Consider the following 56,028-nt stretch of genomic DNA (forward strand, 5'->3'; position numbering starts at 1 on the left):
GAAAGCGGGGCTCCCCCGACTACGCCTCCCACCACCCCCCCCCCCCTCCCTCGGTGGGGAGGGGGAACGCGGGGGGGGGGTGGTTTTTCTCCCCCCCCCCCCCCCCCCCCCCCACGACCAACGCGCCCCAACGGCCGCCGCCACCCGGCCCCAGTCCCGCACGAAGGTCGTGTCACGCGACGGGTGCGGGCGACTTCATCAGATTCGTCAGCAGCTTCGCGCACCAGTCCAGCAGTTCCTCGTCCCGCAGTGCCGGGGCGCCGATCCGGCCGCCCGCCGGGCCCTCGGTCGGCTTCGGCACGGAAACCGTGTTCGTCACCGCCTTGAAGAGAGCTTTGGGGTACAAGCGCTTCAGGCGCACCAGCTGCGAATCCGCCAGCGGCAGCGGCGCGAACCGGATCGACGTGCCCTGCACGGCGACCTCGGTGACGCCCGCCGCGCGGCAGGTGTGCCGGAACGTGGCGACGGCGAGCAGCCGCCGCACCGGGGCGGGCGGCTGGCCGTAGCGGTCGACCAGTTCCTCGCGCACCGCGTCGAGCCCGGCCTGGTCGGGCGCGGCCGCGATCTTGCGGTACGCCTCCAGCCGCAGCCGCTCGCCAGGGACGTAGTCGTGCGGGATGTGCGCGTCCACCGGGAGATCGACCCGGACGTCGGCGAGCTCGTCTTCCTCCGCCGTGTCCGCGCCCGCGTGACGGCGGAACGCGTCGACCGCCTCACCGACGAGCCGCACGTACAGATCGAAACCGACGCCCGCGATATGCCCGGACTGCTCGGCGCCGAGGATGTTGCCCGCGCCGCGGATCTCGAGGTCCTTCATCGCGACGGCCATGCCCGCGCCCAGTTCGGTGTTCTGCGCGATGGTCGCCAACCGGTCGTGCGCGGTTTCGGTGAGCGGCGCCTCCGGCGGGTACAGGAAGTACGCGTACCCGCGCTCCCGCCCGCGCCCGACCCGGCCGCGCAACTGGTGCAGCTGCGCGAGCCCCAGCAGGTCACCGCGCTCCACGAGCAGCGTGTTCGCGTTCGAGATGTCCAGCCCGGTTTCGACGATCGTGGTACAGACGAGCACGTCGTACTCGTTCTCCCAGAAACCCTGGATGATCTTCTCGAGTTTGTCCTCGTTCATCTGCCCGTGCGCGGTGACGACACGCGCCTCCGGCACCAGCTCGCGAATGCGCTTCGCGGCCTTCTCGATCGAGGAAACCCTGTTGTGCACGTAAAAGACCTGGCCGTCGCGCAGCAGTTCGCGCCGGACCGCGGCGCCGACCTGCTTGTCGTCGTACGCGCCGACGTAGGTCAGGATCGGGTGCCTGTCCTCGGGCGGGGTCAGGATCGTGGACATCTCGCGGATCCCGGCGAGCGACATCTCCAGCGTCCGCGGGATCGGCGTGGCCGACATGGTCAGCACGTCGACGTGCGTCCGCAGCGACTTGATGTGCTCCTTGTGCTCGACGCCGAACCGCTGTTCCTCGTCGACGATCACCAGGCCGAGGTCCTTGTACCGGACCCCGGTCTGCAGCAGGCGATGCGTGCCGATCACGATGTCGACATCACCCGAGGACAGCTGTTCGAGAACCGCGTCGGATTCGGTCTTGTTCGTGAACCGCGAGAGCCCCCTGATCTTCACCGGGAACGAACTCATCCGTTCGGTGAAGGTGTTCAGGTGCTGCTGCGCGAGCAGCGTCGTGGGCACCAGCACCGCGACCTGCTTGCCGTCCTGCACCGCCTTGAACGCCGCGCGCACCGCGATCTCGGTCTTGCCGTAGCCGACGTCGCCGCAGATGACGCGGTCCATCGGGACGCCGCGTTCCATATCCGCCTTGACCTCGTCGATCGCGGCGAGCTGGTCGTTGGTCTCGGTGAACGGGAAGGCGTCCTCGAGTTCGCCCTGCCACGGGGTGTCCTGCCCGAACGCGTGCCCCGGCGCGGCCTGCCGCGCGGCGTAGAGCTGCACGAGTTCGGCGGCGATCTCCTTGACCGCCTTCTTCGCCCTGGCCTTGGTGTTCTTCCAGTCCGACCCGCCGAGCTTGTTCAGCGTCGGCAATTCGCCGCCGACGTAGCGGGAGACCTCGTCGAGCTGATCGGTCGGCACGAACAGCCGGTCCCCCGGATGTCCGCGTTTGGAGGAGGCGTACTCCAGCAGCAGGTACTCGCGGGTGGCGCCGGCGACGGTGCGCTGCACCATCTCGATGAACCGTCCGATGCCGTGCTGTTCGTGCACGACGTAATCACCCGTTTTGAGGGCGAGCGGGTCCACGGCGTTGCGGCGCCGCGACGGCATCTTGGTGCTGAAGTCCTTTGTGGACGTCCCGGCGCCGGAGCCGCGGCCGGTCAAGTCCGATTCGGACAGCACGACCAGGGCTCGCTCCGGCGAGACGAAGCCGTCCGAAAGGCCACCGCAGGTCACCGTCACGACGCCGGGCGTCAGCGGACCGGTGATGCCTTCCGCGAGCGACGCGGGCACGTCTCCGGCCGAAAGCTGCTCGACGGCGCGGGCCGCGGTGCCGTGCCCGGCGACGACGAGGACCGCCGTCCCGCCCGCGGCCGTATGCGCGCGCAGATCGGTCGTCGCGCGCTCGACCTCGCCGCGGTAGTTCGGCGCGGCCTCGATCGAGACGCGGTAGACGTCGGGATCGTCGCTGGCCAGCTGCGTCAGCGTCCACCAGGAGCGCTTCGTCTCCTGGGCGTGCTTCGCGATCTCCGCGAGGTCTCGGTACGCCGACGCGCCGAGGTCGATCGGGGCCTGACCACCCGCGGCGGCCGTGGTCCAGGACGCTTCGAGGAACTCCTGCCCGGTGCGGACCAGGTCGGCCGCGCGGGCACGGATCTTCTCCGGATCGGCCAGCAGCACGTGCGTGCCCTGGGGCATCGCGTCGGTCAGCAGGTCCAGCTCGCCCTCGCACAGCACGGGGATGAGCGCCTCCATGCCCTCGACGGGGACCCCGCCGGAAAGTTTGGTGAGCATCTCGGTGAGCTGGGCGTCCGCCTCGTACGTCGTCGCCAGCTCGGCGGCCTTCGCGCGCACCTGCTCGGTGAGCAGCAGCTCGCGGCACGGCGGCGCGCTGACGTGCGGGATGTCCCCCGGCAGCGACCGCTGGTCGGACACCGCGAACGCGCGGATCTCGCTGACCTCGTCGCCCCAGAACTCGACCCGCACCGGATGCTGCGCCGTCGGCCCGAACAGGTCGAGGATGCCGCCGCGCACGGCGAACTCGCCACGCTTCTCGACCATGTCGACCCGCGTGTAGGCGAGCTCGACCAGCTGCTCCAGCAGCCCTTCGAAACTCTGCTCCTCGCCGACCACCAGATCGATCGGCGCGAGCGAGCCGAGCCCGGGCGCCATCGGCTGGATGAGGCTGCGGACGGTCGCGACGACGACGCGCAGGTCGTCGGCTCCCGTCTTGAGCCGATGGAGCACCTCCAGCCGCCGGCCGACGGTGTCCGCCCGCGGGGACAGCCGCTCGTGCGGCAGCGTCTCCCAGGACGGGAAGTCGGCGACGGCGCCTTCGCCGAGGAACGACTTCAGCGAAGCGGTCAGCTCGTCGGTCTCGCGGCCGGTGGCGGTCACCGCGAGCACGGGGCGGCCGGCGCCCTCGTCCGCGGCGAGGGCGCCCACGACCAGCTGGCGGGTGGCGATCGCGCCCTGCAGTTCGAGCACCGGGGCACCGGCCCGCTCCACGACCCCGCGAAGGGCCGGATCGGGAAGGATGGAATGAAGGAGTCCGGACAATGGAGCGTTTGTCACCGTCCCAGCCTACGTGGGGGCACCGACAGTCCGCCGCGCGATTACCCCGGGCAGGGCGCCGGCCACCTTCGGGCCGCGGTGCGCCCGGCGGCGAGGATGAACCGGCAAGTGGGGACGACCAGAGCGAATTCCACGCCGGAAGCATCGCCGCGGCGGGCAATCGTCTTGCATTCCTTCGAGGGAATGGCGGCGCCGCGCGCGAGTCGGCCAAGATGACGACCATGGTTTCCGGATTCGGCCCCGCGCTCCGGGGCTGGCGCGAGCGGCGGCGGTTGTCCCAGCTGGAACTGGCGCTACGGGCCGGAACCACCCAGCGGCACGTGAGTTTCCTGGAGGGCGGCCGGTCGATCCCCGGCCGTGGCCTGGTGCTGCGCGTCGCCGAATCGCTCGAACTCCCGCTCCGGGAGCGCAACGGCCTGCTGCTGGCGGCCGGGTTCGCGCCCGGTTTCCCCGAAACCGGATTGGACGACCCGAGGCTGCGGCCGGTCCTGGACGGTATGCGGCGGCTGGTCGACGGGCACCGGCCGTATCCGGCCATCGTGGTCGACCGGTACGGCGTGCTCGTCGCCCGCAACGACGCACTCGGCCCGCTCTTCGAGGACGTGGCGCCGGAACTGCTGGAGGAACCGGTCAACACCCTGCGGCTCGCGCTGCATCCGAAGGGGATGGCACCGCGGGTGCTGAACCTCGCGGACTGGGCGCGGCACATCCTGGAACGGCTGAGGCGGGAAATCGCGCACGCGCCCGACGAACGGCTCGCCGCTTTGCTGGCCGAACTCGAAGGTTACGTTCCGGAGTCCGGCCCGCCCGGACCCGATCATCTCGGCTTCGCCGTGCCGATGCGCTTGTCCACTTCGGCGGGTGAACTGCGCCTGATCACGGCCGTCACGACGTTCGCCACGGCCGCCGACGTCACGGTGTCGGAATTGAAACTGGAGACGTTCCTTCCCGCCGACGCCGAAACCGCCGCGATCCTCACCCGGTGACCGGTTCGTTCCGCGCGGGCGGGCGGGCACGGTGGCATGCTGATGTCATGCGCACAACCGCCGTCGTCGCGTTCGCGTCCCTGTTCTTGCTGCTCACGGCCTGTTCCGGGGCGTCGAGCGAATCGGTGCAGAGCGCGCCACCGGTCACCTCCAAGCCCGCCGTGAAGACGCTGAAGGTCGAGCAGGTGACGGCCGGGCTCGAACACGGCTGGGACGTCGGCTTCCTGCCGGACGGGAAGATCCTCGTCACCCAGCGCCCCGGGAAGCTGGCCCTGATCGACGGCGGCACGAAGCGCGACGTCACCGCCGACTTCTCCGACGTCCACGTACGCGGCGAAGGCGGCCTGATGGGGATGGTGATCAGCAAGGACTTCGCGACGTCGCGCGAGTTCATCACCTGCCAGACCCACAAGAAGGGTGACAACGCCGTCGACATCCGGCTGGTCACCTGGCGGCTTTCCGACGACGCCGCCAGCGCGACGAAGGTCAAGGACCTGCTGACCGGGCTGCCGGTGAACTCCAGCGGCAGGCACTCGGGCTGCCGTCCCGCGTTCGGCGCGGACGGCGCGCTGCTCGTCGGCACCGGCGACACCGCCCGTCCGCGGCACCCGCAAGACCGGACGAGTCTCGCCGGCAAGGTGCTGCGAATCGACGCGAAGACCGGGAACGCGTTGCCGGACAACCCGTTCATCTCGTCGGCGAACCCGAACGAGCAGCGCGTGTTCACCTTCGGTCACCGCAACGTCCAGGGCGTTACGGTGCGGCCGGGCACCGGGCAGGTGTTCACCGCCGAGCACGGGCCGACCATCGACGATGAGGTCAACCTGGAACGCGCGGGGGCGAATTACGGCTGGGACCCGTCGAAGGGCGGTACCGAGACCAGCTACGACGAGAGCGTGCCGATGACCGACAAGCAACGCTTCCCGGACGCCGTCAGTCCTTTGTGGACGACCGGTGAGGTCACCGAAGCCATCTGCGGCGCGGAATTCCTCACCGGATCGCAGTGGGGCCCGCTCGAAGGCTCGCTGGCCGTGACCGCGTTGAAGGGGCAGAAGCTCCTGCTGTTCCGCCTCGACGACACCGGCAAGGTCACCGAAGTGACGCTGCCGCCGGAGTTCGACGACAAGTTCGGCAGGCTCCGCGCGGTCCGCAGCGCCCCGGACGGCGCGCTCTACGTCACGACTTCGGAAGGCGAAGACGACAAGCTGCTCCGCGTCACCCCAGGCGCCTGACGGCCGAGGTGCGCGCCGCCGTTGACGGGGACGCCGCGACCACGGCATCGGAACACTAGGCTTCCCGCATGACGAAGATCGACCCGGCGACGACCGCACTCGTCCTGATCGACCTCCAGACGCGGATCGTCGCGCTCGAGACTGTCCCGATCGAAGGCACCGAAGTCGTGTCGAAGGCCGTCCTGCTGCGTGACGCCTTCAGCGCGGCCGGCTCACCGATCGTCCACGTGCGGGCGCACCGGCCGGACGTCGACGAGCAGCCACCCGGCAGTGAACTGGTCGCCGAACTGACGCCTCGCGAAGGCGAGCACCTGATCACCAAACACACGATCGGCGCGTTCTCCCGCACCGGACTCGACGAACTCCTGCGCGGCCTCGGCGTGAAGACGCTGGTGTTCGCCGGGATCGCCACGGAGTACGGCGTCGAATCGACGCTGCGGGCCGCGATCGACCACGCCTACGAGACCATCGCCGTTTCGGACGCGATGGCGGGTATCGCCGCGATCTCCCACGAATCGGCGATCACGAAGGTGTTCCCGCGGTTGGGCGAAGTGCTCACGACCGCCGAGACCGCCGCGGCGCTGGGCTGATCCATGATCGACAAGATCGCTTGGCTGCACCTGCGGGACGGCCTGGTCCTGACCGCCCGCTCGCACGGCAAGTCCGTGTTCTACCTGCCCGGCGGCAAACGCGAGCCCGGCGAAAGCGACGCCGAGACGCTGATCCGGGAGATCCGCGAGGAACTGACCGTCGAGATCGATCCGGTGAGTATCGCGCCCGCCGGGGTCTTCGAAGCGCAGGCCGACGGCCACGCGTCCGGCCTCCTGGTCCGGACGACCTGCTACACGGCCGAATTCAGCGGGACTCTCACGGCAAGCAGTGAAATCGAGGAGGTTGCCTGGCTCGGTTACGAGAACAAAGACCGGCTCTCCGCGGTGGGCAAGATCATCTTCGACCACCTGCGGGACACCGGCGTCGTGCGCTGACGACCGCTGCTCGAGCTTGTCCAGGCACAGCAGCACCTTGGCGGATGCCCGCTTCCCTTGGCAGAGATAAGCATCCACCTCGGGGCATTCGTCGCATCCCACTCGTGACGCGAACTTCGATTTTCGGCTTAGCCGACGATCTCAGTACAGCCGCAGCTTCGGTTTGTGTTCCAAATTGGACAGACCGTTCCACGCCAGGTTGACCAGATGCGCGGCGACCTCGTCGCGCTTCGGCTTCCGTGCGTCGAGCCACCATTGCCCGGTGAGCGCGACCATCCCGACGAGCGCCTGCGCGTACAGCGCGGCCAGCTTCTCGTCGTAGCCCCGTGCGGCGAATTGCTGCGCGAGGATGTGCTCGACCTGGCTGGCGATGTCGTTCAGCACCGTCGAGAACGTGCCCGTCGAACTCGCGACCGGTGAATCCCGCACCAGGATGCGGAAGCCGTCGTGCGAATCTTCGACGTAGGAGAGCAACGCGATCGCCGCCTGCTCCAGCATCACCCGAGGGTGTCCACCGTGGAGGGTGGAGACCATCCGGTCGAGCAGCGACTGCGTCTCGCGGTCGACGACGACGGCGTAGATGCCTTCCTTGCCGCCGAAATGCTCGTACACCACCGGTTTGGAGACATTCGCGCGGTGCGCGATCTCCTCGATGGACGTGCCTTCGAAACCCTTCTCCGCGAAAAGGGCCCTGGCGACGTTGAGCAGTTGCTGCCTGCGCTCGGTCCCCGTCATCCGCACCCGGGCCACCGGGGCGACAGGACGCGCCCCGGTGACCGCTTCACGTTTGGTCCGTCTTCTCCCCGCCATCGCAGAAGACTAACGCGACCTCGCTATTTGCTTTCGGTGGCGATGCGCGCGAGGCGCTGCGGGGTCGGCCAGCGCACGTCGTAGGCCCAGCCGAACTTTTCGAAGATCCAGATGAGCCGCGCGGAAATGTCGATCTGGCCGCGCTGCACACCGTGCCGTGCCGAGGTCGGGTCGGCGTGGTGCAGGTTGTGCCACGACTCGCCGAAGGAGAAGATCGCCAGCGGCCAGAAGTTGGCCGACTTGTCACGGGCGGCGAACGGGCGCTCACCGATCATGTGGCACACCGAGTTGACCGACCAGGTCACGTGGTGCAGCACGCAGACGCGCACCAGACCGGCCCAGAAGAACGCGGTCACCGCGCCCCAGAACGACCAGGTGATCAGTCCACCCAGGATCGCGGGCAGCACCAGGGTGAGCAGGCTCCACAGCCAGAACAGCTCGTCGACCTTCTTGATGGCCGGATCCTTCACCAGGTCCGGCGCGAACCGCTCCGCGTTGGTCTGGTCGCGGTCGAACAGCCAGCCCATGTGCGCGTGCCAGAAACCCTTGGCGATGGCGACCGGTGTCGTCCCGAACAGCCACGGCGAATGCGGGTCGCCGTCGCGGTCGGAGAAGGCGTGGTGGCGCCGGTGGTCGGCGACCCAGGTGATCACGGGGCCCTGGACGGCCATGCTGCCGGCGATCGCCATCGCGACGCGCAGCCACGGCTTGGCCTTGAACGAGCCGTGCGTGAAGTAGCGGTGGTACGACACGGTGATACCGAGTCCGCTGATCGCGTAGAAGACCACGAAGAGGCCGACGTCGACCCAAGTCAGTCCCCAGCCCCAGGCGAACGGGACGGCCACGAGTAACGCGGCGAGCGGGAAGATGACCCCGAGGTAGACCGAGAGCTGCACGCCGCTCGATCGATGTCCTTCGATTACCGGCTTGGGGCCCTTCACGGGCTTCTGGGAACGGTCCAGGGTAGCCGTCATGCAGTCACTTCTTTTCTGTGCGCAACCCTTGAGGTTTCCCTAAGGGTGACCTTACCTACGATGCCGTAAGTTACGGTACAGGAGGTTTCGTCCCCTGTGGAGTGCCCGCGAAGGTGAGGCAACCCCCGGTCGCACGCGGACGTCTCCGGCATGGCTATCCTGACCAGGATCGATCCGCCGTAGTGTAATCGGCAGCACTTCAGATTTTGGTTCTGACAGTTCAGGTTCGAATCCTGGCGGCGGAGCAGACGAACAGATGACCAGCGGCGTTTTCAACGGTGGGGGTGTGTGCGGCTGACCGAGGACGCGACGACCAGTGGCAGGCGGCCGGCGCTTGCGGAGATGTCCGACGCCTGGCTCCATGGCCGCGCGCGCGAACTCGGGGCGGCCATCCAGCGCGTCAGCTTCGCCGAACAGCTGGACATCGTCACCAGCCTCGACGAACTCCTCGACGAGACGCAGCGCCGCGGCGAACCCTTGCTGGTGGCCCAGCTGCTGCGCTACTCGGCGATGGCGAGGCTGGTCACCCGCGGTCTCGCCGCCGAAGCCGAACCCAGGCTCGACGAGATGCTCGCGCACACCAGGCGGCACGGTCTCGCGCTGATGCGGGCCGACGCGCACGCCATGCGCGGGCGCCGTCTGGTGATCGCCAAACAGGAGGACGCGGCCCTCACCGAGATCGCGAGGGCGCTGGCCATCCTCGACGACTCCGCGGTCCCGGACCGCCAGGTCGGCAGGCGCAACTGGGACCGGATGCTCTCCACGACCCTCGTCGACTGCTGGCTGGTGCTGAACCAGCTGGGCGTCTACGAGGCGGCCGAGGAGGCCATCGCCCGCGCCGCGCAGGCGATCCGCGACAGCGCGAGCCCGCACGAGATCGCGCTCCAGCTGATCAACCGGGTCAAGATGCTGCTGGGCTGGGGCCTGCGGCTCGAACGCATCGAGCGCTACGACGAGGGCGCGGACAAGTTCCGCACCGCGGCGTCGATGGCGCAGGCGGCCGAAGGGCCGTTCACCGAGTCGCTGTTCCCGCGCAGGGCCGGCGTGCCCGCGATCGACCAGGTCGGCGTACTCGCCGCGGCGGCCGCGCTGGCGTCACCCGATTCGTCCCATATCGACCGGCTGAACTCGCTGCTGCATCCGGAACTGGTGTTCCCGCACGAACGCGAGATCATCGCCATCGCGCTGGCCCGCTGCCTGGACAACGAGGGCCGCCGCGAGGACGCGCTGCAGGTGCTCAAGGACGTTCGCGAGGACAACGAGGAAGGCTCGCTGCCGTCGATGCGGTTGAACCTCGCCCGCGAGCTGGCCAGGCTCGACACCACTCCGGACTACGCGTCCGGGGCGAGCCAGTCGCTGATCGACTACGCGACCATCCTGGAAACGGAGATGTGGTCGCTGCGGGAATCGCAGATCGCCACGCTCAACGCGCGCCGGGAGCACGAACGCCTGTCCGCCGAGCACGGAGCGATCACCCAGCAGGCCTTGCAGGACCCGCTCACCGGGCTGCCGAACCGGCGCGCGCTCGACGAAAAGCTGCGTTCGCTGGCGTCGTCCGCCGACGCCCAGCCGCTCGCCGTCGCGCTGGTCGATCTCGACGGTTTCAAGGACGTCAACGACAAGCAGTCGCACGCCGAGGGCGACAACGTGCTCCGTGTCATCGCGAGCACGCTGCGCGACGCCCTGCGCGGCGACGACGTCGTCGCCCGCTACGGCGGAGACGAGTTCATCGTGCTTCTACCTGGGGCTCCGGCGTCGGCGGCGAAGCAGGCGCTGGGTCGTTCTGTGAATGCCGTCGCATCTCTGCCGCACCACCTTTCGCACGGCGTCACCCTCTCCGTCGGCCTGGTCTCGCTCCGCCCGCAGGAGCGGGCCGAACAGGTGCTGGCACGCGCCGACGCGGCCATGTACCAGGCGAAACGCGGCGGGGGGAACCAGGTTTCGTCGGTGAACTCGATGGCCATCGATCCGACGACCGGTTGGCCCGGCGAGGATGCTCCGACCGACCCCGCGTGGGACGCCGAGCAGCCCACGTAGGATCAATGCCCGACAACCACCGTTGGTGAAATGTTGGGAGTGCCGTGACCGGCCCGCTGAGCACGTTGATCCTCGCCGCGGGTGAGGGCACCCGCATGCGCTCGTCCACCCCGAAGGTGCTGCACCCGATCGCCGGCCGTCCCCTGGTCGAGCACGCGGTCCGGGCCGCCGCGGGACTGAGCCCGGACCATCTGGTCGTGGTCATCGGCCACGGTCGCGACTCGGTCGGCGCTCAGCTGGCGAAGGTCGGCGAGGCCCTCGGCCGCGAGGTCGTCACGGCCGTCCAGGAGGAACAGAAGGGCACCGGGCACGCCGTCTCGTGCGCGCTTTCGGCACTGCCCGCCGGACTGACCGGCACCGTCGTCGTCAGCTACGGCGACGTCCCGCTGCTCGACACCGAAACGCTCGCTTCCCTGGTCGCCGAGCACACTTCCACCGGAAACGCGGTCACCGTGCTGACCGCCGTCGTCGCGAACCCGACCGGCTACGGCCGGATCGTCCGCGACGAAGACGGCGTCGTCACCTCGATCGTCGAGCAGAAGGACGCCACCCCCGAACAGCAAGAAATCGCCGAAATCAATTCCGGCGTCTACGCGTTCGACGCTTCGATCCTGGTCGACGGGCTTTCGAGGCTTTCGACGGACAACGCGCAGGGCGAGCTCTACCTCACCGACGTCCTCGGCATCGCCCGCGGCGACGGTAAAGGTGTCGGCGCACTGGTCATCGACGACCCGTGGGTGACCGAAGGCGTCAACGACCGCGTCCAGCTCTCCGTCCTCGGCGCCGAACTGAACCGCCGGATCGTCCGCGGCTGGCAGCGGGCCGGCGTCACCGTCGTCGACCCCGCGAGCACCTGGATCGACGCTGGTGTGACCCTGTCTCGTGACGTCGTCATCGAGCCCGGCGTGCAGCTGAAGGGTTCGACGTCGGTCGGTGAGGGCGCGCAGATCGGCCCGGACAGCACCCTGGAGAACGTCTCCGTCGGCGCGGGGGCGTCGGTGGTGCGAACGCACGGTTCCGATTCGGAATTGGGCGACGGCGTGAAGGTCGGCCCGTTCACCTACCTGCGTCCCGGCTCCAAACTGGGGACCAAGGGCAAACTCGGCGCTTTCGTCGAAACGAAGAACGCCGACATCGGCGCCGGGACGAAGGTTCCGCACCTGACCTACGTCGGCGACGCGACCATCGGCGAAAACAGCAACATCGGGTGTTCCAGCGTCTTCGTCAACTACGACGGCGTGAACAAGCACCACACCACGATCGGCTCCCATGTGCGGCTCGGCGCGGACAACACGTTCGTCGCCCCGGTGACCATCGGCGACGGCGCCTACAGTGGGGCAGGCACCGTGATCAGGCAAGACGTGCCCCCGGGCGCGCTCGCCGTGTCCACCGGGCCGCAGCGCAACATCGAAGACTGGGTGACCCGGCGCAGGCCGGGCACACCCGCGGCGGAAGCAGCTTCCGCCGCGAAGCAGGACACCACCGCCGTGTCCGATTCGAATAAGGGAAACGACGGGGAGTCGCCAGCATGAGCTCGAAGTCCGGAACACCGAAGAAGAACCTGATGCTCTTCTCCGGGCGCGCGCACCCGGAACTCGCGGAAGAGGTCGCCAAGCACCTCAACGTGTCGGTCGTTCCGCAGACCGCGCACAACTTCGCCAATGGGGAGATCTTCGTCCGGTTCAACGAATCGGTGCGCGGGACCGACGCGTTCGTGATCCAGAGCCACCCGGCGCCCATCAACGAGTGGGTGATGGAGCAGCTGATCATGGTGGACGCCCTCAAGCGCGCGAGCGCCAAGCGGATCACCGTGATCATGCCGTTCTACCCGTACGCGCGGCAGGACAAGAAGCACAAGGGCCGCGAGCCGATCTCCGCGCGCCTGATCGCCGACCTGTTCAAGACCGCGGGTACCGACCGGATCATGACGGTCGACCTGCACACCGCGCAGATCCAGGGCTTCTTCGACGGCCCCGTCGACCACCTGCTCGCGCAGAACGTGCTAGCCGCGCACATCAACAAGACCTACCAGGACGAGAACATCACCGTCGTCTCGCCGGACTCGGGCCGGGTGCGGCTCGCCGAGAAGTGGGCGGCTCAGCTGGGTGACCGGCCGATCGCCTTCATCCACAAGACCCGCGACCCGGACAAGCCGAACCAAGCCGTCGCCAACCGCGTCGTCGGCAAGGTCCGCGGTCAGCTGTGCGTGCTGATCGACGACATGATCGACACCGGCGGCACGATCGTGAAGGCCACCGAGGCCCTGCTCGACGAAGGCGCGTCCGACGTCGTCATCGCCTCGACCCATGGCATCCTGTCCGACCCCGCCACCGAGCGGCTGTCGAACTGCAAGGCGCGCGAGGTGATCATCACCAACACCCTGCCGATCCCGGAGGAGAAGCGGTTCCCGGGCCTGACGGTGCTGTCCATCGCGCCGCTGCTGGCGCAGGCCATCCAGCAGGTCTTCGAGGACGGGTCGGTCACGTCCCTCTTCGACGGCAACGCCTGACCTCGTCGCAGCAAGGGACCTTTGCTATCGCTCTCTCCCGGAGAGTGACAGCAAAGGTCCCCTTGCTGCGTTTTCGGCTCCTCGCGAAACGGCGCACGCCCGGCTGCCCGACGTGGCTAGGTTGCCATGCATGGGGAAATTCAAGTTCGGCGTGAACCTGTGGGGCCCCGAGAACCGCGAAGACTGGGTCGCGAAGTGCCGTCGCGTCGAGACCCTCGGATTCGATGTCATCTCGGTGCCCGATCATCTCGGGCCCGGACGGAACGCGCCTTTCCCGGCGCTGACCATGGCCGCCGCGGTGACCCAACGGCCACGCGTCGGCACTCTTGTCGCCAACATGGCCTTCTACAACGTCGCGCTCTTCGCACGCGAAGTCGTCACGACGGTGAAGATGACGGGCGACCGGCTGGATCTCGGCCTCGGTTCCGGCCACATGAAATCGGAATTCGACGATGCCGGCCTGCCGTGGACCCCGGCCGAAGAACGGATCGAGTACCTCGCCAAAAGCCTGGACCACCTGCGCGAACACTTCGCCGGCGAAGGGATCACGCCCCCGCCGCTGCTCCTCGCGGGCAACAGCGACGGCGTGCTTTCCCTCGCTGCCCGCGAAGCCGACATCGCCGGCTTCGCGGGCCTTCGTCAAGCACCGGGAAAGCCGCCGGGCACCTTCCGCCTCGACGACGCCGATCGCATGGACGAACGCGTCGCCTTCTTCCGCTCGCACACGAACGGCCGGGCTCCCGAACTGAACATGCTCGTCCAGCGGGTCGTGGTCACGGACGATCGGCGCGCGGCCGCCGAAGCCTGGCGTGAAGAAGTCAAAGACCAAGACGGCCTCGACGTCGACACCCTCCTCGAAACACCTCAGTTGCTTTTCGGCACCGTCGCCGAGATCGTCCGGCAGCTACAGGAGCGTCGCGAGCGGTACGGCTTCTCCTACATCACGGTGTTCGAACCGATGCTGGAAACGTTCGCTCCGGTCGTGAAAGAACTGTCCGGTCAGTAAGCGACGCAGAAACGCCGACGGCGGTGTTCCGGCTTGTCGATCTCGTCGACGAACGCGATCGCGTAGTCGTCGCCACCGATCTTCGAACCGCCGTTCTCGTCGGTCAGGAGTACGTCGCCGCCGAGCCGGAACTCACCGGTCCGCTCGCCCTCGGCCCACGCACCGAACTCCGCGGCCGGGCTGACGTAGAACCAGTCGACGTCCTCGGGAAGTTTCCGGAACGCTTCCAGCACCTCGGCGTGCGCTCCGGCTTCACCCTTGTACTCGTCCGGGAACTCGGGGGTGTCGATCAATCGCGGCCCGTTTTCGGCCACGCGCAGGCTGCCCGCTCCGCCGACCACGCCGATCCGCGCGCCGTTGTCCTTCGCGACCTGGGCGATCGAGGGCACCGCGTCGAGCAGACCGCTCTGCCCGTGCACCGCGATGACCAGGACGTCGGCGCCCTTGGCGACCTCGGCGAGGAAGGCCTCGTCGTAAAGCGATCCCGCCCTGGTCCCCTCACCTTCGGCGCTCCTCGACACCGCGAGAACCTCGTGACCGCGGCTACGAGCCTCCTCCGCGATCTTTCCACCCGCGTACCCGGTTCCTCCGAAAACAACCAACTTCGCCACTCGTGTTTCTCCCTTTTCATCGGCGACCACCCCGATGCTAAGAACGCGCGTTCGGCTACTTCAACGTATGCAACGCACCCCGAGGTGTGTATGCGGCTCAGCCGCCCAGCGTGGCGAACTCGGACTTGAGCTTTTCGCGAACGCCGTTGACGTCGACCGGGACCCGGACCTCACCGCGGGCCGTCGGCTTCGCCTGGACCTGGTAGCTGGCGTTCCGATTCGGCAACCTGAACTTGACCTCGCAGGCCATGCTCGTCGTGGTGTCCGGCGCCGCGTTCGCGTCCGCCGTGCAGGACTGGGCGCCCAGGAACTGCGCGGTGAAGTCGACGGTCAGCGTCAGGTGCACGGGAGTCCCGCTCACCCCGCCGATGACGGTGTTGGCGACGTCGATGGTCGCCCGGCAGGTGCCGACGAAATCCGTGCAGTCCAGCTTGTCGTTGACGACGCTGACGTTCACCTGGGTGAGCGCGTCGAACGGCTGCCCGATCCCGCCGACAGCGGCGTCCAGATCGGTCTGGAGCTTCTTGAGCGCGTCCCCCGCGAGGGGCTCGACCCGCATCTCGGCACCGAGCGTCTTGCCGCCCGCCGCCGCGACGAGGGAAGGCGCGAAGCTGACGACGCGGTGCGGCGCCGCGGCGGTCACCCGCAGTGTCCCGAGCCCGCTCCCGACGTCGTAGACCTCGGTCCCGTCCGGCAGCTTCGACCGGACCGGATCGGCCAGCGGGTTCATCCCGGCCGCGGCGGTCCGGAGTGTCGACGCGGCCTTGCGCGGGTTGAGCACCTCGACGGCGTTCACCGGCAGGTCCGAGCTGTCCGTGCGGACCCAGCCGGTGCCGTACAGGTCGCTGTCGCCGAGCCCGTGCGCCTTCCAGTACTCCGGCGTGGCCGAGACGTACAGCTGCTTGTCGGCGGAGATGACCTGAATGGCCTTGCCGTCGACCGGCAGCGCGCCGTGCGCGCTCCCGTTACGGGTGATCCGGAACTGGAGTTCGGCGGGTTGACCCGAAGCATCCTTGATTGTCGACTTGTAGACAACGGCCGGGGCCTGCTCGAGTCCCTTCAGCGCGCTCTCCACCGCGCCGCGCTGCTCGGCGCGCCGGTCCACCCGCTGTTGCTCGGCGGGCGAGATCCCCGCCGCGCCGTCGATCGCGACGTCGCAACCGGCCACGAGGCAGCACAAGGTGGCGATCGCGCCGATCCTCAACCGTCGTGCCGGCATTCCGCCCCCTTTGTCTCGAGTGAGAGGAGATCACACCTTAGAAAAGGGGTCACGCACCACCGCATCCGCGGGTTCCCGAAGCAGCTGTCACCGACTTGTCACCTGAACGAGCCACCCGGCGGGACCCCCGCACGACCGGTTGGTCTACACTTTCCCGGTCTCGGCGAGGCGGGTTCCGTGAGCACCTGGTGCCCGACGTGATCGACGCGGCGGCTTGAGTGGCCACACGCGGTCGAGCACGCCTGTGGAATTCGCCGCCGAACACCGGAACCGCCCTGAACCATCCCCACCTCAGCATGATTTCGCCGAACATGTTGTGAATTGAAGGAGTGCTACACCGTGTCCGAGGTACGCCTGTCCGTCGAGCCCCGCACCGAATTCGGCAAGGGTGCCGCGCGCCGCACGCGTCGCGCCGGCAAGATCCCCGCGGTGCTGTACGGGCACGGCTCGGAACCGCGCCACTACGCCCTGCCCGCCATCGAGTTCGCCCGCGTCGTGCGTGAGAACGGCAGCAACGCCGTCATCACCCTCGACCTCGAGGGCAAGAGCGAGCTGGCGCTGACGAAGACCATCGTCGTCCACCCGCTGAAGAACTACATCGAGCACGTCGACCTGCTGGTCGTCATCCGCGGCGAGAAGGTCACCGTCGACATCCCCGTCGTCGTCACCGGCACCCCCGGCCCGGGCACCCTGGTCACCACCGACCTCGACGCCATCCAGATCGAGGTCGAGGCGCTGCACATCCCCGAGCAGGTCGAGGTCTCGGTCGAGGGCGTCGTCGCCGGCACCCAGATCAACGCCTCGGACATCGCCCTGCCGAAGGGCGCTTCGCTGGTCACCGACCCCGACGCCCTGGTCGTCGCCGTGAACGAGTCGCCGTCCGAGTCCGCGCTCGAGGGCGACGAGGGCACTGCCGAGGCGGCGGAGACCTCCGCCGAGGACGCCGAATAAAGTCACCGGTGTGACCGAAGCAGTACTTCCCGGGGCCGGCGAGCAGATCCTGCTCGCCGGCCTCGGCAATCCCGGCCCCCAATACGCGGGCAACAGGCACAACGTCGGCTTCATGGTGCTCGACGAGCTCGCCCACCGCGTCGGCGGCAAGTTCAAAGCCCACAAGAGCGGCGCCGAAGTCCTCGAAGGCAGGCTCGCCGGGCAGCGAGTGGTCCTGGCGAAGCCGCGCTCGTACATGAACCTCTCGGGTGGCCCAGTCGTCGGCGCCGCCCGGTTCTACAAGATCCCCCCGGCCGGTGTCGTGGTCGTCCACGACGAGCTGGACGTCGACTTCGGCGCGCTCAAGATGAAACTGGGCGGCGGCGACAACGGGCACAACGGGCTCCGCTCGATCACCAAATCTCTCGGCACGAAGGACTACTACCGTGTCCGTTTCGGCGTCGGCCGCCCTCCGGGCCGCCAGGATCCGGCGGATTTCGTGCTAAAAGACTTCTCGACGGTCGAACGCAAAGAGCTCGCTTTCGAGCTCGATCGTTGCGCCGACGCCGTTGAAGCGCTTATCAGCACCGGTCTCGCCGCGGCCCAGAACACATTCCACGCTGGGTGAAACCGCTCACATGGCGGTGTGTTACAGCTCGTCACTCGAAGGCGTTCACCACGCCCCTGATCGAGTCGTGGAATAGCGCGAGCTCTTCCGAGGAACTCTCAAACCCGTTAGGACGGAATGCGGAGATCGCATTCCCCACCGAAACCGGAGAGAGTTTCATGTCGTTTGCGGCCGAAGACATCACCGGCGCTACGTTCCCGAACGCCCCGATCGGGCGGCGCGGATACGCCAAACACGAGGTCGACGCGTTCCTGGAGCGGATCGCCGACACGATCTCGGACCGGGACGACCTGACGGCCGCCGAGGTTCACCACGTCATGTTCTCGCGCCCGCTGATCGGCAAGCGCGGCTACGACGAACGCGAAGTCGACGTTTTCCTCGACAAGGTCGAAGAGCAACTCGCCCGCCGGACCGGCCAGCACGTACTCGGCGTGCCCGGCGCGCGTGGAGAGGACGAGGCGACCGCCGAACGCGCCGTTCCGGACCGCGGTCCTGTCGAGTTCCTGCGGGAGCGCTAGTGCCGGTCACCGCGTTCGAGGCCAGAACCCGGCAGTTCGACCGGGCGCCGATCGGCGCCCGGGGCTATCACGAACCGGCGGTCGACGCGTTCCTCGAGCGGGTCGCGGCGACTCTCGACGGCGACGACGATCTGTCGGTTTCGGACGTCCACAACGTGGCGTTCGCCAAAGCACCGCTCTCGAAACGAGGCTACGACCCCGCGGCGGTCGACGCGTTCCTCCGGGACGTCGAGGGAACGCTGGCCGGACTGTCCCAGTCGGCCGACTACTACATCGCGCCCGCCTTGGAACACACCCACACCCGTAAGCCACCCTGGCGACGCCGCTGATCACCGGGAGGTGCCACGAAAAGGCCGGGCCCGCGATATTCGCGGCCCCGGCCCTTCGTGTCAGCTGGTCGCCGCGTTCTTGGCGATCCTGTCCGCGAACTGGGTGGCGGTCGCGGCCCGCTTCACCTTGCCCGAGGGCGTTTTGGGCAAACTTCCCGCCGGAAGCACCACGACGGCGAACGGCCGCATGTCGACGGCGCCGCGCACCTTGGCCGCGACCTCCTTCGCCAGCGTCTTCTCCGTCTCCGGGTCCCCGGCGAGTTTCGATTCTACGACGACGGCGAACCGCTCCCGGCGGCTGCCGGCGTCGATCCGCACCGCCACGGCGTTGCCCGCCCGGACCCCCTCGACCGAGGTCGCCGCCCGTTCGATGTCGGTCGGGTACAGATTCCGGCCGCCCATGATGATGACGTCCTTGCGGCGGCCGCAGATCACGATCATGCCGTCGATCAGGTAACCGAGGTCGCCGGTGAGCAGCCAGCCGTTCTCGTCCTGTGTCGCGAGCGGACCTTCCATGGTCAGGTAGCCCGGCGTCACGGCCTCGCCGCGCAGGCGGATCTCCCCGACCTCGCGGTCGCCGAGCACGGTGCCCTTGTCGTCGACGATCTCGGCTTCGAGCCCGTCGAGCGGCGGTCCGAGCACCGCGAAGGATCGGACCTCCTCGGTCCCGCGCCGCGGGTCGCCTTCGGGAACCGGCACCGCGCGGTTGTCCGCCTCGAGCGCGTCGGCTTCGATGACGTCCAGCGTCAAACCGGTGAACAACGGCGCGAACGAAACCGCGAGAGTCGCCTCCGCCATGCCGTACGCGGGGAAAACGCATTCGGCGGGCATCTTGAACCGGGCCCCCGCCTCGACGAACGTCTGCACGGCCGTCTCGTCGATCGGCTCGGCGCCGTTCAGCGCGATCCGCAACTTCGAGAGGTCGTAAGCGTTGTCGTCCTCCACACGGGCCATGCGCCTGCCCACGATCGCGTAGGCGAAGTTCGGCGCGGCCGTGGTCGTGCCGTTGTACTTGCTGATCAGCTGCGGCCAGATCAACGGTCCCGACAGGAACTCGAGCGGCGTGATCTTGACGAGTTCGACACCGAAGGTCATCGGGACCGTCAGGAAGCCGACCATCCCCATGTCGTGGAACGTGGGCAGCCACGAAACCATCACGTCGACATCGAAATCGAACTCGGCGCGTTCGACCATCGCCTTGACGTTCGAGTACAGGTTTCCGTAGGTGATCCGAACGGCCTTCGGGTCGGCCGTCGAACCACTGGTCAGCTGCAACAGCGCCGTGTCCGATTCGGCCGTCGGCACGGGTTCCGCCAGCGGTTCGGCCTCGAGCAGCTCGGTGATGACCTGGAAGGCGATGCCGTGCTCGGTGAGTACCGGCGCCAACTGGTCGAACGGCTCACCGAGCAGAACCAGGCCGGATCCGATCATCCGCAACACGCGAACGGTGTCCTCGGCCCATTCGCCGAGGTCGGTGCGCTGCGTGGGCTGGTGCAGCATCGTCACGCTGCCGCCGGCGAGCCATACCGCCTGAACCGTCGGCGCGATCAGCGACGGCGCCGCCGCCAGGACCGCGACCGCTTTGCCGGGCTCGAGCCCGGCCGTCACCAGGCCCCCGGCGACCCGCTTGGCTTGCTCGTGAATCTCGGCCCACGTACGCCGAACCGGTTCCTTGGGCTCCCCGGTGACCATTCCCCGCTGCTGACCTCGCCCCGTCGCGGTGGCGACGAGCGTGTCCACGAACCGACTCATGCGCGTCACACTACTGTCCGCGCCGAAAGACGCGCTCGCCGTCGAGCGAACTACTCCGCGGCTTCGGAGGTCTCCAGCCACTGGGCCTCGACCTCGTCCTTCTCCATCTCGACGGCTTTCAGTTCGGTGTTCAGCTCGATGAGCTTCGTCGGGTCGGTGGCCGCGGCGAGCAGTGCCGCGTGCAGCTTCTCTTCCTTCGTGTGCAGCTGGTCGAGCTTGCGCTCGAGACGGGACAGCTCCTTCTGTGCCGCCCGCTGGTCCGCGGCGCTCTTCTTGGACGTGGAAGCCTGCCCGTTGCCCTGTTTCCGGTCGCCACCGGCCTTCTCGAGGCTCTTGACGCGCCGGTCCAGGTACTCCTCGATCCCGCCCGGCAGATGCGTCACCTGCCCGTCCCCGAACAGGGCGACGATCGTGTCGCAGACGCGTTCCACCAGATACCTGTCGTGCGAAACGACGACGAGGCTGCCCGGCCAAGAATCGAGCAGATCTTCCAGCTGTTGCAGGGTGTCGATATCGAGGTCGTTCGTCGGTTCGTCGAGCAGCAGCACGTTGGGCTCGGCCATCAGAAGCCGGCACATCTGCAGGCGTCGCCGCTCCCCACCGGAAAGGTCTTCGACCGGCGTCCACTGCCTCGACGCGGGGAACCCCAGCTTTTCGGCCAGTTGCGAAGCGGTGAGCTCCTGCTTGCCGAACACGACCCGCCCCGAGATCTCTTCGATCGCCTGCAGCACGCGCAGATCACCCGGCAGATCGTCGAGTTCCTGCCGTAGGTGCGCGAGACTGACCGTCTTGCCTTGGACGCGCCGGCCCGTCTCGGGCTCGGTGTCACCGCCGAGCAGCTTGAGCAGTGTCGTCTTGCCCGACCCGTTGACGCCGACCAGACCGATCCGATCGCCGGGCCCGATCCGCCACGTGACGTGATCGAGCAAGATGCGGTCGCCGCCGACGGTCAACGTGGCGTCCTCGATCTCCAACACGGTCTTTCCCAGCCGACGACGGGCGAACGTCTGCAGTTCGACCGAATCCCGCGGCTCCGGCACGTCGGAGATCAAGGCCTCCGCCGCCTCGACGCGATAGCGCGGCTTCGACGTCCTGGCCTGCGGGCCGCGACGCAGCCATGCGAGCTCTTTACGCGCCAGGTTCTGCCGCTTTTCCTCGGCCGTCGCCGCCAGCCTCGCCCGTTCGGCCCGCGCGAAGATCCAGTCCGCGTAACCGCCTTCGTACTGCTCGACGCGACCGTTGGCGACCTCCCAGGTCACACTCGCGACCGTGTCGAGGAACCACCGGTCGTGGGTGACGACCACGACCGCGATCCTGCGATTGAGCAGATGGTCCGCGAGCCAGCGCACACCTTCGACGTCGAGGTGGTTGGTCGGCTCGTCGAGGACGACGAGGTCCAGTTCACCGGTGAGGGCCGCCGCCAACGCGACACGGCGCCGTTCGCCACCGGACAAGTTCACCGTCGGCTTCTCGATTCCGAGAGCCGTGATTCCCAGACCATCCATAATGGACCTGACTCGCGCGTCAGCGGCCCACTCGTGCTCCGCGCCGTAGCGCTCCAGCACGACATCCCCGACCGTGCTGCCGTCGGGAAGTTCGGTCCGCTGGGTGACCACGGCCATCCGCAGGCCCCGGACTTGACTGACACGTCCCGTATCCGGCTCGGCGATCCCCGCGAGGACCTCCAGCAGCGTCGTCTTCCCGCCCCCGTTGAGACCGACGACGCCGATACGCTGCCCCTCCGCCACACCGAGCGAAACACCGTCGAGCAGCGGGCGCACCCCGAAGGACTTGCTCACCGACTCCAGGTTGACCAAGTTGGCCATGCCTCAGCCGATCCTTTCCACAAAGCTTGCAACACAACGAATTAGTCGATGTCCATTCCGGACACCCTCATGCGTGCACCCGAGGCGGCGCCGGCCGCGGCGCGTCATCCCCGCCGACCGGCCGGGCTCCGGGGACCGGCCCGTGCGCGACACGCACCGTGCGACAGACCCCCGCACCGGACAGTTCCGCGGCGATCTCGACGGCCGACTGCGCGTCCGCGCACAGGAAGGCGCAGGTCGGCCCGGATCCGGACACGGTGCCGGCGAGCGCGCCCGCGTTGACCCCGGCCCGCAACGTGCGCCGTAGTCCCGGACGCAACGAGACAGCGGCCGCCTGCAGGTCATTGCCGAGAAGCAGCGCCAGCTGCCGCGGATCACCGGACGCCAGCGCCTCGACCACCGGAGTGTGCGAACCGATCCGCGGCGGGCTGCCCTCTTCACGCAACCTGTCCAGTTCGCCGAACACCCGTGGAGTCGAAAGACCACGCTGGTCGAAGGCCAGAACCCAGTGGAACGTGTGCCGCGACAAGACCGGCACCAGCTCCTCGCCTCGGCCGGTACCCAACGCGGTTCCACCGTAGAGCGCGAAAGGAACGTCACTGCCGAGCTTCGCGGCGATACCCGCCAGCTCGTCGCGGGAGATGTCGAGCTTCCAAAGCGACGCGAGGCCCACCAGGGTCGCGGCCGCGTCGGCGCTGCCACCGGCCATCCCGCCCGCGACCGGAATGCCTTTGCGCAGCACCACTCGGACCTTGGATTCGCCGTCCGCCTTGCCGACGTGCGCGGCCAGTGCCTGTGCCGCCTTCCAGGCGAGGTTGTTGGCCCCTGTCGGCACAACGCCTTCACCTTCGCCGTAGACCTCGACGCCGGGGTCTTCAGTGACCGCGACGGTCACCTCGTCGGTCAGGGAAAGCGCGTGGAACACGGTCACCAGCTCGTGGTAGCCATCCGGGCGTACGTCACCGACCGAGAGGTGCAGGTTGACCTTGGCGGGGACCCTGACGGTCACTGGGGGCGGTACGACGGCGAGCACCAGTCAAGACTACGTGGCCGCTTCACTTGTGCTGTCACCAGGAGAAAAGAGAACAGGACGAGGCAAGCACGAAACGGGCCGCCCGGACAGGTTTCGTCCTGAGCGGCCCGTTCGCGGAGGAATCAGGCGGCGACGCCCTGCGGTCCGCGGACCGGGTGGGTCACGTGGCCGCCGCGTTCGGCGATCCAGGCGAGCGCGGCGTCCGCGCGCTCACCACGCACACCGAGGCGGAACCGGCCGACCGGCGTGTCACCGATCCGGGTCAGACCGCCGCCGATGGTGGCAAGTTCGACGTCGAAACGACCGGCGGCTTCCGGCAGCAGCGCACCGACCGAAGCGAAGCCGACGAGCACGACGTCCACCGCGCGGTCGTACTTCGAGGCCTGCGCCCGCCCGGTCTCGATCGCGGGAAGGAGCGCCTGTGCGGTCCGGCTGTTCGGGTCGGAGACCAAGTCGAGCACGGTTCCCCGTTCGATGATCGCCCCGGCCTCCAGGACCGCGACGTCGTCACAGACACGGCGGACCACGCCGGCGTCGGGAGTGGTGAGCAATACGGTGACTCCGAGCTCGGCACGCGCACGATCGAGCACGGTCAGAACCGCGCCGGACTCCTCGGGCTGCACACCCGCGGTCGGGTCGTCGGCCAAGAGCACGGAGGGCCCGGCGGCGAGAGCCTTGGCGATGGCCACCCGCCGCAACTGCCCCTCGGTCAGGTCGCCCGGCCGCTGTCCCGCCCGGGGGGTGAGCCCGACCAGGTCGAGCAGGTTGCCGACCCGATTGCGGCGCTGTGGCCCGTCGAGGCCCAGCTGTTCGAGCGGCGAAGCGATGTTGCCGGCGATGGTGCGCTCGGCGAGCAATTCCGGTTTGGTGCTTACGACACCGACCTGGCGGCGGATCTCGCGCAGACGACGGCCGTCGAGAGTTCCGGTGTTGAGGCCGTCGAGCCGGACGACCCCGCGGTCGGGGCGCTCCTGAAGGCCGATGCAGCGAGCGAGGGTCGACTTGCCGGAGCCGGCCGGACCCACGACTCCGAAAAGCGAGCCCGCTTGGATGTCCACGCTCACATCACGCAGGGCGACGACGGGATTTCCGTTGAGGGGAAAGGATTTGGACAGGTTTTCGACAGTGATCACGAAGGGCTCCATGCACATGGGGCGCTGCTTCTTTCGAGCGCGCCGACCGTCACCGAGTAACCGTCCGGAACGGACGGATTCAGAGATAAGGGGAAGGACTCAGGCAGTAACGGTGGAGCGTCGACACGCACTTACCGTGCGGCGACCTTCATCGACGACACGTCGCCTGGTCAGCAGGAGCGGGTGGGTGACCCTGTTCATTAGGCACAGCCTCCATCGGTCCTGGCTGTAGCACCTGCCCTGTGGAGGGTGGTTGCTGCGACTTCGGCGAGCCAGGTCTCTCAGTCGCTCGGGATGGTTCACTGAGTAAAACCGATCCCACTGGATGAAAGCAAGCGCGTAGGCGCAGATCACACGTCTGGTCGCGTCCATCATACAGGATGCGGGGTCCATATTCTGAGACAGAGTGAGACGTCCGTAGACCGCGACAGGGGCGCTGCCTGCCAAGACGGGTCCGGCGCAGGCAAATCGAGAAGAGGACTTACGCACTCGTGCTGACCTTGACCAGCTCAGGTCCGCGCGGTGCCGGTCACACCTGCCGCAGCCGTCAGCCGGCCGCCGTGGCGATCCGAGCGAACTGGTGGACATCCAGCTGCTCGCCGCGGGTCTTGGGGTCGATCCCCGCCTTTTCGAGCAACTCCCCCGCGCGTTCGGCGGAACCGGCCCATGACGCCAATGCGGCACGCAAAGTCTTCCGCCGTTGCGAGAAGGCGGCGTCCACCACCGCGAACAGCCGCTCCCGGTCGACGGACGACACCACTTCGCCCCGCTCGAAAGCGACCAGTGCGGAGTCCACATTCGGAACCGGCCAGAACACCGCGCGAGGCACCGCGGCGACCTTGCGCGTCTTCCCGTACCACGCCAGTTTGACGCTGGGCACGCCGTAAGTCCGGCTTCCCGGGCCTGCCGCCATTCGGTCCGCGACCTCGGTCTGGACCATCACGAGACCGCTGGTCAGCGACGGTAACTCGGCGAGCAGGTGAAGCACGACGGGAACCGCGACGTTGTACGGCAGATTCGCGACGAGCGCGGTCGGCTGTGCGGGCAGGTCGTCCGCCGTGATCCGCAAAGCGTCCGCACCGACCACCTTCAGCCTTTCGGCCCCGCCTCGTTCGGCCACGGTGTCCGGCAGCCGCCCCGCCAGCACGGGATCGATCTCGACCGCGACGACCTCGGCACCGGTCGCGAGCAGGCCGAGGGTCAGCGAGCCGAGGCCCGGCCCGACTTCCAGCACGACGTCACCTTCGCCGACCCCGGAAAGATCGACGATGCGGCGCACCGTGTTGGGATCGTGCACGAAGTTCTGGCCGAGCTTCTTGGTCGGACGTACGTCCAGCTCGGCCGCAAGCGCCCTGATCTCCGCAGGGCCGAGCAGTTCAGTCACCCGACGATCGTAGTCAGCCGCGGCAAGCCACGATTGGCCGGTGGACGACGTCGTACTCGAAGGTGACAAAGTCCGGCTGCGTGGCTGGCGGCCGTCCGATCTCCGATCACTCGAAGACCTGCTCGATCCCGCGCGACCTTGGCACAAGACCAACGGGCCCTACTTCGGCACCCCGACCGCGGCGGCCGCCGAATCCACGGCGATCGAACTTACCGCCGCCAAGGCCGAAGGGCCCGATCCCCGCGCCAGCCTCGCCGTGTGCGATGTGGGCGGCGGCAGGGTGATCGGCCGGGTCAGCTGGTACTGGGAAAGCAGGCAGACCGACTGGCGCCGGATGGGGCTGGTCATCTACGACGAGCAGTACTGGGGCGGCGGATTCGGCACCGAGGCCTTGCGCTTGTGGACGACTTACTTGTTCTCCCGCACCGACGCGCTGCGCTTGGACTTCGCGACGTTCTCGGGCAACCCGGGAATGATCGCCGTCGGACGGCGGCTGGGTTTCGTTGAAGAAGGCCGGTTCCGGCGCGCCCGACGCTGGTCCGGCGGCGTGCACGACGCCGTCGTCTACGGGGTGCTCCGCGAGGAGTGGGAACAGCTCAACCCCTCAGACAGGGGGCCGACGTGATCCCGTCCCCATCATCCTTGTGGCGTTTCGAACTGACACCTATCCCACTCCAGTGTGATACGCGCAGGTCGGCGCCCCCGGAGGGTAATGATCATCCACCCGATCGATACCGTGCATTCGTTCGAATTTGCCTCGACAATCGAGGGATGACCAGCACAAACATTCCCAAGGCCTTCCCGCTCAACCTGCCGGAAGGTGACGCCGACCTGCTTCTCGACGAGTTGCAGACACGGCTACGCGAAGGGCGACGTCTGATCGCCGAAGTCGGCCAGATCCTGGCCGAGATCGAGTCCCGCGGTGTCCGTGACCTCTACGGATACAACTCGATCGCCGTCTTTTACGAACATGTCGCTCGGGTGCCTCGAGCGGAGGCCCAGAAGGTGACCGCTCGAGCGCTCGCGCTCAATTCGAGACGGACGCGCGACGGCACGTCGATCGACCCCGTCGCGCCTTTGACCGGTACCGCGGCATCCACCGGCGCGCTGGCCGAGGCCGGCATCGACCGGATCGTCACCGTCATGAAGCGCCTACCCGCCCACATCGCCGCCAGCACGCGGCACGAGGCCGAGAAAGGCTTGGTCGAGCTCGCCGGCGTCGCCAGACCGCGCGACGTCACGGTGGCGGGGACGGAGCTGCTCGCCCGTCTCGACCCGGACGGGAACCCCAAAGACGATCCCAGTCCGAAACTTCAGCGAAGCGAGTTCTGGTTGCGGCAGAAGCGCACCGGTCGTTGGGACCTGCGTGGCAACCTCGACCCCGAAACAGGCGCCCGCCTGAACGCGCTTCTGGTGCCTCGGGCGTATCCGGCTCCGAATGGAGAAGCCGACGATCGCACGCCGGCGGAAAGACGCGGTGACGCTCTCGCGGAGATCGTCGATCTCGCGGAAAGCAGTCCGGACATCCCGTCGCCCCGACAGGCGTCGGAGCGGGTCACCGAGCAGCCTCCGCCCGCGGAGCCGGCCGAGGACCCTGCAAGTCACCCCAAACCGTCCCAGGCGCGGCCTCAGGGCCACCAAAGCCCACACCGTGGCGACGGAGCCGCGCGGCAGGGCAACCCGGCCGAACGATCCCGGAACGTGGCTCATATACGGCCTCCGCGATGGTGGGCACGACTGTCGAGACCGAGATCTGGAGGCGCTACGCCGCCGCAGGAGCCCTTAACGGCCTGAAGGCCACCGTGCGGGGCGGAACCCACACGATGACCTTCAGGAAAGGAGAATTATTCGACGGTCAGGCCTTCTTGCCACAGTGCGGCCAAGCGCCGTAGCCACCGCGATCGTCACGGAGCTTCTCGGCGACAGCGATCTGCTGGGCCTTGCTGGCCTGGTGCGGGTACGCGGCGTACTGATCGCCACCGTAGGCATCCCAGGTGCTCTTGTTGAACTGCAGGCCGCCGTAGTAGCCGTTGCCGGTGTTGGCGGACCAGTTGCCGGTCGACTCGCACTGCGCGATGCGGTCCCAGGCGCCGGCGTCCCCGATGACCGGATCGGCGGGCTTCTTCGTACCGACCTTGACGATCTTGGGCTTGGCCTCGGTGATGACCTCTTCCGAGACCTTCTCGCGGCTGACCTCTTTGCCGTTGCGGTTGGTGACCTTGTAGGTCACGGTCTTCTGGCCAGGGGTGCCCGGGTCTTCGACCTTGGTCTTGCCCTTTTCGAGCCCCGGGTCGTCGACCTTCTGCTCGGGCGGCGCGATTTCCTCGTTCTGCTTGACCATGGTGACGCCGGTCCGGCTGATGTGGACCTCGGCGCCGTCGACCAGCTTGACGTCGAGACCACCGATGGCCTCGTCGTCCGGGCCGAGGGACATCCGGAGCTCACCGAGGAATTCCTTGGTGGTCACCGAGTTGGTCTGAACCTTGCGCGGTTCGTTCGCGCCGTCGTAGACCGTGACGTTTTTGAGGGTCTTGACCTCGACGGTGGCGCCTTCGAGCGGCAGCTCACCGTTCTGCGGGAGCGACGTCCAGGTGCCGGCCTTGGCGAGGTCGGCTCGACCGAGCTGGTTCAGCGCTTCGCCGAGGTTGGTCGCGCGGACCCAGGACTCCTGCTGCGGTGCGCCGTCGACGATCAGGTTGAGCTTGCGGCCGCGCTCCAGCTTGATGACGCCGCCGTCGCCCACCTCCGCTTGGGGCGAGGGCGAGAGCGAGTCGTGCGCGCCGACCGAAAGGCCGGCGTCTTCGAGGACTTCGCCGACCGTGTCACCGAAGCTGTGGACGGTCTGCTGCTTACCGTCGATGTCGAGCGTGACGCTCTTGTTCATCGCCATCGCGGCCGCGCCGCCACCGCCGAGGGTGAGCAGCACCGCCATGACGGTTCCCTTGAGGAACCGCTTCTTCCAGACGCGGGTCGCGCTCGAAATGACCTCGTCCTTGGTCGCGGCCTTCATCGGCGCGCCCGCGGTGCGGTCTGCGGCCATCTCGTCCGGGATGACGATCGGCGGGAGCATGGTGGTCTCGGCGCTGATGAGCCGGACCAGCTCGTCGACGTCGACGTCGATCTCGGCCATCAGCGTGTCGGCGTCGGGGCCGAGTGCGGCCAGGACGTCCTGATGCGTGATGCGCGGATCGTCGGAGTAGTCCAGCTCGCCGTACTGAGTGTCGCGGTCGAGCACGGCAACCGAACCGGAGGAAGCGAAGGTGTTCGTCTCTGCGCCGAGGCGCGAGCCATCCTGCCTACTGCTACCAGTCACTGGGTCGTTCCCTTTCCCAAGACGTCGAGGAGCTCGACAACCACTCCACTACGTCCTTCGTCTCGATGCGCACTTCGGCACACCTCTAGAAGTCCGACACCCGCAGCCAGCGCCATCGTCACGGTTCCAGGCCGTACCTCTCCTGTTTCCGCTTCCCCGACGTGCACTGACGTGACTGTGGGCGTAACAGCCGGAAACCGCATGAGCGGTACCGACCGGCACGATCACGGGACAGTAACGAACCTCACTGGGTTGCGCAAACACCACCCGGAGTGTCGTGACGTTGGTCACTCATCAGAGTGGACCATTGTTGATCACTAATGTCGCAATCCGTTTAACCGGCGGTGACTGTGAGCAAACCGAAGACCCGCTCAGCGGTCACCCGCACCGATTCGGCCACCTCGTGCACCGCCTCGCCTCTGAGCGAGGCGAGATGGCGAACCGTGTAGGCGGCGCAGTAGGGCTCGTTCGGCCGCCCCCGGAACGGATGCGGGGTCAGGAACGGCGCGTCCGTTTCGACGAGGTACTGGTCCGCCGGCACGATCCGTGCCGCCTCGTGGAGACCGCGGGCGTTGCGGAAACTGACCGTTCCCGCGAACGAGAGGACATATCCCGCGTCGACGCACCGGCGCGCGATGTGCTCGTCCCCCGAAAAACAGTGGAAGACGACCTGGTCGGGCGCACCCTCTTCCTCGAGGATCCGGAGGACGTCGTCGTGGGCGTCTCGATCATGGATCATCAGCGGTTTGCCGATCCGCTTGGCGAGATCGATGTGCCATCGGAAGGCGTCCTGTTGCGCGTCGTGCGGCGAGTAGTCCCAGTAGTAGTCGAGGCCGGTCTCCCCGACCGCGACCACCCTGGACTCTTTCGCGAGACTCTCCACTTCGGATTTCTCGGCCTCGCCGAATTCCTTGGTACGCGTGGGATGGATCGCGACGGCGGCCCAGACCCGAGTGTCCCAAGTGGACGCTTGCGCGGCCCAGCGAGCGGACGCGAGATCGTCCGCGACGGTGATCACCCGCGAAACACCGGCGCGTTCGGCGCGGTCGACCATGGCTGTCACATCAGCCGCGGTGACCGCGCCGCACGCGTCGAGGTGGGTATGCGCGTCCACCACCGAAACCGGCAACCGGTCCGGGATCGGCGGCAACTCTTTCTTCTCCGCACCCATCAGCTGGTCATTTCGAGATCGGCGCCCATTCGGGACCGGTCTCGCCGAGTTCCGGGTCCAGCTTGGCGAACAACGGGGACGGCTTCTCCAGCGGCTTGCCGACCTCGATCGGCACGGACTTCCAGCGCGCCTGCTCGGCCTTGTAGTCCCCGGTGATAATGGGGTTGATCCGGCCGGGGATGTCGAGGTCCTCGACTTCCCGCAGTTCGGGCTGGGCCGCCCAGACACCGGTGCCGCCGAGTGCCTCGTGCACCTTCTGCGCCGAGTGGGGCAGGAAGGGGGTCAGCAACGTGTTGGCGTCCGAGACGACCTGCAGGGCGGTGTGCAGGACACTGTCGCGGCGAGCCGGGTCGTCCTTGAGTTTCCAGGGTTCCTGATCCGAGAGGTACCGGTTCGCGGCGGTCACAACGCGCATGGCCTCGCTGGCCGCCGCCTTGAACCGGGACCGCTGCAGATGGGCGCCGGCGGTGTCGAACGCCTTGCGGGAGAGCTCCTTGAGCTCCTCGTCGGCGGCCGTGGGGGCGTCAGGACGCGGAATGGCTCCGACGTTCTTGTGGGCCATGGAAATGGACCGGTTGACGAGGTTGCCCCACTCGTTGGCCAGCTCGAAGTTGGTCCGGCGGACGAATTCGTCCCAGGTGAAGTCGGTGTCCTGGGTCTCGGGACCCGCGACCGAGATGAAGTACCGGAGCGCGTCCGGGCCGAACTCTCGCAGGAAGTCGTGGACGTAGATGACCGTGCCACGCGAAGTCGAGAACTTCGAGCCGCTCATCGTGAGGAACTCGCTGGAAACGATCTCGTCGGGCAGGTGCAGCTTGCCGTACTTGCCCGCCGCCCCACCGCGATCACCCTCGCCGTTGTGACCGAAGAGCAGTGCAGGCCAGATCTGGGCGTGGAAGGTGATGTTGTCCTTGCCCATGAAGTAGTAGGAACGGGCGTCCGGGTTGTTCCACCACTCCTGCCAGGCGTCCGGGTTGCCGGAGCGGCGTGCCCACTCGACGCTCGCCGAGAAATAGCCGATGACCGCGTCGAACCAGACGTAGAAGCGCTTGAGCGGCTGGTCGCGCCAGTCGTCCAGCGGGATCTTCACGCCCCAGTCGAGATCGCGGGTGATCGGCCGCGGCCGCATGTCGTCGATCAGGTTCTTCGTGAAATTGAGGACGTTCGGGCGCCAGTCGGTCTTGCTGGACAGCCACTTGCCCAAGGTTTCGACGAACGCCGTCAGGTCGAGGAAGTAGTGCTCGGTCTCGACGAATTTCGGCGTTTCACCGTTGATCCGCGACTTCGGGTTGATCAGCTCGGCGGCGTCGAGCTGGTTGCCGCAGTTGTCGCATTGGTCGCCGCGCGCGCCGTCGTAACCGCAGATCGGGCACGTGCCCTCGATGTAGCGGTCGGGCAGGGTGCGGCCGGTCGACGGGCTGATCGCGCCCCGGGTCGTCTTCGGGACGACGTAGCCGTTGCGGTGCAGCGCGAGGAAGATCTGCTGCGTGACCTCGGCGTGGTTACCCGTGGTGGTGCGGGTGAACAGGTCGTAGGTGAGACCGAGTCCCTGCAGGTCCTGGCCGATCTGACGGGTGTACTTGTCGGCCGTCTGCTGGGAGGTCATGCCTTCCTTGTCGGCCTGGACGGTGATCGGGGTGCCGTGTTCGTCGGTGCCGGACACCATGAGCACCCGGTTGCCGGCCATTCGCTGGTAGCGGGAGAAGACGTCGGACGGGACGCCGAATCCGGACACGTGGCCGATGTGGCGGGGGCCGTTGGCGTAGGGCCAGGCCACCGCAGTCAACACTGGGGTGCTCATGCTTGTTTAGCCTACGGACGTCGTCCAAGGCATTGTTGTCCGGGAGAGGATCGGAGGCCTCGGTGTCCGCCACGCGTCTGCTGGTGCTGGGTGTCGTGCGCATGTACGGGAAGGCGCACGGCTACCAGGTCCGACGCGAACTTCTCTCGTGGGCGGCCGACAAGTGGGGCAATGTCCAGCCCGGTTCGATTTATCACGCGTTGAAGAAGATGACCACCGAAGGCCTCTTGGAACAGGTCGAGGACGTCGAGGCGGGCGGCGGGCCCGACCGGACCGCGTACAGGCTGACCGAAGACGGCGAGACCGAGTTCCTCGTGCAGCTCGGCAGGGCGTTGTCGAGCGACGACGCGACCGGGTACTCGCTGTCGGCGGCGGTCACGTTCATGCCGACGTTGCCCCGCGCGCAGGTCCTGGCCCTCCTGAAACAGCAACTGGCGAATATGGAAGCACACGCCCAGTCGACTCATTACGCCCGCGAACACGCCGTCGACCTGGGCAAACCGCCCCACGTGAGCGAGCTGTACCGCCTGTGGAGCGCGCACGCGGAAGCGAACGTGACGTGGATGCGGGATCTGATCGGCCGTCTCGAAGCCGGCGAGTACGTGATGGCGGGCGAAGGCGATGAGGACTCGGTGTTCGGCGCACCGCCCCGGTAATCAAATTTGACTACGGAACGACTTCTAGGGCACAGTCCCGTCAGCTAGTCAAACTTGACTAGCTGAGGTCGGAAAGGGGTAGACATGATCAAGGCACGCGGCCTTGAGCGGCGTTTCCGCCGCAAGGGCCGCAATGGGGGCGAGGTCCACGCCGTCAAAGGCGTCGATCTCGACGTGTCGGCCGGAGAACTGGTCGGCTTCCTCGGACCGAACGGCGCCGGGAAGACCACGACCCTGCGCATGCTGACGACGCTCCTCAAGCCCACCGCGGGCGAAGCGACGGTCGGCGGCTGTGACCTGCTCACCGACCCGCTGGGGGTGCGCAGGCGAATCGGCTACGTCGCCCAAGGCGGCGGCACCGCGCCGGCGAGCAAGGTCGTCGAGGAGATCGAGTTCCAAGGCAGGCTGTACCGGATGAGCAAGGCGGACGCGCTCGCGCGCGGGGCCGTCCTCGCCGAACAGCTGGACCTGGCCGGACTCGACCAGCGCACGACCGCGACCCTGTCGGGCGGGCAGCGCCGCCGGCTCGACATCGCGCTAGGGCTCATCCACTCACCCGGTCTCGTCTTCCTCGACGAACCGTCGACGGGACTCGACCCGCAGAGCCGGGCGAACCTGTGGGACCACATCCGCAGGCTGCGCGACGAGCAGGGAGTCACGGTCTTCTTGACGACGCACTATCTGGACGAGGCCGACGCGCTCTCGGACCGGCTGATCGTCATCGACGACGGGAAGATCGTCGCCGAAGGAACACCGGACTCGTTGAAGGCGAGGGTTTCCGGTGACAGTGTCGTGATCGGCGTCTCACCGGCATCGGCGGCGGAGACCGCGGAGATCGCGGGCCGTCTCGAAGGAGCGCACGAGATGACCGTTTCCGACGGCACCGTGCGTTTCCGGGTGCCGCGCGGGGACACCGCGATGCCCGAATTGCTGCGGGCGCTGGACGCGCGTGGCATCGCGATGACGTCCATGCAGGTGCACCGGCCGACGCTCGACGACGTCTTCCTGACCCTGACGGGACGGAGCCTGCGCGACGCCGAAGAGGGCGCGTCGATCGACGACGCCGCGGAAAAAGAGGCCACCCATGTTGCATGACACCTGGTTGATCTTCCGCCGTGACATGCTCGCGGCGTTGCGCAACCCGACGTGGCTCGCCATCGGCATCATGCAGCCGCTTCTCTATTTGTTCTTCTTCGGGCCGCTTCTGGTGAAGGCGCTCAACGCGCAAGGCCTGTCCGATGTGGACGGCTGGATGATCTTCACGCCGGCGATCATCGCGCAGCTCGCGCTGTTCGGCAGCTCTTTCGTCGGGTTCGGGCTTCTCGCGGAGTTCCGTTCGGGCGTGGTCGAACGGATGCGGGTCACGCCGGTGAGCCGGGTGGCGTTGTTGCTGGGCAAGGTGCTCGCCAACGCGCTGCAGACGGTCGTCCAGGCGTTGCTCATCATCGCGCTGGCGTATCTGGTCTTCGACCTGAACGCGCCGTTCGGCGGCGTCGTGCTCAGCCTGGTGATCGTCTTCCTTCTGTCGGTCACGTTGGCGTCGTGCTCATACGCGCTGGCGCTGACCCTCAAGAGCGAAGACACCTTCCCGGCTTTGCTCAACGCGGTTCTCATGCCGTTGCTGCTGCTTTCCGGAATCCTGATCCCGATCACCGCGGGCTCGGCGCCGGAGTGGCTGTACACGATTTCCCGGTTCAATCCGTTCCGACACGTGGTGGATGTCGAGCGGAACAGTTTCCGCGGTGACTTCTCGATGGACGCGTTGTTCACCGGGAGCGTCGTGGTGCTGGTCATGGCCGTTCTGGCCATCTGGTGGGGCGCGAGGACGTTCCAACGCGAAAACGCCTGAGACACGCTGTACCGAAAGGTCACCTTACGGTCGCTCCGCCGACGTAAGGTGACCTTTCGGTCGTACTGGGGCGAAATTCGAGGCAGGTGAGTTCGATCGATCCGGAAGGTGAGCACGGCGTCACCCTGTCCCACCGCGAGACGGTGACGGACTGGCTGGCGGTGCGCGGTGCCGACATCCGGTTCGCGTCGGTCACCGTCACCGAGAACACCAACTGGCGGGACGTCGTGGCGGAACGCAATCTGGCCGGCGCGCAGGACGCCGGTATCCACACCGGCGCACGGCACTACGCACGGCCCGGCGCCGTCCACGACCAGGCCGAGCATTTCGTGCGGACGGCGAGCGCGCTCGGTGCCTTCGCACCCGGTTCGCTCGCGCCGGCGCTCGAAGTGGAGGCGCCCAGCGTCGACGACCGGTTCATCAAGGCGTGGATCAAACATGTCAGGCACGCCGCGCGCGTCGAACGCGTTCTCGTGTACGCGGGGCTCGACTGCTGGACGAACCGCTTGCGGCCGGACAAGTGGGCGGACAGCGAAGTGGTGTTGTGGCTGGTCAGGCATAACGAAATCCCGGGAAGGCCCGGCTGGTTCCACTCGCGGCTGGGATTGCACCAGCACGGTTTCGGCACGGGACTGCCCGGTGTGGACGGACCGATCGCGCAGGACGCCGTGGTCTATCCCTTCAAGCTCACGGACGTACTTCTGTAGTGCCCACTCCGTGACGAGGGATGTGCGTGTTGTAGCCGCTTGGTCGCGGATCTCACTTTCCGGTGGACGCGGGTTGCGTTTCCGGCCACTCGAACGGTGACAATGTCGCGTGCGGTTGATGTGCCGGAGGCTGCGGACGGACGTCGGGCCCGAACGGGCACTGGCGGTTCTCGGAGTACGCGCCAGGAACCTCGGTCTCGCGCCGCCTGCCGCGCTTTGCGGAGAGTGGTTCTCTTCGCGCGCGATCATCGCGCTGAGCGCTTCCTTGACTCCGGTCCGGGATGTGGCCGAAGCGTTCGCGATCCCCGCTCGGATGCCTTTCGTTCGTGACGCGGTGCCCGGCGCCGTCGGAGGCGGCTGGTTCGGTTACCTGGGCTATGACCTGATCGATCCGTCGGGCCGATCCGGCGCGCTTCCTCCGGCCGCCTGGGGCTGGGTCGACAGGGTGCTGCGGCTGGACGCGGACGGTTCGTGGTGGTTCGAAGCCCTCGTTCCCGACGGCGCCCCGGATCCCGTCGACGAAGTGGCCGCGGTGGAATCCTCGCTCGCCGAGGCTCCCGATGCGCCGGCTTGGAGTTCCGGCCCGTTATCGCGTCCGCTTCCGTCGGAGCACTATGACGCCGTCAAGGCGTGTGTGCACGCGATCGAAGCCGGCGAGCTGTTCCAGGCGAACATCTGCGCCCGCTTCAGCGGAGACTTCACCGGCGATCCGATCGCGTTGTTCGCCGAAGGCGCTCGTCGACTCGGAGCCCGCCGAGCGGCGTTCCTCGCCGGCGACTGGGGCTCGGTCGTCTCGTTCTCCCCGGAACTTTTCCTTGCCAGGCGCGGACATCATGTCCGGTCGACGCCGATCAAGGGCACGCTGCCACGGAGGGACGCTTCCGACGAGCACCTCGCGCAGCGGCTGCGGGAATCCACCAAGGACGTCGCCGAGAACGTGATGATCACCGATCTCGTCCGCAACGATCTCGGCCGGGTATGCGCCACCGGCACGGTGCGTGTCCCCGAACTGCTCGCGGTCCGGCCCGCGCCGGGCGTCTGGCATCTGGAGTCCACTGTGGAGGGATCGCTCGCCGACGGTGTCGACGACGCGGCCTTGCTCGCGGCCACCTTCCCGCCGGGTTCGGTGACGGGGGCGCCGAAGATCCGGGCGCTGGATCTGATCGCCGAGCTGGAGCCTGCCGCGCGCGGCGTCTACACGGGCGCGATCGGACTCGCTTCGCCGATCGCCGGGCTGGAACTGAATGTCGCGATCAGAACCTTCGAAATCCACGAAGGCACGATCGAGCTGGGAGTCGGCGGCGGGATCACCGCCGACTCCGACAGCGAAGCGGAATGGCAGGAATGCCTGCACAAATCCGCTCCGCTGGAGGGCCTGCTCGGTTGAGCTACTTGGCGGGGTCCAGCAGGAGCTTGCCCATCGTGCCGCGCGAGCGCAGGGCCTCGTGGGCGGCGCGTGCGTCGGACAGCGCGTACTCGCCACCAGCGACGGCACGGACCCGGCCCGCGAGGGCCAGCTCGAAAAGCTCGTCGAGCGCGCGGCCGAAAACGTTTCCGGGGAGTTTGAAGACGTGCGGGAGCCACATGCCGGACACGGTGGTGCTGTGCCCGAGGAGGTTGCGGGCCTCGATCGGCTTCGGCTGCTCGCGGCTGGCCATACCGTAGAACGCGAGGCGGCCGAACGGCGCGAGGGCGGCGATGCTCTGGTCCGTGACGATGCCGCCGGTCATGTCGAGCACGATGTCGACACGCTTGCCACCGTTCGCCTCGCGAAGCGCGTCGGTCATGTTTTCGGCGCGCGAATCGATGGCGACGTCGGCTCCGAGCTCGAGGGCGAGGGCGCGCTTCTCGTCGCTGCTGGCGGTCGCGATGACCCGGCTCGCTCCCCAGGCTTTCGCGAGCTGCACGGCGATGGAGCCGACCCCGCCCGCGGCCGCGTGCACGACGACGGATTCGCCGGGTTCGAGGTGGGCGGTCTTGCGCAGCAGGAGTGAGGCGGTGGTGCCCTGGACGATGAAGGACAGCGCGGTCAGGTCATCGACGCCGTCGGGCACCGCGAAACTGGTGACCTCGTCGGCCACCGCGCGCTCGGCGTAGCCGCCGCCTCCGTTGAGCAGCGCGACGACACGCTTGCCGTCGGCGGCACGGCCGACGACCTCGCCACCGGGCACGAGCGGGAGCTCGCTCGGCGCGAGGTAGGAGTTCTCGGCCTGATGCGTGTCGGCGTAGTTGACGCCGATCCGGTCGACCTTTACCAGCAGCTGACCCGGGCCGGGGACGGGATCGGGCAGGTCGACGAGGTTGAGCACCTCGGGTCCGCCGAATTCGGTCACCTGTACTGCGCGCATCCGCATCCTCCTCTTCGAGATGAGACATTCTTGCATATGTCTCACCCTTGAGACATGCCGTGATATGTTTCACTCATCGAAACCGCACTCGAACGCCAGTTGACTTCGCCGCGCCCGGACGCTCTGCGCGCGTTCACGCTCGCGCGCGCCCGGTTCCTGGAAGGGCGCCGGGTGGACATGGGCGACCTCGCGGGCGAGCTGGGGATCAGCCGCGCCACCCTGCACCGCTGGGTCGGCGGCCGGGATCAGTTGCTCGGCGAGATCCTGTGGTCGATGACCGTGAAAGTATTCGAAGCACGCGCTTCGGGCGAACTCGGACGCGGCACGGAAGGGATCGCCGAGCTCGTCGGCACCTTCGTCCGGACCGTGAACGGTTCGAAACCGTTCCGGGAGTTCCTGCGCAACGAGCCCGAGCGGGCGCTGCGGATCCTGACGACGAAGGCCAGCGTGGTGCAGAGTCGCGCGATCGCGAAAATGCGCGAGTTCCTGGACGAAGAGGTCGCGGCCGGACGACTCACCCCGCCACTGCCGGTCGAGGACCTGGCCTACCTGCTGGTGCGGATCGGCGAGTCGTTCATCTACACCGACGTCATCACCGGCGCGGAACCCGATGCCGCGAAGGCGTATGCGGCCGTGAAGGCCTTGCTCTCCTAGTTTTTACGCGACGCGAGCACGGCGTCGTACAGTTCCTTCTTCGACACACCTGTCGCTTCGGCGACTTCGGCGGCGGCGGACTTGAGGCGTTCGCCGGCCGCGACCCGCGACGAGACTTCCGAGACCAGGTCCTCGACGCTCACCGAACGCGGCGGCGCCCCCGAGAGAACGACGGTGATCTCACCCTTGACCCCGCCGGCGGCCCAGGCGGCCAGCTCCGGCAGATTGCCGCGTTTGACCTCTTCGTAGGTTTTGGTCAGTTCGCGGCACACGGCCGCTCGGCGGTCGGGGCCCAGGACCTCGGCGGCGTCGGCGAGCGTGCTGGCGAGGCGATGCGGAGATTCGAAAAACACTGCCGTGCGGGGCTCGTCCTTCAGCGAACCGAGCCATTTCGCGCGTTCACCGGGCTTGCGCGGGGCGAACCCTTCGAAACAGAAACGGTCGCACGGCAGGCCGGACAACGCGAGCGCCGTGGTCACCGCGGACGGGCCGGGCAGGCAGGTCACCGGAACCTCCGCCTCCACACAGGCCGCCACCAGCCGGAAGCCGGGATCCGAGACACTCGGCATGCCGGCGTCGGTCACCAAGACCACCGTCTCCCCCGACTGGAGCGATTCGAGCAGTTTCGGCAGGCGAGCGGTCTCGACGTCCTCGTAGAAGCTGACCACGCGGCCGGTCGGCGAAACGCCGAGGGCGGCGGTGAGGGAGCGCAGGCGCCGGGTGTCCTCCGCGGCGATCACGCCGGCCGTCGCGAGGGCTTCGGACAGGCGCGGCGAAGCGTCGCGGACGTCTCCGAGCGGGGTGGCTGCCAGCACGAGGCGTCCTTCGGTCATTCCCGAAGGTTAACCGGTTCGCAGATCCGGACACCGAGTTCACTCTTCCGCCCGTAGGATCATGCCCCGTGACCGCACTGCTGACCCGTGACAACGAGAGCGTGCGGCCGGATCCGGTCGACGCGCTCCGGCCACCGAGCGATCGGGAGGCCTCTCTCCTCGGCCGCGGCATGCCGACCGATCGCCTGCGCGGCTGGGTCGTCACGCTGGTGCTGACGCTCATCGGCGGCATCGTCCGGATCCAGAACCTGGGAACGCCCACGGACAAGGGCACGCCGGTCTTCGACGAGAAGCACTACGTCCCGCAGGCGTGGCAGATGCTGCGCAACGGCGGTTACGAAGACAACTACGGCTATGAGCTGATCGTGCACCCGCCGCTGGCGAAGCATCTCATCGCGATCGGCGAGTGGCTGTTCGGCTACAACGCCTGGGGCTGGCGGATCATGCCCGCGCTGGCGGGCACGCTGATCGTGTTCCTCATCATCCGGATCGCCCGGCGGCTCACCCGTTCCACCCTGCTCGGCGCGGTCGCCGGGATCCTGGTGATCAGTGACGGCGTTCTGCACCTGCAATCACGTATGGGCATGCTCGACATCTTCATCGCGTTGTTCGTGCTCGCCGCGTTCGCCTGCGTGCTGTGCGACCGCGACCAGGTGCGGCAGCGGCTCGCGGTGGCCGTCCGCGAAGGCTGGATCGACGAATCCCGGTTCGGCCCGAAGCTGGGTTTCCGGTGGTGGCGGTTCGCCGGGGGCCTGATGATCGGGCTGACCTTCGGCGTCAAATGGTCGGCGCTCTACTACATCGCCGCGTTCGGGCTGCTCACCGTGTTCTTCGACGTGGCCGCGCGCCGGGCCGCCGGCGTGCAGCGGCCTTGGGTCGGCACGCTGCGCCGCGACGTGCTGCCCGCGCTGTGGGCGATCGTCGTCGTTCCGATCCTGGTGTACCTCGCCTGCTACTGGGCCTGGTTCGCGAGCGAGACCGCGACCGACCGCAATTACGTGGCGATCAAGGACATCGATCCCGGTTTCTGGGCGTGGATGCCGCCCGCGTTGCGGTCGCTCGGCGACTATTCGATGAACGTCCTCGACTTCCACGCGAACCTGGTCACGCCCAAGGACAAACCGCATCCGTGGGAGTCGAAGCCGTGGACCTGGCCGATGGGGCTGCGGCCGATGCTCTACGCGTACGCGGGGGGCACCGACGCGACCGGCTGCGGTGAGTCGACCTGCGTGCGGGCGACGATGCTGATCGGGACGCCGGCGATGTGGTGGCTGGCGCTGCCGATGCTCGGCTGGAGCGTGTGGCGGTCGTTCTTCCGCGCGGACTGGCGCTACGCCGCCGTGCTCGTCGGCTACCTGGCCGGCTTCCTGCCGTGGTTCACCAACCTCGACCGCCAGATGTACTACTTCTACGCGACGCCGTTGGCGCCGTTCCTGATACTCGGGTTGACGCTGATCCTCGGGCAGATCCTCGGCAGTGCGAAACGCGGCTTCGAGCGGCGGGGCACCGGCATGCTCGTCGTCGCCCTTTACGTAGGGCTCGTGGTGGCCAATTTCGCCTGGTTGTGGCCGATCCTCAACGGCAACGCGATCACCAACGAGCACTGGAACGCCGAGCTGTGGCTTCCGTCCTGGAAGTGACCGCGACCGGTTGCCCCAAGATCCAGCGAGGCCCCTGAAAGCGACTTAGACTCCTGTCCGAATCAGGGATTTCTGGGGGTCACCATGTCTCGTTGGCCGTATCTCGTGGCCATCGCACTGCTGCTCACGGGGTGTTCGAGCGCCGTCGACGGAAAAGCCTTCCGTGAGGGTGCCGCTCCGGCCGCCACCAGCGGCGGCGAAGCGAAGTATCCGAAGTACGACCCGCCCGCGGACGGGTCGGGTTTCAGCGATCAGGTGCTCGATCAGCCGCTGGCCCTGCCCGTGAAACAGGGCGAAGAAGGCTGCGATTGGCTGGATTCGATCAAACCCGATCTGCAGCCGCTCGGCCTGGTCAGCACCAAGGGCACGCTCAGCGGCTGCCAGTTCGTGTTCCCGGGGAACAAGGGCGCGCAGGTGCACGCCTACAGCCCGTACAGCTGGATCACGCAGGACTCCCCGGTGATGGAACCGGTGGAGATCGCCGGCATCAAGGGCCGGGTCTATGCCTTCGACCCGGAACCGGCGACCTTCTGCTCGGTCAACATGGACGTACGCGCCTACGCCTCGATCGCCGTCGACGCCTATGACGTCGACAACGACGAAGGAGGGGTCCGCGCCGAACACTGCGAACTGGCGAAGAAGGTCGCCGAAGTGGTGTTGAAGAAATTCGTTCCGCTCGCCGGTGGCAAGCCTGCGCCGAGCACCGTTCAGGAGCCGTCGGCGGAGGCGCTGAAGAACGCCGACATCTGCGAGGTCGTCAAGTTCACCCATGCGAATTACGCGGGGGTCAACGCGGGCCGTGAAAGTGCTCAGAAGGGCGAAAGCCCTGTCGGACCGACCTGTACCCACGAGGTCGCCTATGCGAAAGCCGTCGGGATGTACACGACCGGCACCGGCGGTCTCGAAACCGTGCCACCGAAGCAGGGCGCGGAGGTGCGGAACGGGAAGTTCGGGCTGCTGAAGGCCAGGTACGAACAGACCGAGGAGACCTGTGCCGTGAGCGTCCAGCTCGCGAATGGTCAGGTGGTGCAGGTCGATTTCATCGGCAAGAAGAAGGAAGCGATGAAGCGGACCTGCGTATCCGCGCAGCTCATCTTGGCGGTGTCGATGGTCGCCTTGATCAACGGCGACGCGTAGGGCGTTTCCCGATTCCACTGTGACACTTAGGACTAAGTTGTTACTCTCCCCTGGTCAGTCGCAGTTCGACAGGGGGCATCATGATGATCCGACCGCTCGGAGCGGCCTGCGCGGCCGTCGCGTTGTTCTTGATCGCGGGCTGCGAAGAGCAGACAGCGGGGACCGCGTCACCACAGACTTCGGCTGTTCCGAGCACTTCCGAAGCGCCGAGCAGCAGCTCGAGCGCACCTACGTCGACTACGCGCGCAAGCGCTACAGCCTCTTCAGCGACCGCCGCGACGGTCCTCAAGCCCGCCACCGGCGGGGCGGTGACGCACACACCGGACGGCGCCGCGCGCGTGATGGAAGAGTTCCATCACGCGCTGGGTGCCAAGGACCTGGACACCGTGTGCCGGATTTCGGCGCCCGCCTATGACGGCGGGATGAAGGAGTGCCGCAGCCTCACGCCGATGCTGTTCGAGATGTTCACGCCCGCGGATCTGAAGAACCTGAAAGTCACCCGGGTCGACCGCGCGAAGGTGAAGAGCAAGGGGCCCGACCAGGTGACCGTCCCACCCGACGCGATCGCGCCGAAGGCGACGATCATGGACGGGGACCCCAAGATCTTCACCATGGGCTGGCGCGACGGGACCTGGGTGATCATCGAGTGAGAGAGCAAGGGACCTTTGCTAGCGTCCGTTAGCACACTAACTAACGGTAGCAAAGGTCCCTTGCTCTCTTTCCGCAGGTCAGCGCGGGTGACGCTGAGGCTGCGGTTGCTGGCGGGGCTGCGGTTGCGACTGCGGAGGGCGTCGCGGGACGATCTGGGTGACCGGGCCGTCCGGCGACTTGCCCGCGCGAGCGAGCCAGCCTTCGACGTCGCGGCGCACGGCGCTGAGCGTCGGGCGCCGGCGGGGTTCCTGGTCCAGCGAAGCGATGAGGATCCGCGCGTGCGCGCTGCGGTTCGGCAGCTTCGAGACCGGTTCGGCACGGGCGGCGGCCATCAGCGCGGCCATCGGGGTCTCCCGGGTGCCGCGCGGGGGCTGGCCTGACAGTGCGTAGCTGACCGTCGCGGCGAGCTGCCAAGCGTCCGAAGCCGGGCTCGCCGGGGAGCCCATCGCCTGCTCGGGAGCGACGAAGTCCGGCGTGCCGATCATCATCCCGGTCGCGGTCATCTTCGAGTCGCCCTGGCTGCGGGCGATACCGAAGTCGATGAGGTGAGCGAGCCCGTTGCGGTCGAGGATGATGTTCGACGGCTTCAGGTCCCGGTGCAGGACACCCTTTTCGTGCGCCGCGGCGAGCGCGCCCGCCATGGTCGACCAGAGCCGTCCGGCGGCGATGTCGTCGAGCGGGCCCTGCGAGTCGACGATCTCGGCCAGCGAGCGCCCTTCGAGGTACTCCATGACCAGCGCGAGCCCGTCAGGCTCCTCGACGAGGTCGTACACGCGGACGCAGTTGGGGTGGTTCACCACGGCCAGCGCACGGGCCTCACGCTGCATCCGCTCTTCGGTGTCCCGATCCGGCGCGTGCGCGATCTTCAGCGCGACAGTGCGGTTGAGCTGCGTATCGACCGCTTCCCACACGGTGCCGAAACCGCCGTGGCCGAGCCGCCGGACACGCTTGTAGCGGCCGCCGCCGGAGTTCCGGGAACCCGGAGGCGGCGGGACCGGGCCGGGTACCGCGGCCAGCGCGGGAGGCTCGGGCGCCTGTGCCAGCGCGGTCGCCGGGTACTGCTTGGCGGGCGGGGGCGGCAGCTGCGGCTGCGGTTTCGGGGCGGGCGGCTCCGGGCGGTACGGCTCGACCTTCTGCCGGGGCTGCGGGTCCGGCCGGTTGATCACCGACCACGGCGGCGGGCCGACCAGCGCGACCGGGATCAGGCCCAGCACGCTGAACGGCAGGAAACCGAGCCAGAAGTGCACGGCGGTGTTCGCGCCCATGCCGATGCTCGCCAGCACCATCAGCACGAACGGGATCCAGAAGAACCGCGAAGGCCACTTCGGTCCGCGGCGGAACGCGGTCCGTGCCTGCAGCATCACGAAGAGCAGCGACAGCGCGGGCAGCCCGACCAGCAGGATCAGGTAGAAGATGTAGCTCAGCTGCATCCCGCTCGGATAGAACAGGACCTCGTACACGTTCTGGCCGCGGCCGAGGTACTCGCTCTGCGCGCCGATCAGCGGGCTGTAGTCGGAGGTGAAGGTCGACAGGTCGCCGCTGGAGAAGCCGGACTTACCGCCCGACTTCGTTGAGGCGGCCTCCTGGTAGACCTGCGAAACACCGGTGGCCAGCAGCCACGGCAGCAGGAAGACGGCGACGGCGCCGATCCCGCCGAAGATGGACAGGGTCACCACGTCGTAGCGGTTGCCGGTGCCTTTGCGGATGATCGCGACGACCATCGCTCCCAGTGCGGGCAGCAGCGCGACCAGCGCTCCCGCGGTGCTCGTCGCCCACACCCAGTCCCCTGGCCAGATCCCTGGCCCGAACAGGCTGTGCGCGAACGAAAGCAGCGCGCTCGCTAGTCCCATGGACCCTGCTCCCCTCGCTCGTCGAGGCCGTTTCCGGCGTTTTTACCCCTAGTCCAGCTTAGGACGCTCCATGCCGTCACAGGGTTGCCGGGTTGTCGCGGGCGTCTCCGCGCCGTTATCACCGGGCATCGACGTGGCCTGAAGTCCATGATGGGGTCCGGTACCCGAGCGCGAAGGAGCATTCGATGCACGCCGAGACGTATCAGCGGAGCCTCGAAGACCCGGAGGGTTTCTGGCTCGAAGCCGCGCAGGCGATCGACTGGACCCGTCCGCCGACGCAGGCCCTGGACGCGTCGAAGGCGCCCTTCTACCGATGGTTTCCGGATGGGGAACTGAACACGGCGTTCAACGCGCTCGACCGGCACGTGCGGGACGGCCGCGGCGAGCAGACCGCGCTGATCTGGGATTCCCCCGTCACCGATTCGGTACGCCGGTTCACCTACGCGGAACTGCTGGACGACGTCGCGCGCTTCGCCGGCGCGCTCGCGTCTCTCGGCGTCGGGAAGGGCGACCGCGTCATCGTGTACATGCCGATGGTCCCCGAGTCCGTGGTCGCGATGCTCGCGTGCGCCCGGCTCGGCGCGGTGCATTCGGTGGTGTTCGGCGGGTTCGCGCCCAAGGAGCTGGCGGCGCGGATCGAGGACGCGAAACCCAAGGTCATCGTGGCCGCCTCGTGCGGGATCGAGCCGACCCGGGTCGTCGAATACAAGCCGATCATCGACGAGGCGCTAGCGGGCACGGTCCATCAGCCGGACAAGGTCGTGGTGCTGCAGCGGGAGCGTGCTCACGCCGAGATGGGAGAGCGCGACGCCGACTGGACCGAACTGGTCGCGAAGTCCTCCCCCGCCGGCCCGGTGCCGGTCGCCGCCACCGATCCGCTGTACATCCTGTACACCTCCGGCACCACGGGGAAGCCGAAGGGCGTCGTGCGCGACACCGGCGGGCACGCGGTCGCGCTGGCCTGGTCGATGGGCGCGATCTACGACATCCGGCCCGGTGACGTGTGGTGGACGGCGTCGGACGTCGGCTGGGTCGTCGGCCATTCCTACATCGTGTACGCGCCGCTCCTCATCGGGGCGACGTCGATCATGTACGAAGGCAAACCAATCGGGACCCCGGACGCCGGCGCGTTCTGGCGGGTCATCGCCGACCACGGGGTGAAGGCGTTGTTCACCGCGCCGACGGCGCTGCGGGCGATCAAGAAGGTCGACCCGGACGCGGCCGAAATCGAGAAATACCAGCTCAGCGGATTCAAGACGTTGTTCATGGCCGGTGAACGGCTCGATCCGGAGACCTATCACTGGGCGCACGGCAAGCTCGGCGTGCCGGTGATCGACCACTGGTGGCAGACCGAGACCGGCTGGCCGATCGCGGCGAACCCACGCGGGCTGGAGCCGATGCCGGTCAAACCCGGTTCCGCGACGAAACCGGTGCCGGGCTGGGACGTGCGAATCCTGGACCAGGCGGGCGACCCGCTTCCCGCCGGGCGGGAGGGCGGCATCGCCATCAAACTGCCGCTTCCGCCGGGATCGCTGCCCACGTTGTGGCAGGACGACGAGCGGTATCGTGAGGCGTATCTTTCGCGGTACGACGGTCACTACCTGACGGGTGACTCCGGATACGTCGACGAAGACGGTTACCTGTTCGTCATGGGTCGCACCGACGACGTCATCAACGTCGCGGGCCACCGGCTTTCTACCGGTTCGATGGAGGCCGTGCTGGCGTCCCACCCTGCCGTCGCCGAATGCGCGGTGATCGGCGTCCGGGACAAGCTCAAGGGGCAGCTTCCGCGCGGTTTCGTGGTGCTGAAGTCGGGTGTGGACGTCGACGCCGAAACACTCGAGGCCGAATTGGTCGCGCTGGTGCGGCGTGACATCGGGCCGGTCGCGGCGTTCCGTGCCGTGTCCATTGTGGACGCGTTGCCGAAGACACGCTCCGGGAAGATCCTGCGCAAGACCATGCGCGGGATCGCCGACGGCCGCGACGAGCAGGTGCCCTCGACCATCGAAGACGCGAGCGTTCTCGATGCCTTGAAAGCGGTTCTGCGTGGCGAATGACCGATGATCGGCACGGCGCACTGGTCCGATCGGGTGTTGTCGTGTTTGCCCTATTGGTCTATACCTCTAGAAGCAGAGAGTCTCCAGGTACCCGACCGGAGGTGCTCCATGAGTAAACGCCTGTCCAGAACCGTGCTCGGCGTGGCCGTCCTGAGTCTCGTAACGTTCGGCCTGCCCGCGACGGCGAGCGCGGGACAGCACGCGAAAGCCGAACGGACCGTCGCCGACGTCGTCCCCGCGCCTGTCGACGCGAAGCCCGATCCCCGCGCGAACTTCCGGCTCAACCCCGCCACCGTCATCCGCACCGACCGCGAAGGCAAGCAGGTCGCCGAGTACCTGGCCGGACTGCTCCGGCCCGCCACCGGCTACCGGTTGCCCGTCGTCACCGGCCACCGCGGCGGCCGCCCGGCCATCTCGCTCGAAACCGGTCACGCGAGCGACCGGGCCGGCACCGAGGGCTACCAGCTCAAGGTCTCCTCTTCCGGCGTGACACTGAAGGCGAACACCGACGAGGGCCTGTTCCTCGGAGTGCAGACACTGCGTCAGCTGTTCCCGTCGGCGATCGAGGCGAAGACCGTCCAGAAGCGGTCATGGGTGGTTTCGGGCGGCACGGTGCTCGACTACCCGCGCTTCGGCTACCGCGGCGCGATGCTCGACGTCGCCCGGCACTTCTTCACGCCGGCGCAGGTCAAGCTCTACATCGACCAGATCGCGCAGTACAAGATCAACACCCTCCACCTGCACCTGAGCGACGACCAGGGCTGGCGGATCGAGATCAAGAGCTGGCCGAAGCTGGCGACCGTGGGCGGCCAGACGGCTGTCGGTGGCGCTCCCGGCGGTTACTACACACAGGAGCAGTACAAGGACCTCGTGCGCTACGCGGCTTCGCGGCACATCACCATCGTTCCCGAGATCGACATGCCGGGGCACACCAACGCGGCTCAGCACTCCTACGCCGAACTGAACTGCGACGGTGTCGCGGTGCCTCCGCGCACCGACATCGAGGTCGGCTACAGCTCGCTGTGCATCAACAAGGACATCACCTACAAGTTCGTCGACGACGTCATCCGCGAACTGTCGGCGATCACCCCCGGGAAGTACATCAACATCGGGGGCGACGAGGCCCACTCGACCACCCCGGCGGACTACCAGACCTTCGCCACGAAGGTGCATCCGATCGTCGCGAAGTACGGCAAGACGATCACCGGCTGGCACGACATCGCCAAGACGAAACCGCCGGTTTCGGCCGTTCCGCAGTTCTGGGGCACGACCGGAACGGACGCCAACGTGGCCGAGGCGGCGGCTCGCGGCAACAAAATCCTGATGTCGCCGGCGAACAAGGCATACCTCGACATGAAGTACCACCCGCAGACGCCGCTCGGCCTGAGCTGGGCCGGGCTGATCGAGGTCAAGACCGGTTACGACTGGGATCCGGCCACGTATCTGCAGGGCGTGTCGGAGAAGAACGTGATCGGCGTCGAGGCGCCGCTGTGGTCGGAAACGCTGATCACCAGTGACAACATCGAGTTCATGGCGTTTCCCAGACTGCCGGGACATGCCGAGATCGGCTGGTCGCCGAAGGCTTCCCGGACTTGGGACGCCTACCGGCTCCGGCTGGCGAAGCAGAGCCCGCGGTGGGTTCGGCAGGGGATCGACTTCTACCGGTCCACGCAGGTCGACTGGAAGTAACGCGCCATGAACGGTCCGTTCCTTGCGAAATTTGCAAGGAACGGACCGTTCATGGCACGGCCGCGGCGTCGAGGCGGGCGGTGATGGCGGCGCGGGCCAGCGTGTACGGCTCCGTGCCACCGAACATCACCGAATCGGCGTTCGCGGCCCGGCCGAGCGCGTGCAGTTCGAAGGCCAGCCGGTTCACCTCGACGGACGCCCGCAGGTGCCCCGCCTCCCTCGCCTCGACGACGGTGGACCGGATGAACCGGACGAAGCCCAGGCTCGCCTTCGCGACCGCGTCGTGGACCCGGCCGGTCCGCGCGTCGAACTCGGCGCCGGTGTTGAAGAAGAAACAGCCTCCCGGGAAAACGCGGCGTTCCGAGTAGTCGAGCCAGTTCGCGCACAGCGCGCGCAGCCTGGAGATCCCTTGCTCGACCTCCAGTGTCGGCTCGACGACGTTCTCCGCGAAGATCGCGCTCGCCGTCTCGATCGCCGCGAGCTGCAGTTCCTCCTTGGAACCGAACAACGCGAACACCCCGGATTTGCTCAGTTCCAGCTCGGTGGCGAGCCTGCCGAGAGACAACCCTTCGAGTCCTTCGACGGACGCGATATCGACGGCGCGCCGGAGCACGATCCGCCTCGTCGCGTCGCCGCGGGCCACCCGGCCGTCAACCGGCATTCCCTTCCTCTCGCCGCCGTTTCGCCGATTCCAGGCCGTCACGGTACTGCCGGGAAAGCGCCGGTGCCGCGAGCACCCGGTCCAGCAGTGCCCAGTACGCGTCCCGGCGGTCTTCGTCCAGCTGGGCGACGTTGGTGAACGACGCGACGTACACCTCGGCGATCGTCGGATTCACCGGATCGCGTTCTTCGAGCGTCATCCGCCCCGAGGTGGGGACCTCGCCCGTGCGGAGCACCCGCAGGTACCAGCCGCTGCGGCCGGAATCGATCATCGCCGGGATGACGTCCTTGCGCCCGGTCTTCATCGCGAGTTTGAAGCACGGCGTCCGCGGCTGCGAGATCTGGACCAGTGCCTCTCCCCAAGCCCAGACGTCACCGACGCGCACGTCGTACTCATCGGCGCCGGTCACCGAGGCGTTCTCCCCGAAATCGCCCGCGACCACCGGAAAACCCTGCTCCGACCAGGCCTCGTAATGCGTCGCCGGGTAGAGGTAAACCGCTTTGTCGACGCCGCCGTGGACAGTCCGGTCCGCCTGGTCGTCACCGGCCAGATTGATCTCGTCCAGCTTCAGGAAAGGCTTCTCCACCCGCGATTTCGCGATGGCGCTGTACACCGGGACATCGCGCTTCGTCCCCAGCACGGACGGCCGCCCGACGAAGACCTCGTTCACCTCGAGTGCGCTCATCCCTAGAAGATAGCACGATCGTTCGTATACTTTGCCCCATGGACTTCCTCGCGCTGACGGCCCGGGCACATCACGTCACCGGAACCACGATCGCCGGAATCGGCACGGACGACCGGGGCCGACCTCAATGCCGCCCTCGGCCGTGAACATCGCTGGGACGACGCACTCGCGAAGGCCGCGTTGAGCGTGGCGAGCCGCTATCCCGACGTGACGCCGGTGCGCGAGCCCGGCGGCGCCTTCGACCACGCTGTCGAGGCACCGCCGGGCGCCGGGCCGGGCAACCGGCCTCCTCGCGGTGCCGGGCCGTTCAACTCGGCCGACTCTCGTCACTGAACAGGACGCGGCGGCGCTGTGGTCGTACGGGGAGACGTTCTGTGGCGCGCCGTCGCCTTCACCCATCGGGCTCGCCTGAGTACCGAGTAGACAGCGTCTACATCAGTTTGATAGACAGTGTCCACAAGGTGAACCAGCGGTTACGGAGATCTGGATGGGCTACCAACGTTTCGTCGCGCTCGGCGACAGCTGTGCCGAAGGGCTGGCCGATCCGCATCCGTCGGGTGGCTTCTACCGCGGCTGGGCCGACTTCGTCGCGGCACGTCTCGCCGAGGAAGAGCCCGGTTTCCGCTACGCCAATCTCGCGGTCCGCGGGCGCAGGCTCGACCAGATCCACGCCGAGCAGACCCCGGCGGCGAGCAGGCTCCGGCCGGATCTGATCGCGTTGTTCGGCGGCGGCAACGACGTGATGAGCCGCGGCTGGGACGCGCGCACGGTCGCCCGCCGCACCGACACGGTCATCCGCGCTTGCACCGAGAGCGCGCCGGTGGTCGTCACCTTCACCCTCAGCGACATCTCACACCGCATGCCGATGGGTCACCGCATGCGCCCGCGCCTCACCGCGTTGAACGATGCCGTCCGCGAAGCGTCCGTCAGCTACGGCGCGACCCTCGTCGACCTCTGGCCGGACGACGCCGCGCACGATTCCCGCTATTTCGGCCCGGATCGGCTGCATCTGTCCGAGCAGGGCCACCGGCGCCTCGCCGGGCACGTGCTCGGCAAACTCGGCGTCACCCACGATCCGGCCTGGCTCGCCCCGCTGCCCGGTCCGGCCGGGAGATCCGGCCTGCGCGCGGATCTGCGGTGGCTGTCGCGGGAAGTCCTCCCGGTCGCGACCACCCGCTTCCGCAACCGGATCGTCGGCCGCCAGCCGGGCGACGGTTTCCTGCCGAAACGCCCCGAACTCCTGCCCGTCCACGAGGAGGCCCGGCCGTGGGCGCCCGAACCCGCCTGATCGACACCGCGGCGAACCTGCTGGCCGAAGCGGGCGTCGGCGCCGTGACGCTGCGCGGGATCGCCAAGGCCGCCGGTGTGTCGCACGGCGCGCCGCTGCGGCATTTCCCCGGCCGCGCTTCCCTGCTGTCGGCGGTCGCCACCCGCGGCTACACCGAATTGCTCGAACGCGGCACCGGCCTGCCGGACGGGACACCGCGCGAACGGCTCATCGCGGCCTGCCACGGCTACCTCGATTTCGCGCTGGCCAATCCGGCGATGTTCGAGTTGATGTTCCGCCGCGACCTCATCGACGCGGACGATCCCGAACTCACGCGGGTGAGCAGCGCGGTGTTCGACTTCTTCGCCGCGATGGTCGCCGAACTGCAGGAAGGCGGCTGGCATCCCACGACCGATCCGCGGCTGCTCGCGTCCTCGCTGTGGGCGTCGCTGCACGGTCTCGCCCAGCTGTGGCTGTGGGGCGGGCTGGCCGGTGCGAGCTTCGCGCCGTCACCGGAAAGGGCGCTGGCCGTCACGCTGGACGCCTACCTCGGGTCGTGAACCAGACGATCGAAGTCTTTGCCCAGTACGGACTTCGCGGCCTGCCAGCCACCCATCCCGTGCACGCCGGGCCCCGGCGCCGTCGCGGCCGAACAGAGAAAGACGCCGCCGAGCGGGGTTCGATGTGGCTTCCATCGCGGAACCGGCCGTCCGAGCATCTGCCGCAGGTTCACCGCCCCGGCGGCGACGTCACCGCCGGGATAGTTCGCGTCGTACGCCTCGAGTTGCGGCGAGGTGAGACAGCGGCTCGCCAGGATCATGTCGGAGAACCCGGCCGCGAACCGTTCGATCCGCCGCCGGACGAGTTCGGTGACGTCTCGCGGATCCCCGTGCGGCAAATGGCAATACGCCCACACCGGCCGTTTGCCCGGCACCCCGCGGGACGGATCGATCGTCATCGGATCGGACACGAGCACGAACCGGTCTTCCGGATCTCCCCCGCGCACGACGGCGTTTTCGGCGGCGTACACGCCTTCCGGTATCGCGACGGCGGCAGATCACGGGCGATTTCAAGGAACCGCGCGGGCGATGTCGAGGATCACCGTGCGCGACTTCGCCAGCCGCCACAGATCCGTGATCCGGCTGCCGGTGTGCCCGGCCAGCGGACCCAGCAAACGGCGCCACCGGGGACCGTCCGTACCAAGGGTGTCACAGGTCCGGTCGAGATCTTCATAGGCGAGTCCGGCCCGGTTACCGTCGAGCGGGTGCGCGTACGCGATCTCCGGCCGCAGGAGGTCGACTCCGTGCCCGGCGAGGTCGAACCAGCGGAAGAAGGGGGACGCCGCCGCGAGCCCGTTCGGACCCGCGCCGACCACCGAGACGTCGATCGACATACCGCCCCCTTGCCGGGATGCGGACATCCCGCCCGAATATTGTCGGACCTCTCTCCTAGATTGATCCGCTCCAACCCAATCAGGAAGGAGGGCCATGCCCGACCATGACACGCTGCTCGCGCGCGTCCGGAAACTCCTCGCGAAGGCGGAGGACCCGGCGGTCACCGAGGCCGAAGCCGAGTCGTACAACACCAAGGCCGCCGAACTGATCGCCCGGTACGGCATCGATCAGGCGTTGCTGGCCGCTTCCGGGGCGACGGCGGACGAGATCACCCAGATCATGATCCCGCTCGACAACCCGTACAGCCGGGACAAGGCGGGACTGCTCACGAACATCGCGCATCCGCTGCGCTGCCGGGCCCTGCTGCACCGGCTCGGCCAGTCGGTCACCGCGGTGACGGTGTTCGGCTTCCGCTCCGATCTGGAACGCACGGAACTGCTGTACACGAGCCTGCTGCTGCAGGCGACCACCCAGCTGACCCGGGTCCGCCCGGAGAACCGGGTGTTCGCGGGCGAATCCCTGGCCGCGTATAGGCGCACCTGGCTGCACGGCTTCTCCGGCGCGGTCTACGAACGGCTCCGCAACAGCGAGGACACCGCGGCCCGCACCCACACCACCGCGGCGGGCCATCGCTCCGCCGAACTGGTCATCCAGGACCGGACGGCGATGGTCAAGCAGGCCTACGACGAGCAATACGGAGACCTGCGCTCGGCACCGCCGAGGCGGTTGTCCGGCAGCGGCTACCTCGACGGTCACTCCGCCGGCGAGCGCGCCAACCTCAACACCACCGGAATCACCGGACGGCGCCGCGCGCTGCCCGTACGCTGAGCGGTCGCACCACCTCGCACGGATGATGCCGTGCCCGAAAACCACCTCGTGAGAATCGCGTGTCCTCGGGTCTACTGAGGACATGATCGTGATCGAAGACCTGGCCACCCGGCCCGACTTGCGCGAGCCCGCGCTCGCCCTCGGCGGTGTCGGCGGCGAATTCCTCCAGCACGACCCGGCCGGTCTGCTGGCGAAGTCTTCCCACCTCGCCGCCCGCTGGCCGGAATACTTCCTGGTGCTGCTGGAAGACGATGTCCCGGTGGCGAGAGCGGCCGCCGTCCCGGTCGGCTTTCCGACGGCCGAACGCCCGGAATTGCCGAACCATGGTTGGGACGCCGCCTTGATCTGGGCCGCCGAAGACCTGATGAGCACCCGTGAGACGAATACGCTGATCGCACTCGAAGTGATGGTCGCGCCCGGCCGTCGTGGCGGCGGCCTGGCCACAAAAGCGTTAAAGGCATTGAGAAAGCGCGCCTCGGAAACAGGTATGCGCAAACTCGTCGTGCCGGTTCGCCCGGCCGGGAAGGAGAACGCATCAGGACTGTCCTTTGAGGACTACATCGCTCGCCGTCGCCCGGACGGCCTGCCGGAGGATCCGTGGCTGCGCACGCATGAACGACTCGGCGCCCGGTTCGTGAAAGTGGCGCCGTTCGCGATGACGGTCACCGGCACCTTCGCCCGATGGAAGGCGTGGACCGGCGTCGAACTCCGGGACGGCCTCACGGCCGTCCCGGGCGGGATCGCGCCGGTGCTCGCCTCTTCGGCGCTGGACCTCGGCGTCTACGTGGAGCCGAACGTCTGGCTCGAGCACCTGGCAGACCAACCCGGCACCTGCTAGATTTCTTTGGCATGTGCAGGAGTGCGGCATGACCGCCACCGGACCGTCCGGCGACGAGCTGCTGCGGGTGCTGGGAGCGCTGTCGAATCCGCATCGGCTGCGGATCGTCGCGGCGCTGCGCGCGGAGCGCGCGTATGTGAGCCAGCTGGCGCGCGAGCTCGGCATCAGCCGGGCGCTGTTGCAGCTCCACCTGCGCAAACTGGAGGCGGCCGGGCTCGTATCGGCCGCACTGGAGCTGTCGGAGGACGGGAAAGCGATGAAGTTCTACGAGGTGAATCCGTTCGTGGTCGAGCTGAGCCCGGACACCATCGCCGCCGCGGCGCCGACGCTGAGCACACCGGCACCCGGCGACGAGGGGGAACGACCGTGAAGTGGCATCAATGGCAGGAGGTCGCCGGGCTGATCGGCATCTTCGTGTTCCTCACCGTGGTGATCACGGTGGTCGTGTGGCAGTTCGGCGCGACCATCCGGGCCAAGGGCGCCCTCGTCCGCGAGCACGAGTACCGCAGGCTCGCCGAAAAAGCCGTCCAGGCGCAAGAAGAGACCGAACGCAAACTGACCGAACTCGACGGACGCCTCGCCGAACTGAGGAAGAGCGTGGGCACTGTCGAGCGGATCCTCAAGGAGGTCGACTAGACACGGCTCGACCACCGGTGAAAGACCCTGGGCCGCCGAGCGGCAACTCGACGGCCCAGGCAGGAAGAAGCAAAAACCTCGCCCGAGGCATCTCACTCCTTCACGCAAAGGACTGTAGTTCATGCTGCCCGAAAAGATCGCCGCCTGGTCCCTGCGGCACCGCGCGGTCACCCTCGTCGGCTGGGTCGCCCTCGTGGTCGTCGCCCTGCTGTCGGGAATGCTGCTGGACGGCGAAAGCCGGCGAAGCACCGATCCCGGTGAGTCCGGTCGCGCACAGACCGCTTTGAACGCCCAGGACGCCTACGAACCGTTGCGCGAGAACGTTCTCGTCCAGGCGAAGGAGCCCGGCTCACGACCGTTCGCCACCGACGAGGAACTCCGGCGAGCGACCGAAGACCTGGTCACCACACTGACCCGATCCGGCTCCGTCACCGACGTCCGCTCACCACTGGCCACCGACGGTGCCGAGCGGATCTCGGCCGACGGCGCGTCCGGCCTCGTCGGCTTTTCGATCGCGGGCGGGAAGAAGGACATCCGCCCGAACTTCGAGACCGCGTCCGCGCTGGTCGAGGAGGTCGCGTCCCGGCATCCGTCGGTCCGGTTGGGCCAGTCCGGGGATCTCAGCCTGTCGACCGTGGTCGACAAGGGCATCCGGGAGGACGTGAAGCGGTCGGAACTCCTTTCGCTGCCGCTGACGCTGGTGATTCTGTTGATCGTCTTCGGCGCGCTGGTCGCGGCGTCGGTGCCGTTGCTGCTGGCGGGCACGACCGTCGCGGCGACGTTCGGCTTCCTGTCCGTCGTCGACGACTTCACCCCGATCAACAGCGCGACCACGGTGATCACGCTGCTCATCGGGATGGCGGTGGGCGTCGACTATTCGCTCTTCTTCCTGCGGCGGCAACGGGAAGAACGCGCGCGCGGACACTCCGTCGACGACGCGATCCGCATCGCGGCGCGGACCTCCGGGCACGTCGTGGTCGTTTCCGGCATCACGGTGGCCCTGTGCGTGAGCGGGCTGGTGTTCACCGGACTCGACAACTTCACCGGTCTCGCGATCAGCACGGCGTTCGTGGTCGGGCTGGCCGTGCTCGGCGCGGTCACCGTCCTCCCGGCGCTGCTCTCGCTGCTGGGTGACAAGGTCGATCGCGGCCGGATTCCCTGGCTGGGCAAGCACCGCACCGCTGCGGAGAAGTCACGGTTCTGGTCCGCGACGGCCCGCGTGGTCACCCGGCGGCCGTCGCTGTGGGGCGGACTCGCGGTGGCACTGCTGATCCTGCTCACGCTGCCCGCCCTCGGCATGCGGCTGCAGGACCCGACACCGGCGGAGAGCCTGCCGCGGTCGGTCGCGACGATCGACGTCGCCGTCCGCACCCAGGAAGCCTTCCCTGGAGCCGTCTACCCCGCGACGGTGGTGCTGACGGCCGAAACCGGCGGCCCGGTCGACAGCCCGGCGCTGCGGTCGGCGATCATGGATCTCGACCGGCGGATCGGGGAGACCTCCGGCGTGCTCAACAAACCCCTCACGGTGGCGAACGTCGACGACGCCGTGGTCGTCCGGGTCCCGCTGTCCGGCGCGGGCCGCGACGCGGAAGCCGATGCCGCGCTGGCGAAACTGCGCACCGAGGTACTCCCGCAGACGATCGGCGAGGTGGACGGCGTCGAGTTCGCGGTTTCGGGGCGCACGGCGAGCGCCCGCGACTTCGCCGACCGAGTGGTCG

Annotated in this window: 54 protein-coding genes, 1 tRNA gene and 1 riboswitch (1 of these 56 only partly in view); of the genes, 34 read left to right on the forward strand and 21 right to left on the reverse strand. The window is 67.9% G+C overall.

The genetic code is table 11. The features are described 5' to 3' along the window. Positions 1-172: 172 nt before the first annotated feature. On the reverse strand, positions 173-3,727 hold the full coding sequence (gene mfd, locus ACZ6DT_RS21615; RefSeq protein ID WP_465598644.1) for a transcription-repair coupling factor: 3,555 nt from the start codon (positions 3,725-3,727) through the stop codon (positions 173-175). 236 nt (positions 3,728-3,963) lie between these two features. Between mfd and ACZ6DT_RS21620 the strand changes: the two genes are divergently transcribed. The 4 genes from ACZ6DT_RS21620 (at position 3,964) to ACZ6DT_RS21635 (ending at position 6,946) form a co-directional block, all read left to right on the forward strand. Beyond that, positions 3,964-4,728 carry an MmyB family transcriptional regulator gene (locus ACZ6DT_RS21620; RefSeq protein WP_465597993.1) on the forward strand — a complete coding sequence of 255 codons (765 nt, stop codon included), beginning with the start codon at positions 3,964-3,966 and terminating at the stop codon, positions 4,726-4,728. 47 nt (positions 4,729-4,775) lie between these two features. Further along, complete coding sequence (locus ACZ6DT_RS21625) at positions 4,776-5,960, forward strand: PQQ-dependent sugar dehydrogenase (RefSeq protein ID WP_465597996.1); 1,185 nt, start codon at positions 4,776-4,778, stop codon at positions 5,958-5,960. Positions 5,961-6,028: 68 nt separating this feature from the next. Next, positions 6,029-6,550 (forward strand): isochorismatase family protein, encoded by a 522-nt coding sequence (locus ACZ6DT_RS21630; protein ID WP_465597999.1) that lies wholly within the window; start codon positions 6,029-6,031, stop codon positions 6,548-6,550. A gap of 3 nt (positions 6,551-6,553) precedes the next feature. Further along, on the forward strand, positions 6,554-6,946 hold the full coding sequence (locus ACZ6DT_RS21635) for an NUDIX hydrolase (protein ID WP_465598002.1): 393 nt from the start codon (positions 6,554-6,556) through the stop codon (positions 6,944-6,946). Positions 6,947-7,087: 141 nt separating this feature from the next. On the opposite strand, the gene ACZ6DT_RS21640 is transcribed toward ACZ6DT_RS21635, so the two are convergent. After that, positions 7,088-7,681, reverse strand: coding sequence for a TetR family transcriptional regulator (locus ACZ6DT_RS21640; RefSeq protein ID WP_396558261.1), 594 nt, complete (start codon positions 7,679-7,681; stop codon positions 7,088-7,090). A gap of 98 nt (positions 7,682-7,779) precedes the next feature. Further along, complete coding sequence (locus ACZ6DT_RS21645; RefSeq protein WP_465598005.1) at positions 7,780-8,730, reverse strand: acyl-CoA desaturase; 951 nt, start codon at positions 8,728-8,730, stop codon at positions 7,780-7,782. A gap of 173 nt (positions 8,731-8,903) precedes the next feature. On the opposite strand from ACZ6DT_RS21645, the gene ACZ6DT_RS21650 reads away from it, so the two are divergent. The 5 genes from ACZ6DT_RS21650 to ACZ6DT_RS21670 all read left to right on the forward strand — a co-directional run bounded on the left by ACZ6DT_RS21650 (position 8,904) and on the right by ACZ6DT_RS21670 (position 14,282). Further along, positions 8,904-8,975: transfer RNA gene (locus ACZ6DT_RS21650), tRNA-Gln, on the forward strand. A gap of 43 nt (positions 8,976-9,018) precedes the next feature. Beyond that, the gene (locus ACZ6DT_RS21655; RefSeq protein WP_465598008.1) at positions 9,019-10,767 is read left to right on the forward strand and encodes a GGDEF domain-containing protein; all 1,749 of its coding nucleotides are present in this window, start codon (positions 9,019-9,021) and stop codon (positions 10,765-10,767) included. A 44-nt stretch (positions 10,768-10,811) separates the two neighbouring features. Further along, positions 10,812-12,299 (forward strand): bifunctional UDP-N-acetylglucosamine diphosphorylase/glucosamine-1-phosphate N-acetyltransferase GlmU, encoded by a 1,488-nt coding sequence (glmU, locus tag ACZ6DT_RS21660; protein WP_465598011.1) that lies wholly within the window; start codon positions 10,812-10,814, stop codon positions 12,297-12,299. Then, positions 12,296-13,276 (forward strand): ribose-phosphate diphosphokinase, encoded by a 981-nt coding sequence (locus ACZ6DT_RS21665; protein WP_465598014.1) that lies wholly within the window; start codon positions 12,296-12,298, stop codon positions 13,274-13,276. Before glmU ends, ACZ6DT_RS21665 begins: the two co-directional genes overlap by 4 nt. A gap of 130 nt (positions 13,277-13,406) precedes the next feature. Beyond that, positions 13,407-14,282, forward strand: a complete 876-nt coding sequence (locus ACZ6DT_RS21670) for a TIGR03621 family F420-dependent LLM class oxidoreductase (RefSeq protein ID WP_465598017.1) — start codon at positions 13,407-13,409, stop codon at positions 14,280-14,282. Here ACZ6DT_RS21670 and ACZ6DT_RS21675 read toward each other — a convergent pair. Further along, entirely contained in the window at positions 14,276-14,893 is a 618-nt protein-coding gene (locus tag ACZ6DT_RS21675) for an NAD(P)-dependent oxidoreductase (protein WP_465598020.1), read from the reverse strand. The genes ACZ6DT_RS21670 and ACZ6DT_RS21675 overlap by 7 nt on opposite strands. A gap of 97 nt (positions 14,894-14,990) precedes the next feature. Beyond that, complete coding sequence (locus ACZ6DT_RS21680; RefSeq protein ID WP_465598023.1) at positions 14,991-16,112, reverse strand: hypothetical protein; 1,122 nt, start codon at positions 16,110-16,112, stop codon at positions 14,991-14,993. Positions 16,113-16,451: 339 nt separating this feature from the next. Between ACZ6DT_RS21680 and ACZ6DT_RS21685 the strand changes: the two genes are divergently transcribed. From ACZ6DT_RS21685 to ACZ6DT_RS21700, 4 genes are all read left to right on the forward strand, one after another. Continuing rightward, the gene (locus ACZ6DT_RS21685) at positions 16,452-17,063 is read left to right on the forward strand and encodes a 50S ribosomal protein L25/general stress protein Ctc (RefSeq protein ID WP_465598026.1); all 612 of its coding nucleotides are present in this window, start codon (positions 16,452-16,454) and stop codon (positions 17,061-17,063) included. Between the two features lie 10 nt (positions 17,064-17,073). After that, positions 17,074-17,670: an aminoacyl-tRNA hydrolase gene (gene pth, locus ACZ6DT_RS21690; protein ID WP_465598028.1), complete on the forward strand. Its 597-nt coding sequence runs from the start codon at positions 17,074-17,076 to the stop codon at positions 17,668-17,670. A gap of 158 nt (positions 17,671-17,828) precedes the next feature. Further along, complete coding sequence (locus ACZ6DT_RS21695) at positions 17,829-18,188, forward strand: DivIVA domain-containing protein (protein WP_465598031.1); 360 nt, start codon at positions 17,829-17,831, stop codon at positions 18,186-18,188. Further along, positions 18,188-18,517: a DivIVA domain-containing protein gene (locus ACZ6DT_RS21700; protein WP_465598034.1), complete on the forward strand. Its 330-nt coding sequence runs from the start codon at positions 18,188-18,190 to the stop codon at positions 18,515-18,517. The genes ACZ6DT_RS21695 and ACZ6DT_RS21700 overlap by 1 nt, the downstream gene beginning before the upstream one ends. A gap of 60 nt (positions 18,518-18,577) precedes the next feature. Here the strand turns inward: ACZ6DT_RS21700 and ACZ6DT_RS21705 are convergent, their stop codons facing one another. The 5 genes from ACZ6DT_RS21705 to rsmA form a co-directional block, all read right to left on the reverse strand. Further along, positions 18,578-20,269: a fatty acyl-AMP ligase gene (locus ACZ6DT_RS21705; protein WP_465598037.1), complete on the reverse strand. Its 1,692-nt coding sequence runs from the start codon at positions 20,267-20,269 to the stop codon at positions 18,578-18,580. A 50-nt stretch (positions 20,270-20,319) separates the two neighbouring features. Then, complete coding sequence (locus ACZ6DT_RS21710) at positions 20,320-22,095, reverse strand: ABC-F family ATP-binding cassette domain-containing protein (RefSeq protein ID WP_465598040.1); 1,776 nt, start codon at positions 22,093-22,095, stop codon at positions 20,320-20,322. 67 nt (positions 22,096-22,162) lie between these two features. Beyond that, the gene (locus tag ACZ6DT_RS21715) at positions 22,163-23,128 is read right to left on the reverse strand and encodes a 4-(cytidine 5'-diphospho)-2-C-methyl-D-erythritol kinase (RefSeq protein WP_465598043.1); all 966 of its coding nucleotides are present in this window, start codon (positions 23,126-23,128) and stop codon (positions 22,163-22,165) included. Positions 23,129-23,250: 122 nt separating this feature from the next. After that, positions 23,251-24,261, reverse strand: coding sequence for a methionine ABC transporter ATP-binding protein (locus ACZ6DT_RS21720; protein ID WP_125782491.1), 1,011 nt, complete (start codon positions 24,259-24,261; stop codon positions 23,251-23,253). 210 nt (positions 24,262-24,471) lie between these two features. Then, positions 24,472-24,562: riboswitch (SAM riboswitch) on the reverse strand. Positions 24,563-24,808: 246 nt separating this feature from the next. Further along, positions 24,809-25,645, reverse strand: a complete 837-nt coding sequence (gene rsmA, locus ACZ6DT_RS21725) for a 16S rRNA (adenine(1518)-N(6)/adenine(1519)-N(6))-dimethyltransferase RsmA (RefSeq protein WP_465598047.1) — start codon at positions 25,643-25,645, stop codon at positions 24,809-24,811. A gap of 40 nt (positions 25,646-25,685) precedes the next feature. Here rsmA and ACZ6DT_RS21730 point away from each other — a divergent pair, with 40 nt between their 5' ends. Together ACZ6DT_RS21730 and ACZ6DT_RS21735 are read left to right on the forward strand one after the other, a co-directional pair. Then, complete coding sequence (locus tag ACZ6DT_RS21730) at positions 25,686-26,270, forward strand: GNAT family N-acetyltransferase (RefSeq protein ID WP_465598050.1); 585 nt, start codon at positions 25,686-25,688, stop codon at positions 26,268-26,270. 146 nt (positions 26,271-26,416) lie between these two features. Further along, a complete protein-coding gene (locus tag ACZ6DT_RS21735) occupies positions 26,417-27,439 on the forward strand; it encodes a DUF222 domain-containing protein (protein WP_465598053.1) in 1,023 nt (340 codons plus the stop codon). A 61-nt stretch (positions 27,440-27,500) separates the two neighbouring features. On the opposite strand, the gene ACZ6DT_RS21740 is transcribed toward ACZ6DT_RS21735, so the two are convergent. From ACZ6DT_RS21740 to metG, 3 genes are all read right to left on the reverse strand, one after another. Beyond that, entirely contained in the window at positions 27,501-28,880 is a 1,380-nt protein-coding gene (locus ACZ6DT_RS21740; protein WP_465598648.1) for a transglycosylase family protein, read from the reverse strand. 412 nt (positions 28,881-29,292) lie between these two features. Further along, positions 29,293-30,129 carry a TatD family hydrolase gene (locus ACZ6DT_RS21745; protein ID WP_465598056.1) on the reverse strand — a complete coding sequence of 279 codons (837 nt, stop codon included), beginning with the start codon at positions 30,127-30,129 and terminating at the stop codon, positions 29,293-29,295. Positions 30,130-30,136: 7 nt separating this feature from the next. After that, positions 30,137-31,930 (reverse strand): methionine--tRNA ligase, encoded by a 1,794-nt coding sequence (gene metG / locus ACZ6DT_RS21750; protein WP_465598059.1) that lies wholly within the window; start codon positions 31,928-31,930, stop codon positions 30,137-30,139. A 62-nt stretch (positions 31,931-31,992) separates the two neighbouring features. On the opposite strand from metG, the gene ACZ6DT_RS21755 reads away from it, so the two are divergent. From ACZ6DT_RS21755 to ACZ6DT_RS21775, 5 genes are all read left to right on the forward strand, one after another. Continuing rightward, entirely contained in the window at positions 31,993-32,586 is a 594-nt protein-coding gene (locus tag ACZ6DT_RS21755) for a PadR family transcriptional regulator (RefSeq protein ID WP_465598062.1), read from the forward strand. 84 nt (positions 32,587-32,670) lie between these two features. Continuing rightward, positions 32,671-33,681: an ATP-binding cassette domain-containing protein gene (locus tag ACZ6DT_RS21760; RefSeq protein WP_465598065.1), complete on the forward strand. Its 1,011-nt coding sequence runs from the start codon at positions 32,671-32,673 to the stop codon at positions 33,679-33,681. Then, positions 33,671-34,435, forward strand: a complete 765-nt coding sequence (locus ACZ6DT_RS21765; protein ID WP_465598068.1) for an ABC transporter permease — start codon at positions 33,671-33,673, stop codon at positions 34,433-34,435. Before ACZ6DT_RS21760 ends, ACZ6DT_RS21765 begins: the two co-directional genes overlap by 11 nt. An 86-nt stretch (positions 34,436-34,521) precedes the next feature. Further along, entirely contained in the window at positions 34,522-35,142 is a 621-nt protein-coding gene (locus ACZ6DT_RS21770) for a glycoside hydrolase family 25 protein (RefSeq protein WP_465598071.1), read from the forward strand. Between the two features lie 109 nt (positions 35,143-35,251). Further along, the gene (locus ACZ6DT_RS21775; protein WP_465598074.1) at positions 35,252-36,529 is read left to right on the forward strand and encodes an aminodeoxychorismate synthase component I; all 1,278 of its coding nucleotides are present in this window, start codon (positions 35,252-35,254) and stop codon (positions 36,527-36,529) included. A gap of 1 nt (position 36,530) precedes the next feature. Here ACZ6DT_RS21775 and ACZ6DT_RS21780 read toward each other — a convergent pair whose 3' ends face one another. Further along, a complete protein-coding gene (locus tag ACZ6DT_RS21780) occupies positions 36,531-37,490 on the reverse strand; it encodes a quinone oxidoreductase family protein (RefSeq protein WP_465598076.1) in 960 nt (319 codons plus the stop codon). A gap of 99 nt (positions 37,491-37,589) precedes the next feature. Here ACZ6DT_RS21780 and ACZ6DT_RS21785 point away from each other — a divergent pair, with 99 nt between their 5' ends. Further along, positions 37,590-38,144, forward strand: a complete 555-nt coding sequence (locus ACZ6DT_RS21785) for a QsdR family transcriptional regulator (RefSeq protein WP_465598079.1) — start codon at positions 37,590-37,592, stop codon at positions 38,142-38,144. On the opposite strand, the gene rsmI is transcribed toward ACZ6DT_RS21785, so the two are convergent. Beyond that, positions 38,141-38,977, reverse strand: a complete 837-nt coding sequence (rsmI, locus tag ACZ6DT_RS21790) for a 16S rRNA (cytidine(1402)-2'-O)-methyltransferase (RefSeq protein ID WP_465598082.1) — start codon at positions 38,975-38,977, stop codon at positions 38,141-38,143. The two genes, ACZ6DT_RS21785 and rsmI, sit on opposite strands and share 4 nt — an antisense overlap. A gap of 68 nt (positions 38,978-39,045) precedes the next feature. Here rsmI and ACZ6DT_RS21795 point away from each other — a divergent pair, with 68 nt between their 5' ends. Together ACZ6DT_RS21795 and ACZ6DT_RS21800 are read left to right on the forward strand one after the other, a co-directional pair. Beyond that, positions 39,046-40,617 (forward strand): dolichyl-phosphate-mannose--protein mannosyltransferase, encoded by a 1,572-nt coding sequence (locus tag ACZ6DT_RS21795; RefSeq protein ID WP_465598085.1) that lies wholly within the window; start codon positions 39,046-39,048, stop codon positions 40,615-40,617. A gap of 84 nt (positions 40,618-40,701) precedes the next feature. Then, positions 40,702-41,754, forward strand: a complete 1,053-nt coding sequence (locus ACZ6DT_RS21800) for a DUF3558 domain-containing protein (RefSeq protein ID WP_465598088.1) — start codon at positions 40,702-40,704, stop codon at positions 41,752-41,754. Between the two features lie 40 nt (positions 41,755-41,794). On the opposite strand, the gene ACZ6DT_RS21805 is transcribed toward ACZ6DT_RS21800, so the two are convergent. Continuing rightward, positions 41,795-42,043, reverse strand: a complete 249-nt coding sequence (locus tag ACZ6DT_RS21805) for a hypothetical protein (protein WP_465598090.1) — start codon at positions 42,041-42,043, stop codon at positions 41,795-41,797. Positions 42,044-42,062: 19 nt separating this feature from the next. Between ACZ6DT_RS21805 and ACZ6DT_RS21810 the strand changes: the two genes are divergently transcribed. After that, the gene (locus ACZ6DT_RS21810; RefSeq protein WP_465598093.1) at positions 42,063-42,404 is read left to right on the forward strand and encodes a hypothetical protein; all 342 of its coding nucleotides are present in this window, start codon (positions 42,063-42,065) and stop codon (positions 42,402-42,404) included. 78 nt (positions 42,405-42,482) lie between these two features. On the opposite strand, the gene ACZ6DT_RS21815 is transcribed toward ACZ6DT_RS21810, so the two are convergent. Then, complete coding sequence (locus ACZ6DT_RS21815) at positions 42,483-44,255, reverse strand: serine/threonine-protein kinase (protein ID WP_465598096.1); 1,773 nt, start codon at positions 44,253-44,255, stop codon at positions 42,483-42,485. 185 nt (positions 44,256-44,440) lie between these two features. On the opposite strand from ACZ6DT_RS21815, the gene ACZ6DT_RS21820 reads away from it, so the two are divergent. Both ACZ6DT_RS21820 and ACZ6DT_RS21825 read left to right on the forward strand, forming a co-directional pair. Further along, positions 44,441-46,312, forward strand: a complete 1,872-nt coding sequence (locus tag ACZ6DT_RS21820) for a propionyl-CoA synthetase (RefSeq protein ID WP_465598099.1) — start codon at positions 44,441-44,443, stop codon at positions 46,310-46,312. 108 nt (positions 46,313-46,420) lie between these two features. Beyond that, positions 46,421-48,001 carry a beta-N-acetylhexosaminidase gene (locus tag ACZ6DT_RS21825; protein ID WP_465598102.1) on the forward strand — a complete coding sequence of 527 codons (1,581 nt, stop codon included), beginning with the start codon at positions 46,421-46,423 and terminating at the stop codon, positions 47,999-48,001. Between the two features lie 49 nt (positions 48,002-48,050). On the opposite strand, the gene ACZ6DT_RS21830 is transcribed toward ACZ6DT_RS21825, so the two are convergent. Together ACZ6DT_RS21830 and ACZ6DT_RS21835 are read right to left on the reverse strand one after the other, a co-directional pair. Then, positions 48,051-48,662, reverse strand: a complete 612-nt coding sequence (locus ACZ6DT_RS21830; protein ID WP_465598104.1) for a TetR/AcrR family transcriptional regulator — start codon at positions 48,660-48,662, stop codon at positions 48,051-48,053. Continuing rightward, positions 48,652-49,347, reverse strand: coding sequence for an MOSC domain-containing protein (locus ACZ6DT_RS21835; RefSeq protein WP_465598107.1), 696 nt, complete (start codon positions 49,345-49,347; stop codon positions 48,652-48,654). Before ACZ6DT_RS21835 ends, ACZ6DT_RS21830 begins: the two co-directional genes overlap by 11 nt. Before the next feature lie 180 nt (positions 49,348-49,527). Between ACZ6DT_RS21835 and ACZ6DT_RS21840 the strand changes: the two genes are divergently transcribed. From ACZ6DT_RS21840 to ACZ6DT_RS21850, 3 genes are all read left to right on the forward strand, one after another. Next, on the forward strand, positions 49,528-49,680 hold the full coding sequence (locus tag ACZ6DT_RS21840) for a hypothetical protein (RefSeq protein ID WP_465598110.1): 153 nt from the start codon (positions 49,528-49,530) through the stop codon (positions 49,678-49,680). Between the two features lie 154 nt (positions 49,681-49,834). After that, a complete protein-coding gene (locus ACZ6DT_RS21845) occupies positions 49,835-50,635 on the forward strand; it encodes an SGNH/GDSL hydrolase family protein (protein WP_465598113.1) in 801 nt (266 codons plus the stop codon). Then, positions 50,614-51,174 carry a TetR/AcrR family transcriptional regulator gene (locus ACZ6DT_RS21850; protein WP_465598116.1) on the forward strand — a complete coding sequence of 187 codons (561 nt, stop codon included), beginning with the start codon at positions 50,614-50,616 and terminating at the stop codon, positions 51,172-51,174. Before ACZ6DT_RS21845 ends, ACZ6DT_RS21850 begins: the two co-directional genes overlap by 22 nt. On the opposite strand, the gene ACZ6DT_RS21855 is transcribed toward ACZ6DT_RS21850, so the two are convergent. Further along, positions 51,159-51,644: a phytoene desaturase family protein gene (locus tag ACZ6DT_RS21855; protein ID WP_465598119.1), complete on the reverse strand. Its 486-nt coding sequence runs from the start codon at positions 51,642-51,644 to the stop codon at positions 51,159-51,161. The genes ACZ6DT_RS21850 and ACZ6DT_RS21855 overlap by 16 nt on opposite strands. Before the next feature lie 39 nt (positions 51,645-51,683). Then, positions 51,684-52,007, reverse strand: a complete 324-nt coding sequence (locus tag ACZ6DT_RS21860) for a hypothetical protein (protein WP_465598122.1) — start codon at positions 52,005-52,007, stop codon at positions 51,684-51,686. A gap of 94 nt (positions 52,008-52,101) precedes the next feature. Between ACZ6DT_RS21860 and ACZ6DT_RS21865 the strand changes: the two genes are divergently transcribed. From ACZ6DT_RS21865 to ACZ6DT_RS21885, 5 genes are all read left to right on the forward strand, one after another. Beyond that, a complete protein-coding gene (locus ACZ6DT_RS21865; protein WP_125782440.1) occupies positions 52,102-52,836 on the forward strand; it encodes a DUF2786 domain-containing protein in 735 nt (244 codons plus the stop codon). 82 nt (positions 52,837-52,918) lie between these two features. After that, positions 52,919-53,674 carry a GNAT family N-acetyltransferase gene (locus ACZ6DT_RS21870; protein WP_465598124.1) on the forward strand — a complete coding sequence of 252 codons (756 nt, stop codon included), beginning with the start codon at positions 52,919-52,921 and terminating at the stop codon, positions 53,672-53,674. Between the two features lie 28 nt (positions 53,675-53,702). Continuing rightward, on the forward strand, positions 53,703-54,044 hold the full coding sequence (locus ACZ6DT_RS21875) for an ArsR/SmtB family transcription factor (RefSeq protein WP_465598127.1): 342 nt from the start codon (positions 53,703-53,705) through the stop codon (positions 54,042-54,044). Further along, the gene (locus ACZ6DT_RS21880) at positions 54,041-54,310 is read left to right on the forward strand and encodes a hypothetical protein (protein WP_465598130.1); all 270 of its coding nucleotides are present in this window, start codon (positions 54,041-54,043) and stop codon (positions 54,308-54,310) included. The genes ACZ6DT_RS21875 and ACZ6DT_RS21880 overlap by 4 nt, the downstream gene beginning before the upstream one ends. 121 nt (positions 54,311-54,431) lie before the next feature. Further along, on the forward strand, positions 54,432-56,028 hold the 5' portion of the coding sequence (locus tag ACZ6DT_RS21885; protein WP_465598133.1) for an MMPL family transporter. It continues 584 nt past the right edge of the window; only the first 1,597 of its 2,181 coding nucleotides appear in the window; the start codon lies at positions 54,432-54,434; its stop codon lies beyond the right edge, outside the window.

The sequence above is a fragment of the Amycolatopsis sp. NPDC041971 genome (genome assembly GCF_055588925.1).

Excerpts from the sequence above, each read along its gene's own strand:
- ACZ6DT_RS21635 (WP_465598002.1), top strand. The coding sequence starts at position 6,554 with ATGATCGACAAGATCGCTTGGCTGCACCTGCGGGACGGCCTGGTCCTG.
- rsmI (WP_465598082.1), bottom strand. The coding sequence starts at position 38,977 with ATGACCGAAGGACGCCTCGTGCTGGCAGCCACCCCGCTCGGAGACGTC.
- ACZ6DT_RS21860 (WP_465598122.1), bottom strand. The coding sequence starts at position 52,007 with ATGTCGATCGACGTCTCGGTGGTCGGCGCGGGTCCGAACGGGCTCGCG.
- ACZ6DT_RS21760 (WP_465598065.1), top strand. The coding sequence starts at position 32,671 with ATGATCAAGGCACGCGGCCTTGAGCGGCGTTTCCGCCGCAAGGGCCGC.
- metG (WP_465598059.1), bottom strand. The coding sequence starts at position 31,930 with ATGAGCACCCCAGTGTTGACTGCGGTGGCCTGGCCCTACGCCAACGGC.
- ACZ6DT_RS21845 (WP_465598113.1), top strand. The coding sequence starts at position 49,835 with ATGGGCTACCAACGTTTCGTCGCGCTCGGCGACAGCTGTGCCGAAGGG.
- ACZ6DT_RS21825 (WP_465598102.1), top strand. The coding sequence starts at position 46,421 with ATGAGTAAACGCCTGTCCAGAACCGTGCTCGGCGTGGCCGTCCTGAGT.
- ACZ6DT_RS21665 (WP_465598014.1), top strand. The coding sequence starts at position 12,296 with ATGAGCTCGAAGTCCGGAACACCGAAGAAGAACCTGATGCTCTTCTCC.
- ACZ6DT_RS21875 (WP_465598127.1), top strand. The coding sequence starts at position 53,703 with ATGACCGCCACCGGACCGTCCGGCGACGAGCTGCTGCGGGTGCTGGGA.
- ACZ6DT_RS21680 (WP_465598023.1), bottom strand. The coding sequence starts at position 16,112 with ATGCCGGCACGACGGTTGAGGATCGGCGCGATCGCCACCTTGTGCTGC.
- ACZ6DT_RS21670 (WP_465598017.1), top strand. The coding sequence starts at position 13,407 with ATGGGGAAATTCAAGTTCGGCGTGAACCTGTGGGGCCCCGAGAACCGC.
- ACZ6DT_RS21620 (WP_465597993.1), top strand. The coding sequence starts at position 3,964 with ATGGTTTCCGGATTCGGCCCCGCGCTCCGGGGCTGGCGCGAGCGGCGG.
- ACZ6DT_RS21625 (WP_465597996.1), top strand. The coding sequence starts at position 4,776 with ATGCGCACAACCGCCGTCGTCGCGTTCGCGTCCCTGTTCTTGCTGCTC.
- ACZ6DT_RS21830 (WP_465598104.1), bottom strand. The coding sequence starts at position 48,662 with ATGCCGGTTGACGGCCGGGTGGCCCGCGGCGACGCGACGAGGCGGATC.
- ACZ6DT_RS21835 (WP_465598107.1), bottom strand. The coding sequence starts at position 49,347 with ATGAGCGCACTCGAGGTGAACGAGGTCTTCGTCGGGCGGCCGTCCGTG.
- ACZ6DT_RS21640 (WP_396558261.1), bottom strand. The coding sequence starts at position 7,681 with ATGACGGGGACCGAGCGCAGGCAGCAACTGCTCAACGTCGCCAGGGCC.
- ACZ6DT_RS21800 (WP_465598088.1), top strand. The coding sequence starts at position 40,702 with ATGTCTCGTTGGCCGTATCTCGTGGCCATCGCACTGCTGCTCACGGGG.
- ACZ6DT_RS21710 (WP_465598040.1), bottom strand. The coding sequence starts at position 22,095 with ATGGCCAACTTGGTCAACCTGGAGTCGGTGAGCAAGTCCTTCGGGGTG.
- ACZ6DT_RS21820 (WP_465598099.1), top strand. The coding sequence starts at position 44,441 with ATGCACGCCGAGACGTATCAGCGGAGCCTCGAAGACCCGGAGGGTTTC.
- ACZ6DT_RS21865 (WP_125782440.1), top strand. The coding sequence starts at position 52,102 with ATGCCCGACCATGACACGCTGCTCGCGCGCGTCCGGAAACTCCTCGCG.
- ACZ6DT_RS21695 (WP_465598031.1), top strand. The coding sequence starts at position 17,829 with ATGTCGTTTGCGGCCGAAGACATCACCGGCGCTACGTTCCCGAACGCC.
- ACZ6DT_RS21705 (WP_465598037.1), bottom strand. The coding sequence starts at position 20,269 with ATGAGTCGGTTCGTGGACACGCTCGTCGCCACCGCGACGGGGCGAGGT.
- ACZ6DT_RS21645 (WP_465598005.1), bottom strand. The coding sequence starts at position 8,730 with ATGACGGCTACCCTGGACCGTTCCCAGAAGCCCGTGAAGGGCCCCAAG.
- ACZ6DT_RS21630 (WP_465597999.1), top strand. The coding sequence starts at position 6,029 with ATGACGAAGATCGACCCGGCGACGACCGCACTCGTCCTGATCGACCTC.
- ACZ6DT_RS21870 (WP_465598124.1), top strand. The coding sequence starts at position 52,919 with ATGATCGTGATCGAAGACCTGGCCACCCGGCCCGACTTGCGCGAGCCC.
- ACZ6DT_RS21780 (WP_465598076.1), bottom strand. The coding sequence starts at position 37,490 with ATGCGCGCAGTACAGGTGACCGAATTCGGCGGACCCGAGGTGCTCAAC.
- ACZ6DT_RS21765 (WP_465598068.1), top strand. The coding sequence starts at position 33,671 with ATGTTGCATGACACCTGGTTGATCTTCCGCCGTGACATGCTCGCGGCG.
- ACZ6DT_RS21815 (WP_465598096.1), bottom strand. The coding sequence starts at position 44,255 with ATGGGACTAGCGAGCGCGCTGCTTTCGTTCGCGCACAGCCTGTTCGGG.
- ACZ6DT_RS21735 (WP_465598053.1), top strand. The coding sequence starts at position 26,417 with ATGACCAGCACAAACATTCCCAAGGCCTTCCCGCTCAACCTGCCGGAA.
- ACZ6DT_RS21745 (WP_465598056.1), bottom strand. The coding sequence starts at position 30,129 with ATGGGTGCGGAGAAGAAAGAGTTGCCGCCGATCCCGGACCGGTTGCCG.